The organism is Methanosphaerula palustris E1-9c, assembly GCF_000021965.1.
In the GTDB taxonomy this organism is placed as follows: domain Archaea; phylum Halobacteriota; class Methanomicrobia; order Methanomicrobiales; family Methanospirillaceae; genus Methanosphaerula; species Methanosphaerula palustris.
The window spans coordinates 1370211-1427881 of record NC_011832.1; the positions used below are offsets into that span (position 1 = coordinate 1370211).

General features: G+C 52.7%; 53 protein-coding genes (1 of these 53 only partly in view). 36 read left to right on the forward strand and 17 right to left on the reverse strand.

What is annotated here, in order from left to right; genetic code table 11:
* The first annotated feature begins 34 nt into the window (after positions 1–34).
* The 5 genes from MPAL_RS06700 to MPAL_RS06725 all read left to right on the forward strand — a co-directional run bounded on the left by MPAL_RS06700 (position 35) and on the right by MPAL_RS06725 (position 10456).
* Positions 35–2203 (forward strand): DUF262 domain-containing protein, encoded by a 2169-nt coding sequence (locus MPAL_RS06700; protein ID WP_012617985.1) that lies wholly within the window; start codon positions 35–37, stop codon positions 2201–2203.
* A gap of 84 nt (positions 2204–2287) precedes the next feature.
* Positions 2288–3424, forward strand: coding sequence for a hypothetical protein (locus MPAL_RS06705; protein WP_012617986.1), 1137 nt, complete (start codon positions 2288–2290; stop codon positions 3422–3424).
* Between the two features lie 145 nt (positions 3425–3569).
* A complete protein-coding gene (locus tag MPAL_RS06710; RefSeq protein ID WP_048145235.1) occupies positions 3570–6926 on the forward strand; it encodes a PAS domain S-box protein in 3357 nt (1118 codons plus the stop codon).
* A gap of 851 nt (positions 6927–7777) precedes the next feature.
* Positions 7778–9481, forward strand: a complete 1704-nt coding sequence (locus tag MPAL_RS06720; RefSeq protein ID WP_012617988.1) for a glycosyl hydrolase family 28-related protein — start codon at positions 7778–7780, stop codon at positions 9479–9481.
* Between the two features lie 324 nt (positions 9482–9805).
* Complete coding sequence (locus MPAL_RS06725) at positions 9806–10456, forward strand: hypothetical protein (RefSeq protein ID WP_012617989.1); 651 nt, start codon at positions 9806–9808, stop codon at positions 10454–10456.
* A 74-nt stretch (positions 10457–10530) separates the two neighbouring features.
* On the opposite strand, the gene MPAL_RS06730 is transcribed toward MPAL_RS06725, so the two are convergent.
* Together MPAL_RS06730 and MPAL_RS06735 are read right to left on the reverse strand one after the other, a co-directional pair.
* Positions 10531–11388 carry a UbiA family prenyltransferase gene (locus MPAL_RS06730; protein ID WP_012617990.1) on the reverse strand — a complete coding sequence of 286 codons (858 nt, stop codon included), beginning with the start codon at positions 11386–11388 and terminating at the stop codon, positions 10531–10533.
* A 799-nt stretch (positions 11389–12187) separates the two neighbouring features.
* On the reverse strand, positions 12188–12721 hold the full coding sequence (locus MPAL_RS06735) for a hypothetical protein (RefSeq protein ID WP_148208166.1): 534 nt from the start codon (positions 12719–12721) through the stop codon (positions 12188–12190).
* A gap of 715 nt (positions 12722–13436) precedes the next feature.
* On the opposite strand from MPAL_RS06735, the gene MPAL_RS16455 reads away from it, so the two are divergent.
* The 3 genes from MPAL_RS16455 to MPAL_RS14410 all read left to right on the forward strand — a co-directional run bounded on the left by MPAL_RS16455 (position 13437) and on the right by MPAL_RS14410 (position 20227).
* Positions 13437–13586, forward strand: coding sequence for a hypothetical protein (locus MPAL_RS16455; RefSeq protein ID WP_012617992.1), 150 nt, complete (start codon positions 13437–13439; stop codon positions 13584–13586).
* 459 nt (positions 13587–14045) lie between these two features.
* Positions 14046–16805, forward strand: coding sequence for a carbohydrate-binding protein (locus tag MPAL_RS06740; RefSeq protein ID WP_012617994.1), 2760 nt, complete (start codon positions 14046–14048; stop codon positions 16803–16805).
* Positions 16806–16987: 182 nt separating this feature from the next.
* Positions 16988–20227 (forward strand): carbohydrate-binding protein, encoded by a 3240-nt coding sequence (locus MPAL_RS14410; RefSeq protein WP_158303641.1) that lies wholly within the window; start codon positions 16988–16990, stop codon positions 20225–20227.
* A gap of 89 nt (positions 20228–20316) precedes the next feature.
* Here the strand turns inward: MPAL_RS14410 and MPAL_RS16240 are convergent, their stop codons facing one another.
* Positions 20317–20484: a hypothetical protein gene (locus tag MPAL_RS16240; protein ID WP_158303642.1), complete on the reverse strand. Its 168-nt coding sequence runs from the start codon at positions 20482–20484 to the stop codon at positions 20317–20319.
* A 67-nt stretch (positions 20485–20551) separates the two neighbouring features.
* On the reverse strand, positions 20552–22582 hold the full coding sequence (locus MPAL_RS14415) for a 6-bladed beta-propeller (protein WP_012617997.1): 2031 nt from the start codon (positions 22580–22582) through the stop codon (positions 20552–20554).
* Between the two features lie 97 nt (positions 22583–22679).
* Here MPAL_RS14415 and MPAL_RS06760 point away from each other — a divergent pair, with 97 nt between their 5' ends.
* A complete protein-coding gene (locus tag MPAL_RS06760) occupies positions 22680–23177 on the forward strand; it encodes an SOS response-associated peptidase (RefSeq protein WP_148208167.1) in 498 nt (165 codons plus the stop codon).
* Positions 23178–23492: 315 nt separating this feature from the next.
* A complete protein-coding gene (locus tag MPAL_RS06765) occupies positions 23493–23693 on the forward strand; it encodes a hypothetical protein (RefSeq protein WP_012618000.1) in 201 nt (66 codons plus the stop codon).
* Between the two features lie 494 nt (positions 23694–24187).
* On the opposite strand, the gene MPAL_RS06770 is transcribed toward MPAL_RS06765, so the two are convergent.
* Together MPAL_RS06770 and MPAL_RS17515 are read right to left on the reverse strand one after the other, a co-directional pair.
* Positions 24188–25519 carry a Fic family protein gene (locus MPAL_RS06770; RefSeq protein WP_012618002.1) on the reverse strand — a complete coding sequence of 444 codons (1332 nt, stop codon included), beginning with the start codon at positions 25517–25519 and terminating at the stop codon, positions 24188–24190.
* A gap of 139 nt (positions 25520–25658) precedes the next feature.
* Positions 25659–25787 carry a hypothetical protein gene (locus tag MPAL_RS17515; RefSeq protein WP_083767011.1) on the reverse strand — a complete coding sequence of 43 codons (129 nt, stop codon included), beginning with the start codon at positions 25785–25787 and terminating at the stop codon, positions 25659–25661.
* Positions 25788–25953: 166 nt separating this feature from the next.
* On the opposite strand from MPAL_RS17515, the gene MPAL_RS06775 reads away from it, so the two are divergent.
* Genes MPAL_RS06775 through MPAL_RS06795 form a run of 5 tightly spaced genes read left to right on the forward strand, consistent with a single transcriptional unit; the run spans position 25954 to position 30438 of the window.
* Positions 25954–26862, forward strand: a complete 909-nt coding sequence (locus tag MPAL_RS06775) for a glycine betaine ABC transporter substrate-binding protein (protein ID WP_012618003.1) — start codon at positions 25954–25956, stop codon at positions 26860–26862.
* Between the two features lie 3 nt (positions 26863–26865).
* Complete coding sequence (locus MPAL_RS06780; protein ID WP_012618004.1) at positions 26866–27975, forward strand: ABC transporter ATP-binding protein; 1110 nt, start codon at positions 26866–26868, stop codon at positions 27973–27975.
* Between the two features lie 9 nt (positions 27976–27984).
* Complete coding sequence (locus MPAL_RS06785; protein ID WP_012618005.1) at positions 27985–28641, forward strand: ABC transporter permease; 657 nt, start codon at positions 27985–27987, stop codon at positions 28639–28641.
* On the forward strand, positions 28629–29243 hold the full coding sequence (locus tag MPAL_RS06790; protein ID WP_012618006.1) for an ABC transporter permease: 615 nt from the start codon (positions 28629–28631) through the stop codon (positions 29241–29243). Before MPAL_RS06785 ends, MPAL_RS06790 begins: the two co-directional genes overlap by 13 nt.
* A complete protein-coding gene (locus tag MPAL_RS06795; protein WP_012618007.1) occupies positions 29236–30438 on the forward strand; it encodes an MFS transporter in 1203 nt (400 codons plus the stop codon). The genes MPAL_RS06790 and MPAL_RS06795 overlap by 8 nt, the downstream gene beginning before the upstream one ends.
* Positions 30439–30689: 251 nt before the next feature.
* On the opposite strand, the gene MPAL_RS06800 is transcribed toward MPAL_RS06795, so the two are convergent.
* The gene (locus MPAL_RS06800) at positions 30690–30899 is read right to left on the reverse strand and encodes a hypothetical protein (protein WP_048145240.1); all 210 of its coding nucleotides are present in this window, start codon (positions 30897–30899) and stop codon (positions 30690–30692) included.
* Positions 30900–30993: 94 nt separating this feature from the next.
* Here MPAL_RS06800 and MPAL_RS06805 point away from each other — a divergent pair, with 94 nt between their 5' ends.
* From MPAL_RS06805 to MPAL_RS06810, 3 genes are all read left to right on the forward strand, one after another.
* Positions 30994–31242, forward strand: coding sequence for a type II toxin-antitoxin system HicB family antitoxin (locus MPAL_RS06805; RefSeq protein WP_012618009.1), 249 nt, complete (start codon positions 30994–30996; stop codon positions 31240–31242).
* A 48-nt stretch (positions 31243–31290) separates the two neighbouring features.
* Positions 31291–31473 (forward strand): type II toxin-antitoxin system HicA family toxin, encoded by a 183-nt coding sequence (locus tag MPAL_RS15085; protein ID WP_083767071.1) that lies wholly within the window; start codon positions 31291–31293, stop codon positions 31471–31473.
* Positions 31474–31953: 480 nt separating this feature from the next.
* The gene (locus tag MPAL_RS06810) at positions 31954–32172 is read left to right on the forward strand and encodes a hypothetical protein (RefSeq protein ID WP_048145241.1); all 219 of its coding nucleotides are present in this window, start codon (positions 31954–31956) and stop codon (positions 32170–32172) included.
* Here MPAL_RS06810 and MPAL_RS06815 read toward each other — a convergent pair whose 3' ends face one another.
* Positions 32173–32652 (reverse strand): hypothetical protein, encoded by a 480-nt coding sequence (locus MPAL_RS06815; RefSeq protein ID WP_012618010.1) that lies wholly within the window; start codon positions 32650–32652, stop codon positions 32173–32175.
* Positions 32649–32783: a hypothetical protein gene (locus tag MPAL_RS17185; protein WP_012618011.1), complete on the reverse strand. Its 135-nt coding sequence runs from the start codon at positions 32781–32783 to the stop codon at positions 32649–32651. The genes MPAL_RS06815 and MPAL_RS17185 overlap by 4 nt, the downstream gene beginning before the upstream one ends.
* Positions 32784–33065: 282 nt before the next feature.
* Here MPAL_RS17185 and MPAL_RS06820 point away from each other — a divergent pair, with 282 nt between their 5' ends.
* The 3 genes from MPAL_RS06820 to MPAL_RS15090 all read left to right on the forward strand — a co-directional run bounded on the left by MPAL_RS06820 (position 33066) and on the right by MPAL_RS15090 (position 34379).
* Positions 33066–33302: a DUF7557 family protein gene (locus MPAL_RS06820; protein ID WP_012618012.1), complete on the forward strand. Its 237-nt coding sequence runs from the start codon at positions 33066–33068 to the stop codon at positions 33300–33302.
* A 60-nt stretch (positions 33303–33362) separates the two neighbouring features.
* Entirely contained in the window at positions 33363–33575 is a 213-nt protein-coding gene (locus MPAL_RS06825) for a type II toxin-antitoxin system RelE family toxin (protein WP_052292212.1), read from the forward strand.
* Between the two features lie 414 nt (positions 33576–33989).
* On the forward strand, positions 33990–34379 hold the full coding sequence (locus MPAL_RS15090; protein ID WP_012618013.1) for a Fic family protein: 390 nt from the start codon (positions 33990–33992) through the stop codon (positions 34377–34379).
* Position 34380: 1 nt separating this feature from the next.
* Here MPAL_RS15090 and MPAL_RS06835 read toward each other — a convergent pair whose 3' ends face one another.
* Both MPAL_RS06835 and MPAL_RS16245 read right to left on the reverse strand, forming a co-directional pair.
* Positions 34381–34650, reverse strand: coding sequence for a hypothetical protein (locus MPAL_RS06835; RefSeq protein ID WP_012618014.1), 270 nt, complete (start codon positions 34648–34650; stop codon positions 34381–34383).
* Positions 34651–34797: 147 nt separating this feature from the next.
* Complete coding sequence (locus MPAL_RS16245; protein ID WP_012618015.1) at positions 34798–34944, reverse strand: hypothetical protein; 147 nt, start codon at positions 34942–34944, stop codon at positions 34798–34800.
* A gap of 34 nt (positions 34945–34978) precedes the next feature.
* Between MPAL_RS16245 and MPAL_RS17190 the strand changes: the two genes are divergently transcribed.
* The 6 genes from MPAL_RS17190 (at position 34979) to MPAL_RS06860 (ending at position 41436) form a co-directional block, all read left to right on the forward strand.
* Entirely contained in the window at positions 34979–35104 is a 126-nt protein-coding gene (locus MPAL_RS17190) for a hypothetical protein (RefSeq protein ID WP_269078478.1), read from the forward strand.
* 123 nt (positions 35105–35227) lie between these two features.
* Positions 35228–36370 (forward strand): DNA sulfur modification protein DndB, encoded by a 1143-nt coding sequence (gene dndB / locus MPAL_RS06840; RefSeq protein WP_012618017.1) that lies wholly within the window; start codon positions 35228–35230, stop codon positions 36368–36370.
* Entirely contained in the window at positions 36367–37827 is a 1461-nt protein-coding gene (gene dndC / locus MPAL_RS06845; RefSeq protein ID WP_012618018.1) for a DNA phosphorothioation system sulfurtransferase DndC, read from the forward strand. The genes dndB and dndC overlap by 4 nt, the downstream gene beginning before the upstream one ends.
* Before the next feature lie 9 nt (positions 37828–37836).
* The gene (dndD, locus tag MPAL_RS06850) at positions 37837–39870 is read left to right on the forward strand and encodes a DNA sulfur modification protein DndD (protein ID WP_012618019.1); all 2034 of its coding nucleotides are present in this window, start codon (positions 37837–37839) and stop codon (positions 39868–39870) included.
* Positions 39867–40283: a DNA sulfur modification protein DndE gene (gene dndE, locus MPAL_RS06855; protein WP_012618020.1), complete on the forward strand. Its 417-nt coding sequence runs from the start codon at positions 39867–39869 to the stop codon at positions 40281–40283. Before dndD ends, dndE begins: the two co-directional genes overlap by 4 nt.
* A 13-nt stretch (positions 40284–40296) precedes the next feature.
* Positions 40297–41436, forward strand: a complete 1140-nt coding sequence (locus tag MPAL_RS06860; RefSeq protein ID WP_236610457.1) for a cysteine desulfurase family protein — start codon at positions 40297–40299, stop codon at positions 41434–41436.
* A 4-nt stretch (positions 41437–41440) separates the two neighbouring features.
* Here MPAL_RS06860 and MPAL_RS06865 read toward each other — a convergent pair whose 3' ends face one another.
* Positions 41441–43243, reverse strand: coding sequence for a DUF262 domain-containing protein (locus MPAL_RS06865; RefSeq protein WP_012618022.1), 1803 nt, complete (start codon positions 43241–43243; stop codon positions 41441–41443).
* 289 nt (positions 43244–43532) lie between these two features.
* Between MPAL_RS06865 and MPAL_RS06870 the strand changes: the two genes are divergently transcribed.
* Genes MPAL_RS06870 through MPAL_RS06890 form a run of 5 tightly spaced genes read left to right on the forward strand, consistent with a single transcriptional unit; the run spans position 43533 to position 49416 of the window.
* Positions 43533–44657, forward strand: coding sequence for a YkvA family protein (locus MPAL_RS06870; protein WP_012618023.1), 1125 nt, complete (start codon positions 43533–43535; stop codon positions 44655–44657).
* 10 nt (positions 44658–44667) lie between these two features.
* Positions 44668–46791, forward strand: a complete 2124-nt coding sequence (locus MPAL_RS14420; RefSeq protein WP_012618024.1) for a DEAD/DEAH box helicase family protein — start codon at positions 44668–44670, stop codon at positions 46789–46791.
* 8 nt (positions 46792–46799) lie between these two features.
* Positions 46800–46994: a hypothetical protein gene (locus MPAL_RS06880; RefSeq protein WP_012618025.1), complete on the forward strand. Its 195-nt coding sequence runs from the start codon at positions 46800–46802 to the stop codon at positions 46992–46994.
* On the forward strand, positions 46995–48986 hold the full coding sequence (locus MPAL_RS06885; RefSeq protein ID WP_012618026.1) for an AAA family ATPase: 1992 nt from the start codon (positions 46995–46997) through the stop codon (positions 48984–48986). It begins immediately after the preceding gene.
* Positions 48976–49416, forward strand: a complete 441-nt coding sequence (locus MPAL_RS06890; RefSeq protein WP_012618027.1) for a hypothetical protein — start codon at positions 48976–48978, stop codon at positions 49414–49416. The genes MPAL_RS06885 and MPAL_RS06890 overlap by 11 nt, the downstream gene beginning before the upstream one ends.
* Before the next feature lie 307 nt (positions 49417–49723).
* Here the strand turns inward: MPAL_RS06890 and MPAL_RS06895 are convergent, their stop codons facing one another.
* The gene (locus MPAL_RS06895; RefSeq protein ID WP_148208168.1) at positions 49724–49987 is read right to left on the reverse strand and encodes a hypothetical protein; all 264 of its coding nucleotides are present in this window, start codon (positions 49985–49987) and stop codon (positions 49724–49726) included.
* Between MPAL_RS06895 and MPAL_RS06900 the strand changes: the two genes are divergently transcribed.
* The gene (locus MPAL_RS06900; RefSeq protein ID WP_048145244.1) at positions 49971–50426 is read left to right on the forward strand and encodes an HNH endonuclease domain-containing protein; all 456 of its coding nucleotides are present in this window, start codon (positions 49971–49973) and stop codon (positions 50424–50426) included. The two genes, MPAL_RS06895 and MPAL_RS06900, sit on opposite strands and share 17 nt — an antisense overlap.
* 4 nt (positions 50427–50430) lie before the next feature.
* A complete protein-coding gene (locus MPAL_RS06905; protein WP_012618028.1) occupies positions 50431–51000 on the forward strand; it encodes a flavin reductase in 570 nt (189 codons plus the stop codon).
* A 749-nt stretch (positions 51001–51749) separates the two neighbouring features.
* Here the strand turns inward: MPAL_RS06905 and MPAL_RS06910 are convergent.
* Positions 51750–52400 (reverse strand): flavodoxin family protein, encoded by a 651-nt coding sequence (locus tag MPAL_RS06910; protein WP_012618030.1) that lies wholly within the window; start codon positions 52398–52400, stop codon positions 51750–51752.
* Between the two features lie 30 nt (positions 52401–52430).
* Here MPAL_RS06910 and MPAL_RS06915 point away from each other — a divergent pair, with 30 nt between their 5' ends.
* Entirely contained in the window at positions 52431–52730 is a 300-nt protein-coding gene (locus MPAL_RS06915) for a hypothetical protein (protein ID WP_048145245.1), read from the forward strand.
* Between the two features lie 99 nt (positions 52731–52829).
* Here MPAL_RS06915 and MPAL_RS06920 read toward each other — a convergent pair whose 3' ends face one another.
* Genes MPAL_RS06920 through MPAL_RS06930 form a run of 3 tightly spaced genes read right to left on the reverse strand, consistent with a single transcriptional unit; the run spans position 52830 to position 56670 of the window.
* Entirely contained in the window at positions 52830–55973 is a 3144-nt protein-coding gene (locus MPAL_RS06920; RefSeq protein WP_012618032.1) for a hypothetical protein, read from the reverse strand.
* Positions 55957–56346, reverse strand: coding sequence for a hypothetical protein (locus MPAL_RS06925; protein ID WP_012618033.1), 390 nt, complete (start codon positions 56344–56346; stop codon positions 55957–55959). The genes MPAL_RS06920 and MPAL_RS06925 overlap by 17 nt, the downstream gene beginning before the upstream one ends.
* Positions 56347–56355: 9 nt before the next feature.
* Entirely contained in the window at positions 56356–56670 is a 315-nt protein-coding gene (locus MPAL_RS06930) for a hypothetical protein (RefSeq protein WP_012618034.1), read from the reverse strand.
* A 91-nt stretch (positions 56671–56761) separates the two neighbouring features.
* Between MPAL_RS06930 and MPAL_RS06935 the strand changes: the two genes are divergently transcribed.
* On the forward strand, positions 56762–57671 hold the 5' portion of the coding sequence (locus tag MPAL_RS06935) for a hypothetical protein (protein ID WP_012618035.1). 575 nt of this gene lie beyond the right edge of the window; only the first 910 of its 1485 coding nucleotides appear in the window; its start codon is at positions 56762–56764; the stop codon falls past the right edge of the window.

Here is a 57671-nt window from a genome sequence, read left to right on the forward strand (position 1 = left end):
TCACCGTCGAGATCCCGATTCCGGATGTGATCGCATGAAGGCGGGCGAGACCGATCTCTTCACCCTGTTCAACGGTACCAAGCAGTTCATCATCCCCATCTACCAGCGGAACTACCGCTGGGAGCTGCCGAACTGTGAGGAACTCTGGAACGACATCGTACGGGCGACCACAGACCCGACGAGGGCCGGCCACTTTCTTGGGTCCATCGTCTATATCAACAACAGCAAGGTATCTCTCACCACCTGGATCCCACAGTTCCTGGTCATCGACGGCCAGCAGCGCCTGACCACCATCTCCCTCTTCATCCTCGCCCTCGTCCGTGCCCTCCAGGTGCAGGACCCAAACGCCACCACCCAGCAGCTGATCAGTGAGTTCCTCCTGAATGAACACTATGAAGGAGATCTCCATAACAAACTGGTCCTCACACGGATAGACTTTGAGACCTACCATGCCCTCCTCAACAACCGCGACCTCCCCCGGAATGCTTCTCCCCGCATCGTCGAGAATTACCGCTTCTTCGAAGACAGGATCCGGCAATCCCCCTTCTCTCCGCTTGAACTCTACGATGGCATCCGCCACCTCTTCATCGTCGAGATCGCCCTCGACCCCGATCACGATAATCCCCAGCGGATCTTCGAGAGCCTCAACTCCACCGGCCTCGACCTCTCCCAGACCGATCAGATCCGGAACTTCGTCCTGATGGACCAGGACCCCCATGAGCAGAAGGTACTCTACGAGGATTATTGGTACCCGATGGAACTCCTCTTCGGCAAAGATAACCCCGAGGAACTCTTCGACCGGTTCATGCGGGACTACCTGACGGTCCACCGCGACGGCAGAATTCCAAAGATGGGCGAGGTGTTCAGGGAGTTCAAGACTTATGTTCGGACACAGGGCGAGTCATCAGTCCACGACCTCGTCATCGATATCCACCGGTTTGCCAGATATTTCGTCTGTATGGCCTGCGGAGAGGAGGAGGATCCGGCCATCGCCGCCGCGTTCAATGACCTGAACTTCCTGAAGGTCGACGTGGCCTACCCGTTCCTCCTCCAGGTCTACCACGACTATCGGACCGGACAGATCACCAGGGACGAACTGGTCGAGGTCGTCCGGCTCGCCGAGAGTTATGTCTTCCGCCGGGCTATCTGCGGGATTCCGACGAACTCCATGAACAAAACCTTCGCGGCCCTCGGTAAGGAGATCCGGCGAGACCACTATAGAGAGAGTGTGAAGGTCGCCCTCTTCATGCTCGACTCCTACCGCCGGTTCCCCGACGATGCCGAGTTCATGCGGGAGATTGAAAGGAAGGATGTCTACAACTCCCGCATATGCAGTTATCTCCTGACGAAACTTGAGAACCACGGGACCAAGGAGCCGATCGCGGCTGCCAACTACACGGTCGAGCATATCATGCCCCAGAACCCGAGACTCTCCGAAGCATGGCAGCGGGAGCTCGGTGACGACTGGCAGCAGGTCCACCAGACCTATCTCCACTCCCTCGGCAACCTGACCCTGACCGGTTACAACTCCGAGCTCAGCGATCGGCCGTTCGCCGAGAAACGGGACATGGAAGGTGGCCTCGGCCGCAGTCCACTCAGGCTCAGCGCCGGCCTCGGGGAGGTTGCCACCTGGAACGAGCAGGAGATTCTGAACCGGGCCGAGAGATTAGCCCTGCTGGCGGCCAGGGTCTGGCCGGCTCCGGATCCTCTCGTCAAACCTGAAAAATCACAGGGTGAGGACTCATCGAATGGAGGCCCTCTCAAACAGCGGTGGACAGAAGAGCAGTTTATGCCCGTTCTCGAGGGGCGGGCAGGGGCTGAGGCCGTCGAGGTCGCCCGGTCGATCCTGGACTGGGGGGTTCGTCATACAACACATATCTGGTGGGGGGAGGGGAAGAAAGACGGCTCGTTTGCCCCGATCTTCAACTGGAAAGGGGAGAGTTACTATCCGGTCCTTGTATGGACCAGGGGAGTACTGGTCATTCAATTCCAGTGGCTGCAGAATCGGCCGCCCTTTGATGCACCTGAGAAACGGAAAGAGTTGCTGGACCGCCTGAACGCCATCCCCGGGATCGCAATCCCCGAGGATTCACTCATCTACCGGCCCGCACTTCCTCTCACAAAGTTCCTTCCTGCGAAGACACGTGAGGAATTTTTCACTGTCCTCGACTGGGTGATCAGCGAGGTGAAGGAGAATGTATGATCGAACCATCACCCTGTATCGTTCCCTGCGGAAAGCAGATGATCTGGAGGAACTAGATAGTGTGATGTTAATCTGAGGAGACCGATGTCACGTCCAATTTTTGTACTGAACGACCAGGGTTCGCTAGTCCCGATCTTCGAGAGAGAGTACGAGTCGGAGGATATCTTTCAGCAGATGCTCGCGAAATTTCCGGAGCTCCTGCTCACTGGCGACGACCGGACACCGTATTCTGGACTGCTCCTCCTCACCCGGGAACAGGAAGTGCCGATCGAGACCGGAGGGAGCAGGGTCTACTCCCTCGACCATCTCTTCGTCGACCAGAACGGGGTTCCGACGCTCGTCGAGGTGAAGCGTCGATCCGACACCCGGAACCGGCGGGAGATCGTGGCGCAGATGCTTGACTACGCCTCGAACGGCCTGGCGTGCTGGAACGTTGAGGACCTCCGCCGGAACTTCGAACGGACCTGCAGGGAGATCGAAAAAGAGCCGGCCGGTGTGCTTGCGGAGTTCCTCGGCGACGGTGGAGATGCGGAGGGTTTCTGGATGCAGATCGAGGAGAATATTCGCGATGAACGGATCCGGATGGTCTTTGTCGCGGACGAGATCTCGGTCGAGCTCCGGCGCATCGTCGCCTTCCTGAACCGGCAGATGCGGTCGTCCGAGATGCTGGCGATCGAGGTCCGGCAATTCGTCGGCGAGGGGGTCCAAGCGTTCGTCCCGGATGTGATCGTCAGACCGGCGGCGTCGATGGGCGGGCGTTCATCGAGTGCGGATACCATGCGACAGGCGTGGACGGAGGACCGGTTCATGACTGTGCTCGATGAACGGGCCGGCGCTGAGGCTGTCGGGGTCGCCCGATCGATCCTCGACTGGGGTGTCGGGCATGCGACCCGGTTCTGGTGGGGCGAAGGGAAGAAGGACGGCTCGTTTGGACCGGTCTTCTGTTGGAAGGGGACGGACTACTACCCGGTCTTCGTATGGAGCACCGGCGTCGGAAAGATCCAGTTCCAGTGGCTGAAACTTCGGCCGCCGTTTGATTCAATCGAGAGACGGAGAGAACTGCTGAACCGTTTGAACGAAATTCCCGGGATCGCACTCCCCGAAGACGCACTCGGCGGCCGGCCATCCTTCCCTCTCAAAGCGCTCGTGCCTGCGAAGGCACGGAAGAGTTTCCTGGCCGTCCTCGACTGGGTGGTCGACGAGGTGAAAAAGGAAGCGTGATCGAACCTCCACTCGGAATGTGCCCCCTGGGGCGAATCGGTTGATTCCTGAAACCACTATACCCGGTCCTGATCATCGATCACAGTTTTTCTCATATTCATCATCGCTGGAAGGAGTGCTCAAAATTATTATACTCATTTCTCCAATGAAGGGTGTGACCATGTACCGTGTCCTCTATGTTGATGATGAGCCGGCACTTCTGGAACTCGGGAAAATTTTTCTCGAGATGTCAGGTTTTATCACAGTAGAGACCGCCCTCTCCGCACAGGAGGGTATCCAGGTGCTGAACAGAACTGTCTTTGACTGTATCGTCTCCGATTACCAGATGCCAGGAATGGACGGTCTCGCATTTCTCAAATACTTACGAGGAGAGCATAACGGGATCCCGTTCATTCTCTTCACCGGCCGGGGACGTGAGGAAGTGGTGATCGAAGCGGTGAACAGTGGTGTGGATTATTACCTCCAGAAGGGTGGTGATCCCACGTCCCAGTATGTCGATCTGCAGCATAAGATCAAACTGTCGATAGAACGTCGACGTACTGAAGATGAACTGAAAGAATCCCGACAACAGATGACAGACATCATCGACCACCTGCCGGATGCCACCTGTGCCGTTGACCTGGATGGGAAGATTATCGCATGGAACCGGGCCATGGAGGAGATGACCGGGGTACAAAAAGAGCAGATACTGGGAACAGGGGATCATTCCTATGCTCTTCCATTTTACGGCACGAGAAGACCGATCCTCCTCGACCTCATATTAAGGAACGATGAAGAGACCTGGAAAAAATATCCAAATACCTTCAAAGAAGACAATAAACTGATCTCAGAGATCTATATTCCCATCCTCTATGGCGGAAAAGGTGCTTACCTCTGGTTTATCGCCTCTCCGCTCTATGATACGCACGGCACCGTCATTGGGGCAATTGAGTCCATCCGGGATGTCACCGAGCGGAAGCGGCAGGATCACATCCTCCATACCCAGCTGGACCTTGGTCTTGCACTCCAGTCGATCAGAGGGCTGCATGATGCGCTGGAGATCTGTCTATCTGCAGCGATTGAGATCTCCGGCATGGATGCCGGGGGCATCTATCTGGTCGATGAGGTGCATGGCTCTCTCGATCTCGCTGTTTCACGGAATCTCGGGGACGAGTTCGTACTAAGTGTCTCCCATTATTCGGCAGATTCCCCCAATACCCGGATAGTGATGACGGGAAAACCGATCTATATCCAGTACAAAAAAACAGGGATCGTCCATAGTCCAGTCCAGGAACAGGAAGGTCTGAAGGGGTTAATAATCATCCCGGTCATGTCCATGGGTAGGGTGATCGCCTGTATCAATATTTCCTCCCATATTTTTGACGAAATCCCGGCAAATTCCCATATTGGCCTTGAAACGATCGCTACCCAGATTGGGGCGGCCATCGTGCGAATCCAGGCGGACGAAGCGCTTGCACAGAGCGAGCAGAAGTACCGGAACGTGGTCGAAGACCAGACTGAATTTATCTCCCGTTTCTTACCGGATGGAACGCACGTCTTTGTCAACGAGGCATACTGCAGGTATTTCCAAAAGTCGTCTGCTGAGATCATCGGGACGACGTTCACTCCGCAACAGCCTGCAGAAGACCAGAAAGCGGTACGGCAGCACATCAGGGGATTGACACAGGAGAAGCCGGTAGCAACGATGGAACACCGGATCGTCATGCCGGACGGGCAGATCAGATGGCAGCAATGGAGTGACCGGGCGATCTTTGATGAGGATGGGGATCTTGTAGAATACCAGTCAATCGGACGGGACATCACCGATAGGAAGATGGCCGAGGACGGACTGAATACCGCCTATAAGCAGATCACGGCAACAGAAGAAGAGTTGCGTGAACACTATGACAAACTGAAAAATAGTGGGGATGCACTCCGTGAGAGTGAAGAGAAATACCGGAGCATTCTAGAAAATATTCAGGATGTCTACTACCGAAGCGACACTGCGGGAAACCTCATACTGGCAAGCCCCTCTGCAAAACAACTGTTAGGGTACGACTTAGAATCAGAGGTGAAAGGGAAGAATATTGCGCAGTCTCTCTATTACTATCCGGAAGAACGCGAAAAATTCCTTGCAGAACTGGACAGCAGGGGATCAGTCACCGATTATGAAGTCACGTTGAAAAAGAGGGACGGAACACCGGTACCTGTCTCCACGAGCAGTCATAACTACTATGATGCAAACGGCAATCGCCTCGGTGTTGAGGGAATCTTCCGGGACATCACAGAACGTAAGAAGATGGAAGATTCGCTCAAAGCAAATGAGGAGAACTACCGATCTCTGGTTGATAACCTCAATGTGGGGGTCTACCGGAACACCCCAGAATTCCCTGGCAGGACGATCTGGGCGAACCAGGCATTTGTCAGGATACTTGGATATGATTCTTTACCTGAACTGTTGGAACACCCGGTCGCCGATATCTATGCCAATCAGGATGAGCGGAAAAAGATCATTCAGGTCCTGGATACAGAGGGTTCTGTCAGGGACAGGGAACTGCACCTGAAGAAGAAAGACGGTACGCAGATCTGGGTTTCAATCAATGCACAGACAAAAAAGAAGTCGGATGGGACGATTGAATGGATTGACGGGATCTGTGACGATATCACTGCATTAAAGGAAGCAGAGGAGAAGGGCAGGCGATATCAACTCGAGATATCAAGGACCATTGATTACCTGCCTGATGCCGCCTTTATAATCAACCGGAAGGGAACGGTTATTGCATGGAACCGGGCGATTGAAGAGATGACCGGGGTCAGAGCAGAGGAGATCGTCGGCAGGGGAGACTATGAATATGCCATCCCGTTTCATGGACACCGCCGGCCGATCCTGATCGATCTTATCTTTGCATTAGAGGATGCAGTACAAAAAGGAGATTACGTTGAGATAAAACGGACCGGGGAGATCCTCTCCGTCGAGAGTCCCAATCTGATACTCAAAGGTAAACCTTCGATTGTAAGGGCCATTGCAGCTCCGATCTATGACGAATCCGGAAATGTCGCTGGTGCCATCGAAACGATCACTGATATCACCGAATTAAAACGGGCTCAGGAAGATCTTCGGGTGTCGGAGAACAGATATCATACCATCTTTGAGAACACCGGAACTGCTACCGTCCTCCTTGAGGAGAACACCACAATATCCCTGGCCAATGCTGAATTCGAGCGACTGTCTGGATATTCAAGAGAGGAGATTGAGGGGAAAATGAGCTGGACTGAATTTGTTTTTCACGAGGATCTTGAGAGAATGTTCACCCAGCACCACCTGCGTCGGGAGAGGAATGAGACTGCCCTGAGACATTACGAGTTCCGGTTTATTACAAAGACAGGTGAGATCCGCAGTATCGTCCTGACCATTGATGTAATTCCGGGCACGACGCAGTCTGTTGCTTCCTTAATGGATATCACCGCCGAGGTCCGTGCATCGGACGCCGTGAAACTGGCGAACAAACACTCGATCTCATAAATAATATCATCCGACACGACATTCTCAACCGACGTGCGGGTCTTTTTGGCTTTCTTGAATTGATGCAATGGCATCTTGATAATTCTGTTCTCATCTCAAACCTTGAATGATAGAAGCAAACCGCCGAAGCGTTCAAAGAGCAGATCGAATTCACTGGGATTACCGTGATTGCGGGATCCTTTCCCAGAGGGGCAGGTAAAGGAACAATCCACAAATCCAAGGTAACTCTCAACCTCGGGGATATCACCCTGTTGGGTGATGCAGGGGATGCGGAAATATGTGTTGAGGTATATCCGGGCGTTAAAATTTAGAGCGAACTGGTGATAATCTACAATCTCTCTTCCCATCAGATGCCGGCATTGTGGTATCTTTCATTGTTTGATTCGGGTATGTCAAAGAGATGAAGTCGAAGCAATCAATGATCGGGATGTGGTGATCCATTTTCGAACCGGTCACCCTCCTCACTTCTCTCTCAGGGGATGCGGCATCCCCGATATTCTGCAGGTACTGGTGTTCAGATTCAGGGGCTCTCTTTGAATAAACTACAGGCAATTGATACGTTGAAAATCGGAAAATAATATTGATTGCAGTCCGATTTGTGTGGATGGTGACTGGTGGATAGGAGCGCTTCCCGGGGTCAACTATGATGTGTTGAAGCCGTTGGTCGACTTCATCATTATTTCCCGGGCAACCCTTTGAATCCCTCCAATCTAAGAATAGAATCTGATTTTTTCGATTTTCTGGCGAATTGTATAATGGATATGTTTAAATGTGTGCCATGCAGACTACAGTATAGGATTGCCTAGCACATACGCAATGCAGTATGGGGTGATTCCTGGAGCGAATCGAATATGAAAAAGCATCTCTTAATACTCACCCTGATTACCGCAATCCTGCTGATTGGATTGGTCGGATCAGTCAGTGCTGCAAGAACGCCCGTTGCTCAATTCACGGCCAGTTCTATCATCGGGACAGCCCCATTGACAGTTCATTTCACTGACCTGTCAACCGGAAATCCAACTGCATATGCCTGGAAGTTCGGCGATGGAACCACATCGAGTACAAAAAACCCAACGCATGTCTACAAGACCGCAGGTAAGTACACCGTCACTGAGACTGTCCAGAATCGTGCTGGGTCAACCACCATCGTAAAGACTGGATATATCACCGTTGTAACACCCAAAACAACAGTTGTTCCAACCACGGTAGCTACACCCGTTCCAACTGCAATCCCAACCACGGTCGCCACACCCGTTCCAACTGCAATCCCAACCACGGTAGCTACACCCGTTCCAACTGCAATCCCAACCACGGTAGCCACGATTGGCCCTGTCACCAGTGCCATTGAGGCATCAGCATATGCGAATGCCGCCTACACTCAGGGGAATGCCCGCCTTGCGCAGATGCAGCAGGCCTATCAGGCATGGGTTGTTCCCTCTCGACCGGACCTCGTTAAGATTGCCACGAATGCCAGAACATCAGGGCTGAAAGGCGATGGTGTCACCGATGATACTGCTGCCCTCCAGTCGCTCCTCACCAACCTCCCATCCGGGTCGACGATCTACTTCCCTCCCGGTCATTACCGGATCGATGGACCCATCAGCATCAACAAGCCCTTCACCCTGTTCGGTGAATCGGGAACCGTGTTCGACTGTGAAAAAGCGACACAGTATGTCTTCACCCTGAATGCCAAAGGCACGTCCGCTTCGCCGATGACGGGCATGACCATCACCGGAATCGTCTTTGAAGGTCCCGGGATTGAAACCAACCCGGCGATGATTGATGCATATTATCTCCAGAACTTCCATGTATCCTATGTAAAGTTCCATAATATCGGGTATGCAGCAATCCGAGTGAACACCTGCACCGATGTCACGATTGAAAAGTCAATCTTCGATAATGTGTTCCAGACCGGACTGGGATATGGGGTCAGCATCACCGACCACAGCGATCTGATCTCTATTCACGACAACTTCTTTGTCACCAAGGGAAGGCACAGTGTCACAACCGGAACCAGTCAAACCGACCTGCCGGTGGCATCTTATGTTCAGAGAGTCACTGTCGAGAACAATTATTTCGAGAACACAACAGAGGGGGCAATCGATGCCCATAAACCGACCACTGGACCCTATGTCATAAGGGGTAATGTCATGAACAACTGTGTCAAGGGGGTAGAACTCGGCAGTGGTACGGCACAGATCAGCGACAATGTGATCGTAAACTGCAAAGGTGGCGTTGTATTAACGAACGCATACGCCGACCCAAATAATCTGCCAGCCAAAGTTGATCAGATTGTTGACAATACCATGATCAATATCCTCTATGAAGCCATAGATGTCGACCGGACCAATGTCCTCATTCAGGGGAATGTTGCGAAAGGCACGGGTAACGGCGGGACTGGGATCTACCTCGAACCCTATGTCCCGAACGTCTGCAATATCGACGGGAATGTAATTGATAGTTACGCTCGCGGATTCCAGGCAAGTACGCCCAGCTCAACAATTTCACTGGTGAACAACTTCCTCAAGAGCAGTGGAAGTTATATTAATTTCTAATTTTTTTTTTGTTCTCCGAACTCTGTTGAGATCAGAGACTCTGATTCATATCTCCTCCTTTTCGTTATCACCTCTGGATGCACCTGTATCTATTTTTGAAGGATTTTCCGGAACTGTGCCCCGGAATCGTCACTCCCCCGAATGGGGAAGGTTCACCTCACCTGAGCGATCGGGGATGGGGTGGCATATGGTTTCGCCCAGAATCTGCCTGCAGGCGGTTCTCCACCCGGTGATACGGGCGAACCTGTCAATGGCATCGTTCTCATTCGAGTTCGAACGGTACATTCGAATGCTATATATGTCTCTCTCGCCCACGTCCATCCTATGCAGATCGAACGTATCGCTTTCACCGACGACGATGAAGTCTCTCTCTTCTGGTACGAACCGACCGATGTCTTCCCCACCACCCACGTCTTCGGCCGGTGGGAGGATGGTATCGCGTGCGGACCGTGCGCTGGGATCTCCCTGATCTACCTCATCAACTCGGTCGACGACTTCACGACGGCCTTCTCCTCACTCCGGCATGGTGCAAACGATCTCCCGACAGGGGCGAACGAGGGCCTGTATGTCAACCGGCACGTCGACGCGTTCAATGCTGGGCTCTGGGCTCTTGCGGCATCGAACGGCGGGTCGCTGGCTGGGATATCGGGTGACGAGGTCAAAGGTCTGCTTGGGGAGCTGAGCAAACATGTCTTCCTGGCGACCCCCGGGATGGAGATCACCGGTGCCAGCCTCGAGGGGCACGGTACCATGGTCGACTATCTGGCCGACGAAGAGAACCAGAAACTTTTGCTGGCCATGCTCGGGCGGTATTGCGACGAACCGGACTGGCAGAACACTCCCGGGCCGGATGCAGACGTGGTCGGGCCCCGGCTGAAGGGGAAGACGGCGCTGGTACTCCCGGGGGACGAGGACCTGGTGGCCCTCGCCATCAACCTCTACAACAACGGTGCCTACGAAGAGGTCTCGGTGTAGAGCAGGATAGCCCTTAATTTGTGTGCAGGGACAGCATCGCTCGCCCGTTCCTTTCCAGTAAATAGATTCCCCAATTAAAGGATCCTGGTGATGGCAAATACGATGACGAACAGTCCCCAGGCGAGATAGAGCCGGCGGATCTGTTCCCGGCCCTCTTCTTCTGTCCGGGATCTCATAAGGCTCCAAAGACAGGAGATCGTCCAGAGGTCCATGACCGCTCCGAGGAAGAGGTAGTCAATCCCAAGCCAGCCCATCAGGAAGGGGAGCAGGGTCAACAGACAAAAAACGGCAAACATCACCCCGGTGATCCTGATCGCCGTGGTCCTTCCCCATCTCTTTGCGAGACTCTTCGAGGATCGGAGCTGGTCCCCTTCGACATCCATGGCATCCGATGCGATCTCCTCCCCGAGATCGAAGAGGAATGCCAGAGCTGCGAAGGTAAGGACGACCCCGTTGATCGTTCCTACCGCAATCCCCCCGAGCGTCACGGTCATCGCAACACAGACGGCCACGACCAGGTTGCCGGCAAATCCAAAGTTCTTGAGTCTGATATTGTAGAGGAGTGCGATCCCCCAGAAGACCGATACCAGGGCCAGCACCAGCGGACCGAGAAACGCCGCGGTTGTCAACCCGGCCGCAGTGAAGAGGAGGAAGAGGAGCCACAGTTCGGGAATGGAGATCCGACCTGAGGGGAGGGGGCGTGTGGGCAGATTGACGCTGTCGACATCCCGGTCAAAGTAATCATTGGAGATGTTCGCAGAACCGGAGATGAAGAAGAGCGTCAGGAATCCGAGCAGCACCTGGTTCACCGGGGGCAACCCTCCGATGGCGAGAATCTCTCCGGCGACAAAAAAGATCCCGGCCCCCAGTGCAAGATCCATCCGGATGAGATCGCCAGATGCACGAATCTTCGTACTGATGCTCAACCGCATGATCCTGAATTGATGGTCCTCCTATTTGGACTGGTACCATTCCAGCTCTTTTGAAGCCTTTCAAGATACACAAACCCGCTGTCCATAATGATGATGAGGTGGGTGTGGTGTGAATGAAGTTTTACAGAGCCAGAGTGGGGTACATTTCGCCCTCCTGGGAGAAAGCAACAAAGAGGGATCGTGATGTATGAAATCCTGATAAAAAAGAAACGGACCGGTTCTGGCCAATCCATCCCAAAAAGGTGTCGAATAGGATGAAATCTCTAATGATTACTCGATTCAGATGCTAGATTCTGGTGTGGTTCTGTGTGGCACTTGGTTCTCCAGTAACTCTACAAGCAGTCCTGGCTGCAGTGTCCGCTCTAAAAACACTGCAGTTGGGATCTGGTGGTACTATCTATCTGCCCGATCGGTCAGCAGGCATGCTCTTCGTGAGTGCGATCCTGCCGACCTGACTGGAGATGGTTGTGATAAGAACCTGTCGGAGGGAGTTGGTGGTTCTGTTCCTCGATGGGAAACCTCCGATGCAGGTTACCACACCAACCTGTTGCCGGCGGTGCCATATATAATTCAAAGATACTGGTGGACCTATTCTTCTGATCTACGGTCCATTTTCAGGACCAGTTAGTCAAGGAGACGGATCGACAGGAGATCCCCTGTTAGAGAGCCGGCTGACCTGGTGGGGTTATCCACGAAGCATAAGTGATCTCAGCGTTGTGGCCGCCATCGCCTCTTGTTCTGTCGGGAGGAACCCGGCTGCGCTGGGATTCCATAATTCCCGTCCCGAATGAACGGAATCTCACTTCCCTTCTTCCTCGTCCTCAACAGTGACCATCTCGTACGCACCCCTATTGAAGAGGTTGATGGCGAGGGCCACCAGGTCCTCGTCCCCGGGGATCACCAGCGCTGTCTTCCCTTCGATCCGGGACCTGACCTCTGCCGGCTCAGGTCCGAGGGTCTCCTGCCAGCCCGGTTCATCGCAGTATAACCCGAGCATGGCCAGCATGAGCTTCCAATAATGGTCGTCGGCCAGGTAGTCCAGAATGCTCCCCTGCACGTCAAACCCTGCGTCGGCAGTTCCACGTGATTCCTGGAAGGCATGGTCGTTCAGTTCAGTCCAGAGCGCACCGACCTCGTCGGTCGACGCCGCAACCAGAGGTCCACCGTTCCGTATCATCAGATCGAAGTCGTCGAACGACGTGCAGAGAAAGAGGAGCGGGACTTCGATGGGACCGGCGCTTGCCAGCTGGCTGTAGAATACCCGTGTTGTGGAGCAGAGATCTGTAGGTTCATACCAGAAGAGAGAATAGCCATCGTCAAATATCTGTTCCATCTGCATGATTGACGCGTAAGCATAAAGATCTTAAATAGAATTCGAAAGGTGCCGTTCAGGTCCGGGCCGGGTACCGGGGGTCGAACGTTTCGCCGCATCGATCATGTTCTGGTATGGGGAGGTGACGGGGCCGGCAGAGTCCTGGCGAAGTTCACGACAGTCCGCCCATTACGAGGAGAGCCAGCCATATGCTCACTGATCCCCGGGATTCATGGCGAGTACGAAGCATGCCGGGCGGCCCTTACCTCCCTTTCGAACCGCTCCGCTCCTGCCGATGAATGTAGAGGTATCACGATGATCCCGGCTTGATGTGTATCGGTGGTGCTCCTGAGACGCACCACTCGGGTGATCCCGTCACGCCCTTCCTGAATGGTAATGCAGACAGGATCCCGTATCTCACCGGTGTAAGATGGGGGCGTACGATTTCATGAACATTCGGATAAGAGCAAGCAGAACCGGTGTCTGCACAGATCTTTTCTCTTAAAGACCAGTACAGACGGTTCAGCTCTATCTCTTATTTGGCCCGCCTCTATTAATAATTTATTTTTTTGTCGCGGTATTTTTCGTGAACCTTCACCGGCACCGCTGATCAGGGGTATCCCATGACCGGGAGGTCCGGATGAATGTCCTGGAAATCAGAACGCGGTCTATCGGTTGAATCCGGCTGGTTCAGATCGTTCGGAACCATTATATTCTGAAATGGCCATGATCGCTTATGGAACGATCAACGCTTCTCAAGATCTTCGGTTTTCTGGTCGTTCTCGTCATCGCCATCACGGTGATATCATATCTGGGGCTCGATGGCGGGCTCGTGCGGGAGAACCTGCAGGGTGTGTTAGGATCCTTCAGCCGACCACCCCCGTAACCGTGAGCCGGCAGGGTTCCTGGTCCCTGCATGGTTGTTCATCGCCTCTTCGATGCCGACCGTCACGGCATCGGCGTCGGCATGACGAACGGAACGAGTTCGATCCAGTCGAGGTCCTGGCCGTCGTCAAGGAAGGTCAGTGTCAGGGGAGGCGACCCCTGCGCCACCGTTGTCATGGTCCTCGGCCTCACCGATGGTCGGCCGGGGGGTAATGGGGTTCGTGCGAGGTTGCATTCAGGGGGGTGCCGGCCCCGTAGTCCCGGCGGATCAGGCTCGCGATTCACTTTCCCACTCGAGCGAGGTCACAACGTTTATCACCTCAGACAGAGATCTCTCGATCGCCCCAGCTGGAGAGACAGATCATCTGTCGTGCTTCCCACGCGAGGTGCCATGCCATTCCTTCTTTCGGGCACCAGTTCAACAACCGCCGCTTCAGAGCGGAGCGGCCAGGAGGACATGATGGACCAGATCTCATCCACACGGAGGCGCCCCTGCGCCCTGGCACCGGCGGTCATACTGCTGCTGGTGCTCTGCCTGCTCGCCGGAGGTGCACAGGCCGCGACCGATCCCATGGACACGGCCGCGAACGCGACGATCGAGCCGACGCCGGTTCAGGTGCCGGCTGCAAAAGTTCTCGCTCCCTACTCGGGCATCCACACCGTCCCGGGTCAGGTTCAGGCCGAGGACTACGATCTCGGCGGCGAGGGGATCGCCTACCACGACACCACCCCCGGCAATGAAGGGGGAGTCTACCGGCAGGACGATGTCGACATCGAGACCGCCGGCGGGATCACCGATATCGGCTGGATCCGTTCCGGCGAATGGCTCGCCTACACCGTGAACACGACCACGCCACAGACCGTCGTCCTCCGGCTCTCGGCCGCGAACCCGGACGCGACCATAAAGCGGGTCACCATCTCGACGAATGGCACGACCGCCGGGACGATCGATCTCCGGCCGACCGGGTCCTTCAACACCTTCCTCATCCACGACTCGACACCCTTTTCGCTCCCCGCGGGAGCGACCACGGTCAGGCTCTTGTTCGACGGTATCGCACGGGTCAACCTCGATTACCTCGACTTCGAGCTGCCGGCGACGCAGGAACCGACACCCGTCCCGACACCGACGCCGGAACTCCTCATCTCCACACCCGGCCTCCACACTCTCGGCGGTGACCTCTCGGCCGACGGGATCGGGGTCCTGATCACGAGTTCGGACGTCATCCTCGACGGCATGGGCCACAGTATCGTGGGAACCAGCGCGAATGGCTCGATCGGCGTCTACGCCACCAGCCTCGCCACCCCGACGTCGTCCGGCCCCATCACGAACGTCACCGTCCGGAACCTTTCCGTCCGCCACTGGGACGAGGGGATCCAGGTCGGCGAAGCATCGGAGACCGTGGTCGAGGAGGTCGTCGCCGAGCAGAACCGCATCGGGCTCAGTTATGGCCCCCAGGGGGGGATCACTCATGACCACGTCGTCCGCAACTCCGTCCTTCGGGAGAACACCAATCTCGGGCTTGACCTCTCCTACCCGGCCGGGGGCTTCGCGGTCGAACGGTGCTCGATTACTGGAAACAGCGTGGGTATAAACGCCGATATGGTCAGGTCGAGCGAGCGCACCACAAACCACCTTGCCGACTGCGACGTCTCGGAGAACGCCGGCGACGGCCTCACCAGCAAGGACGGCTCCTTCGTGGTCGTCCAGAACTGCACCTTCCGTGCCAACGGCGGCAACGGCCTGGAGTTCGAGCACGGCGGTGCCGAGATCGTCGGCAATCACATCGAAGAGAACGCCGGCGACGGCGTGCATGCGTCCGATCGCGGCGGGTCAAATATCCATGGCAACTGGATCACTGGCAACGGCCGGGGGATCGTCGTCGGCGGCGACTGGGGGTCCCGCGTCCGGAACAACTATCTGAACAACACTAACAACGGCTTTTTCGGGGCAGTCGAGGCCGGGATGATGAACTACGAGAAGACAGGTGGCGCGAACATCGTCGGCGGCCCGTACCTGGGCGGCAACTTCTGGGCCAGCCCGAACGGCACCGGTTTCTCGGAGACCCACCCGGACGCTGACCACGACGGCATCTGCGACGTCCCCTACGTCGTCAATGCGGAGGATGGCGTCACCGACTTCCTGCCGCTCGCACCGTCGCCCGGCACGCCGGTGATCGCTCCGGCCCCGTACACGCAGCACCTGGTCCCCGGCAGGATCGAGGCCGAGGACTACGACCTCGGCGGGGAGGAGATCGCCTACCACGATACCACGCCCGGCAACACCGGTGGGGCATACCGCCAGGACGACGTCGACATCGAGACCACCGGCGGGATCACCTATGTTGGCGGAATCCAGGACGGCGAGTGGCTCATCTACACGCTGAACGTCCCAGAGGGCGGGGCCTACCTTATGACCGCCCGTGTCGCGACCCCGAACGAAGGATTGATGGCGAGGATCTCGGTCAACTCGGAGACGATGTTCGCTCTCATCAGATTCCCGGAGACCGGGTCGTTTACGACCTACACGACGGTGGAGGCAAAGTACATTTACCTGCCGGCCGGGAATACCACCGTACGGCTGACCTTCCAGGGCGACGGTCTGAACCTCGACTGGATCGCGTTCTCACCGCAGGATATCGTCACGCCAACACCGAAACCGCTCGTCGCTGTCCCCGGCGGCGCCGGCACCCCCTCTGATACGAACGCCGACGGGAAATATGATGATGTGAACGGCGACGGGAGATCTGACTTCAATGACGTGGTCCTCTTCTTCAACCAGATGGACTGGATCGCTGAGAATGAGCCGGTCGCCGGATTCGACTTCAGCGGGAACGGACAGATCGATTTCAATGACGTGGTATGGCTCTTCAACAACTTCGACGCCCCGCCGGTCAGAACCTATAATGTCACGGCCGTTGCGATCGGCCCAGGCACGATCACGCCCTCAGGGAGGATCTCGGTTCCGGAGGGTGAGAACGTCACCTTCATTATGACGCACGAAAACGCCATGCCGACGCCGTACAGCACCCAGAGCGGCTATGGTAGCGGTAATCTCGTGCTCGTGGACCCAGCCATGACACCGACGCCGTTTCCAGAGCCGGAGCCAGGGGCCCCATGGGTACCCAATCCGAGTACCTTCACGCCATCGTACACCCTGTATGACGTCCGGTCTGACCATACCGTCTACAGTAGTTTCTACTATGTGATGATCGTCGCCTGACCATCCTCTCAGAATCCATATGGTAACTCGGACTGATCGAATTCGCGGGCGTGGTCTGGCTCTTCAACCAGTTCTGAGCGGCATGGATCCCCCTTTTTTTCATATACCCTTTTCAGCGGTGGAGAAACGATCCCGGTGATTGTACCGGCCTGATTCCGGAAAATTGGTTCTTCGATCCTGTCATGAATCTGGACGTTGTCCGGCAGAAATACCCAGGATATCTGTTTCTGGTATTTCCTAATCTTATCGCTCGAGCCGAGACGCTCGTCTGTCTTGCCGGTGACGTCGGGCCCATTCCCGGGTATCGAGGTGCATTCATCCGGGCAGGCGACCATCGTGCAGAGAGGATCTGCGAACCCGGCGGGTTCGGCTCGCGATTCACCCTCCTGTTCCCACTCAAGCGAGGTCACAAGTTTTATCAGATCGGGCAGAGATCTCTCGGTGCCCCAGCTGGAGAGACAGACCTTCTTTCGTGCTTCGCAAGCCAGGTGTCATGCCAATCCTCCTTCCCGGGCAGTTATAATTGTCGCTTCGAAGGAAGCGGCCAGGAGGATATGATGTACCGCATCTCATCCGCACTGAGGCGCCTCGGCGCCCTGGCGCCGGCGGTGGCACTGCCGCTGCTGCTGGTGCTCTGCCTGCTCGCCGGAGGCGCACAGGCCCTGACCGATCCTGTGGACACGGCCGCGCTCGCAAACGCAAACGCAAGCGCTCCCTACCCGGGCATTCATCCCGTGCCGGGGCTGGTCCAGGCCAGAGATTACGACCTCGGCGGCGAGGGCGTGGCCTACCACGACACCGAGCCCGCGAACCTCGGCGGGGCGTACAGGCCGGCCGAAGGTGTCGACATCGAGACGGCCGGCCTGTTCACGGATGTCGGCTGGATCCGTGACGGGGAATGGCTCGACTACACGGTGAACGTGACCGAACCGCAGAATTTCGTCGTCTGGTTCCGGGCCGCGAACCCGGACACGATCATGAAAAGGGTCGCCATCTCGGTTGACGGTGTTCCTGCCGGGACGGTCGATCTTCGACCGACCGGGTCGTTCGACAATTATGCAGACAGCAATTCGACCCAAATCTCCCTCTCCGCAGGGGAGACCACGGTCCGGCTCTCGTTCGACGGAGTCTCACGGGTCAACCTGTTGGAACTCGACTTCCAGCTGGCGAATCCGCCAGTGTCGACCCCTGTCCCGACGCCGACGCCGGAACTCCTCGTCTCGACGCCCGGCCTCCACACCCTTGACCACGACCTCTCGGCCGACCATATCGGCGTCATGATCACGAGTTCGGATGTCGTCCTCGACGGCATGGGCCACAGCATCACCGGGACCGACGCGAACGACTCGATCGGCGTGTTCGCCACCAGCCTCGCCACCCCGACGTCGTCCGGCACCATCACAAACGTCACCATCCGGAACCTCACCGTCCGCCACTGGAAGGAAGGGATCCATGTCGGTATGGTGTCGGACTCCGTGGTCGAGAACGTTGTCGCCGAGCAGAATCGCATCGGGCTCAGCATCAGCCCTAACGGCGTCACCACCGGGAGCAGCATACGCAACTCCGTCTTCCGGGAGAACACCGGCAGCGGGCTCGACCTCACCTACCCGGCTGGGGGGATCGCGGTCGATCGGTGCTCGATCACCGGGAACGGCGTGGGAATCAGCGCCTTTATGGTCCCGTCGAGCCACCTCGCTGACTGTGACATCTCTGATAATGTCGGCGACGGCCTCAGCAGTTCCACCGGCTCTTTCGCGGTCGTCCGGAACTGCACCGTCCGCGCCAACGGCGGCAACGGCCTGGAGTTCGAGCACGGCGGTGCCGAGATCGTCGGCAATCACATCGAAGAGAACGCCGGCGACGGCGTGCATGCATCCGATCGCGGCGGATCCGACATCCATGGCAACTGGATCACCGGCAACGGCAGGGGGGTCGACGTCGGCGGCGACTGGCCGAGCCACGTCCGGAACAACTACCTGAACAACACCGTCAACGGCTACTTCGGGGCGGTCGAGGTCGGGATGATGAACTACGAGAAGACGGGTGGTGCGAACATCGTCGGCGGCCCGTACCTCGGCGGCAACTTCTGGGCCAGCCCGAACGGCACCGGCTTCTCGGAGACCCACCCGGACGCGGACCGCGACGGCATCTGCGACGTCTCCTACGTCGTCAATGCGGAGGATGGCGTCACCGACTTCCTGCCGCTTGCTCAGTCGCCCGGCACGCCGGTGATCGCTCCGGCCCCGTACACGCAGCACCTGGTCCCCGGTAAGATCGAGGCCGAGGACTACGATCTCGGCGGGGAGGAGATCGCCTACCACGATACCACGCCCGGCAACACCGGTGGGGCATACCGCCAGGACGACGTCGACATCGAGACCACCGGCGGGATCACCGACGTCGGCTGGATCCGCGACGGCGAGTACCTCATCTACACGCTGAATGTCACCAAGGAGGGGTTTTACCAGATGAACGCCCGGGTTGCGAGTCCGAACGACGGCAGGTCGGCGATGATCTCGGTCAATTCGCAGCCGATGTACAGCCTTGACCTCCCGAACACCGGATCGTATGGGACGTACACGACGGCAACCTTCGACGATGTTTACCTGCCGGCCGGGAACACCACCGTACGGCTGACCTTCCACGGCGATGGCGAGAACCTCGACTGGATCGCGTTCGCGCCGCAGCCGCAGACTCGCGAACCGTTCCGGATCCCCGGCACGATCCAGGCCGAGGACTACGAACCCGGCGGGTACGTCGACACCACGCCGGGCAACCAGGGCGGGGCATACCGCACTGACGACGTCGACATCGAGACCGCGAACGGTGTCACGGACGTCGGCTGGATCCGCACCGGCGAGTACCTGACCTACGAGGTATTTGTCGCGGAGGACGGGACCTACGAGATGTCCGTCCGCGTCGCGAGCCCGAACAGCGGTCGGTCGATCGTGCTGTCGGATCCCGAGACGCTCGCGACGGTTGCGGTCCCGAACACCGGGTCCTTCGACACCTACAGGACGGTCTCGGTCCCCGTCACTCTGACGTCCGGGTACCACCTCCTGAAATTCACCTTCTCCGGCGACGGTCAGAACCTCGACTGGATCGCGTTCGCACCGGCCGGCGTTACGACGCCCACACCGACGCCGGGACCGTCGGGCGAGGCCTCGTTCGTCGCGGTGCCGGCGACGGCTCCGCACGGCAGCGCGGTGAAGTTCACCGTGACCCCGGCGACCGGCAAGAGCATCAGCTCGGCCCTGTGGTCGTTCGACGCCCCGGCCCATCTGAACACCTGGAACTCGGGGGCCGTCAACCCGACGTTCTTCTACCCGGCCGCCGGCACCTTCTCGCCGCTGGTGAAGATCACCTACACGGACGGCTCAAGCGAGACCGTTGAGCGGACCGGCTCCATTCAGGCCACCTGAACCCCCTCCTTCCTTTTTTCCCCATGCCAGAGGTCGAGGAATGGAGCGACAGGCATGAAGACCCCTGCCCAAAAGGTTCCATCGGGAGGTTATGATGACCGTGCACTCCACAGCGCCGGTTCTGCTTCTGCCGCTATCAGTCTCGCCGCTGTCGACCAGGTTCTGTTGAAGGGAGGTGGCCGGTGGCTGCACCGTCGTCCTGTCGCGAGGAATGAGGACCGGTGGCGGTCCTTTTCGTCTTCAGGATTACATTTCATCGACCTGGTCACCGCCCCCCCAAAGAATCAACATCCTGGATTCCAGATGAGGGGTCCCCATCGATCCCTACTGTTCGTTGAAGAGCATGACGATATCATTGAAATCGATTTGGCCGTTCCTGTTGAAGTCGAAGGCACTGATCGGTTCGTTCTCGGCGATCCAGTCCATCTGGTTGAAGAAGAGGACCACGTCATTGAAGTCTGCGATCCCGTCGCCATTGATGTCCTCATAGAGTCCGTCATGGTTGAGGTCCAGGGGAGTGTTTCCGGATGGGGGTACCGGCGTGATGACCAGGGCAAACTTCTGGATCCGGTTGTTCCCCGAGTCAGCGACGTAGACGTTTCCTGCGCTGTCCACCGCGACACCAGATGGCCGGTTGAACTGCCCATCCCCTGACCCCAGACTGCCCCATTCCGTGATGAACGTGCCATTCGGCGTGAACTTCTGGACCCGGGATTGAATCAACTCGGGAGGACCACAGGTGTACAAAATCTGGAAGCAGGTCACATAAACGTTTCCCGCGCTGTCCACTGCGACACCACATGGCCGGTTGAACTGCCCGTTCCCCGTGCTAAAACTGTCCCATTTTGTGATGAATCCGCCAGTCGAATTGAACTTCTGGATTCGGGGGTTATCTGAGTCGACCACGTAGACATTCCCTGCGTTGTCCACTGTGATGTCATTGGGATAGAAGAACTGCTCGTCCCCCGTGCCGAAACTGCCCCATTGCGTGACGAATGTGCCGTTTTGATCGAACTTCTGGACCTGGCATTTATTCGCATCGGTGACGTAGATATTGCCGGCACTGTCCACTGCGATACCAGATGGCTTGTTGAATTGCCCGTCTCCTGAACCATAACTGCCCCATTTCATGAGGAATCCGCCAGTCGAATTGAACTTCTGGATTCGGCAGTTCCATATTTCGACCACGTAGACATTGTCGGCGCTATCCACCGCGATACCAGTTGGCCCGTTGAACTGTCCGTCTCCTGAGCCTTCACTGCCCCATTTTGTGATGAATCCGCCGGTTGCATTGAACTTCTGGATCCGGCAGTTTCCTGATTCAGCCACGTAGACGTTGCCGGTGCTGTCCACTGCGACATCAGATAATCCGCTGAACTGCCCGTCAAACGAGCCAAGAGCGCTCCCCCATTTTGTGATGAATCCGCCGGTTGCATTGAACTTCTGGATCCGATCGTTCAAGGTGTCGACCACGTAGACGTTATTGGCACTGTCCGCCGTGATCCCCTCTGGAGACCAGAACTGCCCGTCCCCATGGCCAAAACTGCCCCCTGTGGTGATGAATCCACCGGACGAATTGAATTTCTGAATTCGATCGTTCCCCGTGTCGACCACGTAGACGTTATTGACGCTGTCCACTGCGACACCTGTTGGACTCTTGAACTGCCCGTCTCCTGTGCCTTCACTGCCCCATTTTGTGATGAATCCACCGGTTGCATTGAACTTCTGGATCCGGTGGTTATACGAGTCGACTACGTAGACGCTTCCTGTGTTGTCCACCGCGACACCAGATGGCCAGTGGACCTGCCCGTCTCCTGAGCCTTCACTGCCCCATTTCATGAGGAATCCCCCGGACGAATTGAACTTCTGGATCCGGTTGTTCTGCTTGTCGGTCACGTAGACATTGCCAGCACTATCCAGCGCGACACCAGATGGCTGGTTGAACTGCCCGTCTCCCGAACCAATACTGCCCCATTTCATGAGGAATCCCCCGGACGAATTGAACTTCTGGATCCGGTTGTTATCCCTGTCGGCGATATAGACGTTGCCGTTGTTGTCCACTGCAACACCTTCAGGATTATTGAATTGTCCGTCTCCCGGGCCAGAACCGCCCCATTGTGTGGTGAATCCGCCGGTTGCATTGAATTTCTGGATCCGGAAGTTATTCGTATCGACAACGTATATGTTTCCGTCGCTGTCCACTGCGACTCCAGATGGCTGGTTGAACTGCCCGTCTCCTGAACCAGAACTGCCCCATTGTGTGGTGTACACATACCCCCCTTCGGCCCAGACGACCTGGACGCTGCAACACAGGAGTAGAATACAGAATATATACAAAAAATACGAAGATCTCATTTGGAACCACCACAGTCACTATTCCTGAATGGTCTGGTCTGACGATAAACCTTGTTCTTTAATTTTTCCTCCCGTCGCTCTGCAATGGTCTCAATGGTTGCCAGTACGAAAAAGCCCGGGGACCTTTCCACCGGGAAGAAGGGCGTCCGGAGATCCACGAATCGCCGGTACCGGCCAATCACCTCCACCCGAAGAACTCCCCTATTCCCTGGCGGTGAAGGCCGGGGTGATGACACGGCACCGGTCTCATGGTAAACCACGGGATCGTGTGATCTGGTGGAACCGTTCAACGGCGACAAAGACGGTTGCCATGATCGCTGAGGGAGGCTATCTCCAGTGGGGTGAGGATGGATTCCCAGTCCCGCTCACTTCCCACGACAGCCGGCCCATTCATTGCGAGGTCGAGCGGGATGATGGTTCGGGAACCGACAGCAGAGGGGTCGGCATCGATGAGCAGGGTCCTGCCGATCGGGGATATCTGACCTGCACGATCATCACGATGGAGGCTAATAACCTCGTTACGCCAACCCACTACCGTATGCCGGCGATCCCCGGCCATATCCCCCTGAAGCGATGGTCGCCTACCGGGTCTTGACCCACGTGGACAGTCCGGTCCAGCCCGTCGAGGGGCTCGGCCGGCCGGCTCTTGTGACGTCGGCACCGGCAGGGACGCTTCAGATTTCACGTTTCGAGATTTTCCGATCAGTACTGACGAAGACCTGACACCTGAAAATCCCGGGTTTTCTCAGATCCTGATTCATTCATCAGGGGAAGCGGAGGTGAGAAGAATACTGGGACGATCATATTCTTGATGATGAACGTACAGAGGGAACCTCTCACCTATCGAACGGGAGGTACAGGAATTTTCGTCCGAAAAAGTATTCACCCTTACATTGCTTACCATTCGATCATGTCAGCAGTCAAGCGGATACCTGTCACCGAAGCGGTATGGAAGGGACTTGCGGAGATGCGATCGGCAGGCCAGACCTATACCGATCTTCTAGCAGAGATGATCGATGACCGGAAGCATCGCCGGCTGGAGGAGGATGTCAGGAAGTGGAGCGGTCGGAAGAAAGATGGTTACGTTTCACTTTCGGAGATTGAGGATTGACGTTTGATCTTATCATCTGGCGTGAATTGTCTGATGAGATCAATCGTCTGTCTGAGAAGACACAACGGTTCATCAAGACCCCCCAGAACGGGTTGAGGATGATCCCTTTCCGGGAAGTCAGGGGGATATCGATAAAGAGGTCTTACGAGGCGGTTCTGTCATCTACCGGCTTCATCTCTCCCGAAGGTATACTGTTTTTTATGATATCGATAAAGAGGGAGAGTTGGTTATTGTCCTGGAGATCCTGTCGATAGAGCAGGCTCATAAGATATACGGGTAGTATTGACCTGTTTCTTGTTGATTTTCTGGTCTCTCATTCTGGGGCATATGGGGTTTCGAGTCGTCACTGATCTGGAACCATCGGTGACTATTACACCACATTACAGGTTTTGATAGGTGCCGGAGCCGGCTGGCCGTGCATCCGGCGGACGACCAGCAGCTCGCGGAGCCCAGGACTGCACTGTCCCGGAAGGGGGTCCCTGTTCCAGAACCTGTTACTGGTCTCTTTGCTGGTACAGGAAGACCTGCCGTTTTCCATCCCGCATCGACCGCACCCTCCCGAGCCGCTCGAGTGTCTGCAGGTCGTGTCGTGCCGTCTGGAGCGCCACATGATAGGTGCCGGCGATCTCGGCGACGGTGAACGGCTGGAACGGGTGGGTGATGAACTCCTTCAGGATCGCTGCCTGCCGGAACGAGAGCCCCGGCAATTCCTCGACGAGCCGGAGCGACGCCTCTTCCTCCTGTCGTTTCGTCGCGATGTACTTCCGGAGGGAGTCGAGCGCCCGGCCGATCGTCCTGAGGTTGAAGTCGATGAAGTAGGTCATGTCGTTGCCGTCGGTCTCTGCGAACAGGTAGGCCCGTGTATACTGTGCCGGCGCATCGAGGAAGAGGCGCGAGATCGAGAGGTATTCGAAGAGGTCGTACCGGTGCTTGAGGACGAACCAGTAGAAGAGCGCCCGGGCCATCCGCCCGTTCCCGTCGTTGAACGGATGGATGTACCCGATCAGGAAGTGGATCACGATCGCCTTGACGATCGGGTGCACGAACGTCTCCTCATCATTCGCGAACCGGCAGAGGTCGTCGATCATCGGGGGGATCTGATTGAAATCGGGCGGATCATGATAGACCACCGTCTGGTCGGCCCTGTCCTTGACCAGGATCTCGTTCGATTCGCGGAACTCTGTCTCGTCCGCCGTCTCTTCGAGCGTCCCCCGCGTGATCTCCTCGTGAATCTCCCGGATCAACGCAGGGGTCAGGGGCTTGTCGCGGATCTCCTGGAGCCAGGTGATCGTCAGGTAGTTGTTCCAAATCATCCGTTCTCCGTTCGTCCGCGGCTGTTTCCCTTCGCGCAGGAACTTCTTGGCCACGTCGCGTGTCGTCGCTGCACCCTCGAGCCTGCTCGACGCGATCGCCTCCTCCATCAGCGAGTCGATCAGGTACTGCTGCTTCGCCGTCTCGCTCGGCGGCATCCCCATGAACCCGTCGAAGGTCGCCGGCGACGATTTGTCCACCAGGTGCAGTGCCTGTTGGAATCGCTCGAGCACGGCGAAGCCGAAGGATTCGGGGCCGATCCGGATCGTCCTGAACTGGCTTGACCTGAGGAATTTTAAGAGCAGCCAGAAGATGGCCGGGTCGACCGGCAGATTCTTCCGCCGCAGGTCGTCCCAGTGGATGTATTCCAGTTCGTTGTACTTCCGCACCAGCACCACAATCGATCCGGCTTCCGGGCCGGTATTATGGTACTGCTGGAGCAGGTCCATGAACTCCTTGTAATGGGTTGCGAGCAGTTCCTTCTCGTCCGGGGGCTTCTCTGGGATTCGTGTCATCGATGATCTGTAACTATCTGTAAATGTTACAACAATTTACAGGTTTGGATAGGTGCCGGCGCCGGCCGGCTGGTCGACGATCCAGGGAACCAGTGCCTCGAGGCCCCCGTCGCCATTGAGATCCTCATAGCGCCTGTCATTAGTGAGATCCCGGGGGTGTTTCCACCTGAGGGGATGTGAGGCATCGTGGCGACGGGCGTGACGGTGTGAACGTCTGGATCCGGTTGTTCCCCGTGTCGGTGACGAGGATATTACCGGCGTTGTCCATCGTGACATGTATCCTCCAATCAGACCATCAACCACTTCTCACGAGATGGATTCAGAATCATCTGATATTACTTTAAATATTTGTGAAGAAAATTAGGCGTGATCGATCGCCTCTTCAAATCATTACCAGGATAAACGATGGAAAGGCGGTCCAGGTGGAGAAAGATATGAAGAAGGAAATCCTTTTCACGGTTCTTCTGGTCATTGTTCTCGTCATAGCAGGGTGTACTTCCGGGCCAGGGCAGTCTGTCAGTCAGAAGAACACGACGATTGTTGTCGGAGCAAAGACGTTTAACGAACAGTACATCCTGTCAGAGATGATAGCACAGATCCTCAAAGACAACGGGTACCAGGCCGTGGTGAAGTCCGGGCTGAACGACGGGACGCTCTTTGAAGGGATAAAGAACGGTCAGGTTGGAGTGTACGTCGAATATACCGGGACTGCCTATTCTCAGCTCCTCAAGCTGCCGGCGTTGCAGACCTGGGACCCTGACGTGGTCTCGGCAAAGGTGAAGGAGGGTCTTGCCGGGGAGAATATCACGGTTCTCTCACAGATCGGATTCAGGGATGACTACACAATCGCAGTCAGGGAGGACTGGGCAGTGAGCCATAACAATGTCTCCACCATCAGCGAGCTCGTCCCGTATGCAAAGGACCTTGTCTTTGGGAGCGATCTCGTCTTCCATGAACGCGAAGACGGGTTGCCAAGCCTCCAGAAGGTCTACGGGCTCACATTTAAGGACGTGAAACCGATGTCCCCTACCCTGATGTACGAGGCGATCAAGAACGGGCAGGTCGATGTGATCCCACCATATACAACCGATTCGAGGGTTGACCTTTACAAACTGCGTACACTCAGGGATGATCGTTCGGCAATGCCTCCATACCATGCGATCCTTCTTGCCAATGCAGGGCTTGCGAAGAACCCTGGCGTGGTGCAGGCGCTCGCTGTCCTGAACGGAAAAATTGACACGACGACGATGCGGGAGTTGAACCGGCAGTTCGATATCGATAAGAGGGACGCGCAGGAGATCGCCCATACCTACCTGGTCCAGCAGGGGATCATCAAGGGCTGACTGATGCAGAACAACCGACCATTCGAACGGATTGACACGATTTTCCTCGACCGGGTGACCAAGCGGTACGGCTCGGTAGCAGCGGTGGAGAACCTCTCGCTTGAGATCGACGGGGGTGAACTGATCTGCCTGATCGGGGGATCAGGCTCAGGGAAGACGACCACACTCAGAATGTGTAATCGGCTCATCGAGCCCGACTCCGGACGTGTGCTGATCAACGGGGCCGATCTAAAGACGATCGACCCGGTCAGACTGCGCAGGCACACCGGGTACGTGATCCAGTCGATCGGTCTCTTTCCTCATATGACGGTCGGGGAGAACATCGGGCTGATCCCACACCGTGAGGGATGGGATGAAGAGCGTGTAAAAAAAAGGGTCAGTGAACTGCTCCGGCTGGTCGCCCTCCCCCCGGAGACCTTCCTCTCCCGGTATCCCCGTGAGCTCTCAGGGGGGCAGCAGCAGCGGGTCGGTCTCGCCCGGGCCCTCGCGATGGACCCCCCGCTGCTGCTGATGGACGAGCCGTTCGGGGCACTCGACCCGCTGCTCCGTCACCAGTTACAGGATGAGTTTCTTAAGATCAAGCAGGTGATCGGGCGGACGATCCTCTTTGTGACCCATGACCTTGAAGAAGCATTCCGGCTCGGGGACCGGGTGGCCGTTCTCGATCAGGGACGACTGGTGCAGGTTGGTACCCCCGATGAACTCCTCTTCTCACCTGTCAACGCAGCAGTGGCGAATCTGTTCGGTTCCGGGGCAAAGTACAGGCATCTCGACCGGTTGACAGTCCGTGACCTGATGAGCCGGGTCCTGGTCCTGGACGGGGGGGTCTCCGCAGGTAATGCCGCCATCCTGCTCGATCAAAGACAGAGCTCCATCGCAGCCATTGTCTCTGATGGGGTGGCCCAGGGGGTGATCGAGAGAGACGGGCTGACAGCAGGGGAGCAGGCGATCAGCACCCTTGCCACCGATGTTCCGATGGTTGCCGCCAGCGATGGGGCGGAGGCGACGATCCGGATGCTCAGGGATCTGGCAGCCCCCTTCGCCCTGGTGATGGAGCACGATCATCCGGTTGGGATTCTGAACCCGGCAGAGGCGCTGCTTTCACTGGTGTAGGGCCTTGTTATGGCAACGATCGACGCAAATAGCCAGATTCTGGATCTCTGGACCAGGTATCATCTCTTCGACCGGACAGTCGAACATCTCGCGATCTTCGGGGTCGCTTTTATCGTTGCGGTCATCATCGGCCTCTGTATAGGACTTCTGCTGTACCGCCGCCAGGCCGCCTCCACCCTCACATTCGGAGGGCTCTCTGTCCTTGAGATGGTCCCTGACCTTGCGCTGCTCGCCCTTCTGATCCCGGTGGTCGGGATCGGGACCGTTCCCACGATCCTCGCCTGCATCGGCTACTCGGTGCTCCCTGTAGCACGGAACACCTATGCCGGACTGGTCCATGTCTCAGCGACACATCTCGATGTCGGTGCCGGGATCGGTCTCGACGAGCAGGAGACCCTGTTTCTGGTGCGGTTCCCTCTTGCCCTCCCCCTGATCGTCGGCGGTTGCAGGATCGCTGTGGTCTTCTGCATGGGGACCGTCACCCTCGGCGGACTGATTGGGGCCGGCGGTCTCGGGGGACCGCTCCAGACCGGGATAGCTACCAACAATCAGCCGCTCCTCCTGCTGACCGGCATCTGGATTGGTGTGCTCGCCGTGATCCTCGATGGGTTTGCAGGGATTGTCGAAGGTTGGGTCAGCAGGAGGTATGGCCTGTGGTCCTCCTGAGTACGCTCCTTGCAGCCATCGGGGATCATATCCTCCTCGCCTATTCGGCACTGCTGGTGAGCATCCTCCTCGCAGTCCCACTGACCCTGCTCATGCTGTACTGCAGACCTGCTGCACGGGTGATCATGCCGGTTACCAACCTGGTCCAGGCAGTGCCCAGCCTCGCGGTGGTGGCGCTGATTGTGCCGCTGATCGGGATAGGGTTCTACCCGGCTGTTATCGCGATAGTCCTCAGGGCACTCCTCCCGCTCGTCAAGAATACCTGGGTCGGCCTGGTCAGCATCGACCCGGCAGAGATCGACGCGGCGAACGGACTCGGACTTACCCGGTGGGAGATCCTCCGGTATATCAGGGCCCCTCACGCCCTCCCACCCTTCTTTGCCGGGGTCAGATTCGCCGCGATCCTTGCCAACAGCCTGGCCGTACTGACTGCAATCATCGGCAGCGGAGGTCTCGGGTCCCTGGTCTTTGAGGGGCTCGCAGGGATGAACACCGTGACGCTGGCAGCGGGGGCGGTTCCTGCGATCCTGCTTGCCCTGACGGTCGACCTGCTGCTCGGGCGGGCTGAGCAGGCAGTGATCCTTCGGGGGATTGATGACTGATCTCCGGATCACCCCCCTGCTGGCTCTTCAGGTCGTGATCTTCACCGATACCTTCTCATTCGGGGTGGTACTCCCCTTCATGGTCTTTCTGGTGAGCGGTTTCGGGGGGGACGCCCTGGCCTTCGGAGCCATCGGCGCAATCTATCCGTTCTTCCAGACGATCAGCGCTCCGGTCCTTGGTCGCTGGTCTGACAAGGTGGGGAAGAGCCGGGTGCTGCTGATCTCGCAGGCCGGGACTGCTCTCTCCTGGTTGCTCTTTCTGGGCATCTTCTTCCTCCCGTCCACCGAGGTCTTCGGACTGCCGCTTCCGATCATCCTGATGCTTGGTGCCCGGGCAGTCGATGGCATCACCGGCGGCAATGTCGGCGTCGCAAACGCCTGCCTCGGGGACCTGATCCCGGAGGCCGAACGGACAATGGCATTCGGACGGTTGAACGTCGCCTCGAACACCGGCTACATCCTCGGGCCGGCGATCGCCGGGGTGGTCGCCTGGTCAGGCGGGTCGCTGATGGTCCCGGTGCTGCTTGCCCTGATGGTCTCTGCTGCTGGTGTCGTGATGATCCGGGTCGGGTTGCCGGATATCTGCAGAACCCGGGCGACTGGAGAGGCCGGCACTGGCCTTTTCAATCTCTTCAGGCGCCGCGGGGTCAGATCGCTGCTGGGGTTGACACTGCTGTACTTCCTGGCCTTCAACATCTTCTACACCGCGTTTCCGGTGGACGCAGCCGGCCGGCTGGGTTGGTCGGCGGCGACCCTCGGCCTCTACTTTGCCTTCCTCTCCGGGGTGATGGTCGTGGTACAGGGGCCGGTACTGAAACGTGCTGCAGAACGGTGGAGCCCCCGGACCCTGTTGATCGGCGGGGCACTGGTGCTGGCAGTCGGGTTCGCCCTGCTCTGGTTTGGGCAGACCACGACCGGGATATCGGCTGCGATCCTCTTTTCCCTCGGCAACGGTCTGGCCTGGCCCTCGTTTCTGACATTACTCTCGCTCAGTGTCGGGCCCGACGAGCAGGGGGCCGTCCAGGGGGCAGCCAGTGGGGTCGGGTCGTTCGCGAGTATCATCGGGTTGCTGCTCGGAGGGGTCCTGTATCTTGCGATCGGTCCGTCCACCTTCCTCTTCTGCACAGGAATTGTCCTGCTGACGGCCGGCCTCTTCATCGCCGGCCACTCAACCTCAGAGGAGAGAGTCCAGTGAGGCGACTATGGTCGTGTCGGCCGCCGGCCCCTAAGATCCCCGGTCATGCAGGACTTTCCGGCCGGCAACTGGATCAGGGTCGAGTCACCCCTGGCCCAAATCCGGGACAAAGGACCGAAGGGTACCGGCCGTCGTGCCTCCAACGGTGTAGGTTGTCGCTGGTGTAGAGGTGACGTAGACCTGGGTGGGGAGTCATCCTGTTCGCGAAGGAAGCCAGACTGTTACGGGACTCTTCGTTTCCTGGATTCATGTTACAGCTGGCCTGTCCGGGCCCTCCGCCCCTTGTCGAAGAGGGTTTCTGGCGAGCTGCCCGGAGCCCGGACCTGGTCCGTCCGGTATATCTCCGCCCCGACTTCTGGACTGTCGTAGGCTAGCGTGGATAGGATCTGCTGTTCAGGGGTGTAGGGCATATCGCCGTCATCCTCGTACACCCTGATACGGAACAGAATAGTCAGTTCCACCTCAGGTCAGAGCCTGGTTCTCTAACGCTGGTCTTTCGATCCCATGCACAAACATATTATTATCACCCGTGAACGTTACGGCAAAGGGGATCGTATGTCCGAATATATGATTTCAATCAATATCGAGCACCTTGACGAGGGTGGCTATCGTGCAACAAGCGACAGCATCCAGGGACTCATCGCCCAGGGGAGAACTATTGCAGAAACGATGGAGATTGCACAGGATGTGGCAAAAAAACTTATCGAATCCTATTTCGAACATGGGGATCCTCTGCCCGAGCAGATGGTGCCGTCGACCAGATTGATAAAAAATATCAGGATCCCTGTCAGCGTCACGGTTTGATGCAATGACCCGAGTCTCGACACTCACCTCCAGCGATGTGATCGGCATCTGAGGTCTGCAGGATTCGTCTTTGACCGGCAGGCCAAGGGGAGTCATGAGATCTGGTACAACCCTTCTCCCAGGAGAAGGACGGTAATTCCCAACCACCCGGGTGTCGATCTTTCAAAAGGTACCCTGCTCGCAATTCTCAAAGAAGCCGGACTGAGTCTTGAAGAATTTTTAAAACGTTGATATGAACTCCTACACCAGATCCTTTTTTTGATCTTTTCCGTGACTCCTCCCCTGGTTCCCGGCTCTTCCGGGTCGTCCTCATCGTGATCCCGTACGGGCGCCGGCAGCCGGCGGGGTCGGATGGGGAGCGTCACCGATCAGGTTCTTCTGCAGGAGGTGGCATGGGTGAGCACCGTCGTTCCTGTCGCGAAGGAAGTCCGGCCGTTACGGGACTCTTCGTTTCCTGGACCCCCGTTATGGCCGGCCCGTCCCTGTCGGCACAGGGGCCTGGGTCTGGTGTGAATCAAAATCGAAACGTTTACGGTATCTGCGGTTAATCGTTCATTACCACGTGTGCGGGGAAATTATACGTTCATTGTTGTTCTCAATGATGTTCGTATTGTTTCCTGTTCCATCCTATTCACCCAGTTCATCCCCACATGCGTGGGGAGTATATTTATGTCAGGTTTCACCTCCCTCTGACAGGTCGGTTCATCCCCCATGCCAGGGAGAACGGTCGATCGTCTCCTCAATCCGGCAGGACCCGTTCCCCTCAGGGTGGGGAACTGCAGGGCACCTGTCGACACGGACCTTCCTGACCAGCCCCGACTGCCATCACAGTCTGGCCTCTTCGTCCAGGTGAACGAGCGTCCCGGCAGCCGATGTGCCGACGATCCAGGGGACCAGTCCGTCGATGTGTTCGGCCTGCTGGTTGAATGATCAGATCTCCCGGGTGATCTCCCGTATCCCGCCTTTCATCACGTCAAAGACCCGCCAGCCACGGGAGGAGACCGAGAGCCAGAACTGGCACGAACTGTCATCCCCTTTCAGGGCCGGGAGTCCGCGGAGGGTCTGAATCTCCTCTCTGTACTGGTCTGCGATCGCATGAAGCGATGGAGGCATCCGCCGGGTCCGCCTGATCAGGACCAGTACCAGTTCCTCGGATGACCAGGCCAGCAGGTCGGGGGGCAGGGAGCCGGGATGGGATCTGATCACCTGGTATCCCTGCTTCCGGAACCAGGCGGCGACTGCGCACCCCCCTCTCTGTCCGGCTCGGGTGGCCGGCACACGACGCCGCTCCCCGGCATACCCTCCCCGCCTGGCAGGTTTCAGAATGTAGTGATCGCCTTTCATCTCTGATGAACCGGAGGGACCGGGGATTGCCGGCGTCTGATTCTCTGCGTCGAGTGCCCGGGTCATCGGTTCACCTCGTTATTGATATGGATCCAGGGTGGTTTCCGACCCTGATCTCTGCCGGCAATCGTGATCTCCCCGGCGGAGATCCCATCTGTATCCGAGGTCAGAATGATGATCTGATTGATATTCGTCATAGATGTTCATCAACTGGAAATTACTTAATGGGCGGACCGTGCAGGGTGAAAGTGATATATGCATGTCCCGGGCCGGCCGACGCCGGGAATCCGACTAACGCCTGAAATTCGACTATCGTTGGAAACCGGCTAACACCGGAATTCAAAAATGAAATGGTCTGAAGAATCTGGGTGGTGGCGATGCTGGATCATCAGGGCCGGCGGGGTGCAGGAGTTTTCACTTCAGGGGCCGGCCGTCACAATCGGAAAGAATAATGGTACCCTGTGGTATACTGTAGCATCATGGCGACCAGCCAACCGATCAAGGTGGAGGCGGCGACAAAGGCCAGGCTTGCAGAGCTCAGGATCCATCCCCGTGAGACCTTCAACGATGTGATCGAACGCCTGGTCACTATGGCAGTGGATGATGAGCCGCTATCTGTCGAAGAGGAGGAGGAGTTGAAAACGGCAGAGGCAGATGTCAAGGCTGGAAATTACAGACCGCTTGATGATGTCCTGCGGGACCACGGGTTCCTTTGAGTCCCTATCAGATCGTGGTCACGCCGGCCGCAGATCGGAATCTTTGGTAACCTCGACCGCGTGGCGGCTCTCTGTATCCGGGAAGAACTCCTGATCCTCGCCAGGGACCCCTCTCCCCTGGAATATGTCAAACGATTGAAGGGCCACAACAACCCTCCGGTATTTTCATTCAGGGTCAGGGATTACCGGGTGATCATTCAGATTCACCCTGACACCATGTTCATCGTCGCGGTTCCGGTTGGGCCACGCCGGACGGTGTACCGGGATCTCTAACTGTTTTCTAATAAAGCGATATATTGCCGTTATAGTGGCCATATAACAGTGGGTGTTCAATATCTGATCTCTCGTATACGGGGTATTGAGACGACACAATTTCCAGATGTCAACCGGGACATCTCCACCAGGGGAGCATCTATTCTGCTGAGGTACGCAAATTGTTCAACCTCGGAACCTCCTGATCGGCCGACGTGGAGGCATCCTGCTATCTCAGTCTCTGGTTGGGAGAGGGTGGATACCTCCAATGATATAAGACACCATGGACAATACTCATGCGTAGATCGGAGGCGCCGGCGTTATCACACCGACATAAACCCCGTTGAATTGAGAAGAAAAGAACTTCACTCCAACCATCTGTACGCCGTGAAGAGCATGGTGATCCTGCTGTGGTGATCCAACCGTGGGAATACTATGGAACAGTTATCCGTTGAAGACGTGATCGGTTATCAGATCAGACTCATTCTGGCGAGCGATCTTCCCGAAGATCAGGGCACCGAAGGTCAGATGATCAACCCGGGGAATCTCGACTTCACGATAGATTTCTGTAACGATATTTCTGAGCCGTTCGAGCGAGCTGCGTATCTCCTCTATCATATCACTACCGGTCATCCTTTCGTTTCGGGCAATAAACGAATGGCTTTTCTGCTTGCGGCGCTGGTCCTGTACCGGACCCCCGAGCACTACCAGATCGCCGGCCTTGCCGAAGAGAACGATCGCGTCATCCGCAGCATCGCAGAAGGGCTGATGACTCAAGAAGAGATTGAAATCTGGCTGCGTTCTATTGCTCAAAAAGATTGGTGAATTATTGTGCCAGGAGATCGAGAGTGGGCTTGTGTCTTTGCATCAGCATCTCGAAGTCCTCGTCCTGAGATGGACGGGCTGCCCGATCCTGCTCTCTGATCACAGGGTATTGAGGCGGAGAGATGACCGGGATCGACCTGACGCCGCCACCATCAGTCGTCTGCACGATCGAATCCCTGCTGTCCGATGAAGAAGCCTGATTCGGTCCGGCCGGCTTCACGATATTCTCCTTTGTCGTTTTCCCACTGTCAACCGTCAGTTGCGTTTGCATTCCTTTTCACCTCCATGGACATCTGGATCTATTATCCAGCCTTCTGACATGGGTGTTCTGGTATTATTAATGTTGAGGTCTGGTATGCTCACAGTATTGGTCAGGACCGTGGATCAGAATTCACAATATATCTCCTGCTATCGACGATTACCTGAATGACCAGATCGTTCTGCAAAATTCCGGGATGACATCTCCGGCGATGCTCCCTTCGGCCTGGGGGCGCGAACTGGTCACATCGGTGATGAGGGGCCGGCCTCGTATCTCTTTAAAGGCGGCCCTCTCGACAGGGGTCATGGATACTACCTCTTTCTGACAGGTTATTAACCTGATGAATTCACTGCTGCGTTGCGACGGCTGCGTCGAGCGAGGTGATCCCCCTGACCTTGAGGTCGGCTACGATTCGAGAGCCGGCGTCGGTGTCGCCGGCATCGACGAGCATGGTTTTTGCAGATGATGGAGCAAGTAAGTGGGAATAAGAGGAATCTTCACTAAGTAATAAATGGAAGTTTAATAATTTAAAAAATCTAAAAAAATTTAACTTCCAAATATATATTTACAACTTCCACCAATCATATTTATGGTATCGTCGTTTCTCAAGGAAGTGAATGCTCTCGATTCATTCACCTATAATTTTCCTGCGATACGGGGAATCCAGGCTGGCCGAGAATATTATATCTCAATGTGTCCGCTGAAATTAATCCCCAAAATATTCATCTTCGATGAATCCACACTTCCAGCGCAATTGCGGGCACAGCGGACGCTTAACAAGGCAAGAATTCCTGATATTGCACAATATCTTGTCGATAATCCCAAAGACTATGTCTTTTCTGCCATCTCTGCTTCGATCAGTGGCGCTCCAGTACAGTTTATCCCGGCCGGCGAGAATGGCATGGAGACAAAGATCGGGGCCATTATCATACCAATGGATGCCCAATTCATCATCAATGACGGGCAGCACCGGCGCGCTGCAATCGAAGCTGCACTCATTGAGCGGCCAGAACTAGCTAATGAAACAATTGCAGTTGTTTTTTTTATCGATACCGGACTCAAACGCAGCCAACAGATATTTTCTGATCTCAACCGGCACGCGGTTCGTCCAACAAAATCGATCAGTATTCTGTATGATTATCGGGATCCATTTGCACGTTTTGTGATGGACCTTGCTGCCACACATCCCTTATTCAAAGGGTTTACCGAACTTGAAAAAACGACCATCTCGAATAGATCCATCAAAATGTTCACCCTTTCAAGTCTTTATCAGGGAACACAGAGTCTACTCAATAAAAAGAAAAAAAATAAACATCTTTCTACTGAAGATGAAAAAATAGCACGGGAATTCTGGGAAGAAGTTTCAAAAAATATCCCCGAATGGGATCTATTAATAAAACATAAGGTTTCGAGCAGTGAACTTAGGACAGAATTTGTTCATGCACATGGTCTTGCAATCCACGCATTAGGAATAATGGGGCAAGCACTCATCAAACAACACCCAGAAGATTGGAAACAGCAACTTGAACAATTACAGAAGATAGACTGGTTACGTTCTAATGAGCAGGTATGGGAAGGCCGGGCAATGAATAATGGGAGAATTTCAAAAGCCCAAATGAACCTTACTCTTACCGTAAATTATCTCAAACAGATGATGAATCTCCCCCTAACCAATGAGGAAGAGAGAGTGGAGAAGAGATTTCTTAAGCAGACCCACGGAGGTATACGATGAGCGCCCAGCAGACTCTTGATGGAAAAGCAATTTCTGTCTTTGATAAACATGGCCTCGATGCAATTCATCATGAGATCCAGGAAGTGTACTTGAGTGATAACCGCCCATGGGTTATTGGATATAGCGGTGGAAAGGATTCAACAACCACACTCCAACTTGTCTGGTATGCTATCGCTGAATTACCAGAAGAGAAACGATCTAAACATGTCTTTGTTATATCTTCAGATACCCTTGTTGAAACACCAGTGATTGTTGATTATATCACGAGCACTCAAGAAAAAATCAACAGAACAGCGGCAGAATCTAAAATGCCATTTACGGCAATTAAATTGAAGCCGCGTATCGTGGACTCCTTCTGGGTGAATCTAATTGGAAAAGGATATCCAGCACCAAGTACGCAGTTCCGGTGGTGTACTGAACGACTGAAGATCCGGACTGCTGACCGATTTATTCTGGAAAGTGTCACCAAGTACGGCGAAGTTGTGATGGTTCTTGGGGTGCGAAAAGGAGAGAGTTCAACCCGGGATCAGGTCATGGATCAGTACAAAATCCAGGGCTCAAAACTCTCTCATCACTCCAGGTTTGCGCAGTCGTATGTCTATACTCCCATCGAGGAGTTCTCTGTTGATGATGTCTGGACATACCTTCTCCAGAAGCCGTCACCATGGGGAAATAACAATCGTGATCTTCTTGCACTCTATAAGAATGCACAGGATGGTGAGTGCCCGCTGGTGGTGGATAAGGACACGACACCTTGTGGAAACAGCCGGTTTGGGTGTTGGGTCTGTACGGTTGTTGCAAAAGATCGTAGCATGACGGCTCTCATTGAAAATGGTGAGGACTGGTTAGAGCCGCTCCTTGAATTTAGGAATGAACTTGCTGATACACAGATTCCTGAAAAAAAACACCTATACCGGGAATACAGAAGGATGAATGGGAAAGTGAAGGTGATGGAACGAGCGGATGGTTTGCACATTATTCGCGGGCCATACACCCTGGATTATTCGAAATATCAATTAAGAAAACTACTTGAAGCGCAGGTCAATGTCAGGAAAAATGGTCCATATCCTAATATATCTCTGATATTACCGGAAGAATTGTATGAAATTCGTCGCATCTGGCAGACCCAGCGTAGTGACTGGGATGACTCAGTTGCCCGTATTCATAAGGAAGTCATGGGAGAAGATCTTGGTTGGGTCAAGGATGATCTTGGAGCATTCTCTCAATCTGAGAATGAACTGCTTAAAAAGATCTGTAATGATCATAAAACTCCTCTCCGGCTTGTGACTAAATTACTCGATGTCGAACAACAGATGCAGGGAATGACCCGAAGATCTTCTATTTATAACCGGATAAATGAGGTTTTATCTGAAGAGTGGCGGAGTGAAGAGGAGATCAAGAACGATATGATAAAACCAGATGCTGTTGATTCACGAAGACAGATCCGACATATGTGAGTGTGGAAGATGCTCCTAAAATCACTTACTCTCGAAAATATCAGGATCTTTAAAGGAGTGAACACGCTTGATTTCACTCCGGTCCACAGTTCAAAAGAGCAAAAGTCGATCATTCTCATAGGTGGTAAAAATGGTGCAGGAAAGACGACCATGTTTGAATCGATTCTGCTCTGCCTCTATGGTCAGAACTCTCCGGATGGCCGTATGGGGAAGAAGAAATATGAAAAATATATTGCACAGATGACGGCACGGAACAAAAAAACTGAAGATCCCTATAATCCTGCCATCGATGTGGTTTTTGAGTTTTCACATTCTGGAACAACTCACTCTTATTCTGTCCGGAGAGAGTGGATCACTCATCCTCAATTTTCTGAGACACTCACCGTCAAACGGGATGGAGAGATACTTTCAGATATGGAGGTAGATCAATGGCAGGACCTGTTGAACGAACTGATTCCTCCGAGATTCGCTCGTCTCTTTTTGTTTGACGGGGAAAAAATTCAGAATCTTGTTGAAGACAATACGGATAATCTGTACCTTCGGGATTCATTTAAATCCCTGCTTGGTCTCGATATTGTCGAGCGCTTAAAAGCAGATCTTGGGATCTATCTCACCCGTCATCTTAAGGTCAAAGAGGTCCACCATATTACGCAAAAACTTGACGAACTCGAAACATCAGGTAAAGATATTGATACAAAAAAAGATCATTACCTCCAGGACCGAGCACAGGTGCAGAGCCGTTATGATCAGATCTCTTCCGAGATTGAGCGGCAGGAACAGATCGTTGCCAGCGAGGGCGGAAGCTTCGCCCGGAAACGTGAAGAACTCAAAAACCAGAAGAATCAACTGGATCATCAGATTACCACGATCGAAGGGGATATACGAGAACTCTGTGCTGGTCTGTTCCCCTTTGCTATCATCCCTAAATATTGTAATCTGCTCAAACAGCATCTGATTGAGGAAGACACCATTCAGGCACGGAAACGCTCGGAGGATCTTATTCGGTCCAATGTCGACGAACTCAACAGGATCCTCAAATCCCCAGCCTTTTGGTCTGATCTATCCATATCATCCTCACAAAAAGAGAGAGTTCGGACAAAACTCTCCACCCTTCTCGATGAAAAATTCCTGATGGGAAACAAAATCGACAGATCAATCCTGATTCATCATCTCTCCCAGTATGAATATAACCGGCTATTGCAATGGATTGATGATTCGATCACCAACGTTCCCAAAAAAATGAATGACCTCTCCCTGCAACTTGAGAACCTGACCTCAAAGCGCCAGAAAGTTGCTGAGATGATCAATAAAGCTCCTTCTGATGATGTTATTGCTCCGTTGATTCAGAAACTCAACGAACTGAGCAAACATCTCGGAGAGTTATCAGAGAAGCTGCGGGTGGCTGATGAGAAGATCCATGAGTTCGATTCCCAGTTAAAAGAAATTGAGAGGCAAAGATTGAAACTGGATGAAGAACTCCAGGGAGTCAAGTGCGGGTCCAAGAAGATGCAACTCGCTCAGCAGGTTACCCTCATCCTCAATGAATACATGAAAGAACTCCAGCGCCAGAAGGTCAGCCAACTCAGCGATAATATTCTCTCATGTTTCACCCGGTTGATCAGGAAAGACGATTATGTCAAAGATATCCTGATTGATGAAAATTATGCAATTACCCTCTATGAACCGGATGGGCATGCAATCCCTAAAGAACTTCTCTCTGCCGGCGAAAAAGAGATCTTTGCGGTTTCTCTTCTCTGGGGGCTCACATTGACGTCAGGACGACAGCTTCCCTTTATCATCGATACGCCATTAGGACGATTGGATAGCGAACATCGAGGAAACCTGGTGATGGATTTCTTCCAGCATGCCGGGGATCAGATGATTATCTTCTCTACCGATACCGAGATTGACAAGGATTATTTCCGCACTCTGCAGCCCTACATTGCCCGGGCATATCATCTGAATTACTCGAAAGAGGAGCGCCAAACCACTATCTCTCCGGGATATTTCTGGCAGAGCGAGCCTGTGGAGTTGGAATCATGATCTTTAATCGGATTCGTATCAGTGAGAAGGCAACTTACCGGCTCAATCAATTGAAGGGCCGAACACAATTGACTCCCAATATTCTCTCACGGGTTGCTATCTGTTATTCCCTGAATGATCCCACCATCCCGAACCCTGCGGAATATGACGAGAAGGGTCAGGAGATAAATCGGTTCACGCTTACCGGGGAGTGGGATACCTTCTTTGTCGCTCTCATCAAAGAGCGGTGCATACATGACGGTCTTGACCCGGAGACGGACCTATACGATCAACTCCGTGCCCACCTGAATCGGGGAGTATTCGGCATCTTCCCTCAGGTCAAGGATCTGGGAGATTTCCAGATCCTGTTGAAACACCAGGCTGATGGGATCAAGTCCGGTATGTTATCCGAGGAGCGGAATCATGGAAATTAAACGCCCGATATACATGGATTCACACGCAACTACCCCTGTCGACCCTCGCGTGTTCGAAGCGATGCTCCCCTATTTCTCCGAGATCTTCGGGAATGCCGGCAGTATCGATCATAACTATGGGGCGGTGGCTGCTGATGCAGTGAAGAAAGCCCGGGAACAGTGTGCCCATATCCTGAACGCTCAGTCCGAGGAGATCATTTTCACGAGCGGGGCGACCGAGTCCGATAACATCGCTATTCTTGGTGTTGCCGAGCAGTACGCTGCTAAGGGCGATCATATCATCACCTGTGTTACCGAGCACAAGGCCGTGCTTGATACCTGCAAGCATCTCCAGATGGCCGGCAAATCTGTGACGTATTTACCAGTTGACCATTATGGGCTTGTCGACCCCGGCCAGGTTGAAGACGCCATCACCGAGAAGACTGTATTGATCTCCATCATGGCGGCGAACAACGAGATCGGGACGATTGCACCCATCAAAGAGATCGGGGAGATTGCTCACAAACACGGCGTGCTCTTCCATACCGATGCAGCGCAGGCCGTCGGCCATATCCCGATGGATGCTAAGGAGATGAACATCGATCTGCTGTCCTTCTCCGGTCATAAGATCTATGGGCCGAAGGGGATCGGCGGTTTGTATGTCCGGGGGAGCAAGCCCCGTGTGAAATTATCGCCGATTGTCTTTGGTGGCGGGCAGGAGAAGGGGATTCGCTCGGGGACGCTGAATGTAACGGGTATCGTTGGGCTCGGAGAGGCGCTCGCAATTGCTAGGAAGGAGATGGGCAAGGAAGAAAAGCGGTTCCGTCAGTGGACAATGCAGATGTTCGATGCGTTCAAAGAAGCGTATCCATCGGTGATGTTGAATGGGCATCCAACCCAGCGGCTTGCTCACAACCTGAATGTCTGTTTCCCTGGCATCGAGAGCAAGGCATTGATTCATTTATTGAGGGACGATGTATCGATATCTGCTGGCTCTGCCTGCACGACCACGAGCGTTGAGCCATCGCATGTGTTACTTGCGATTGGACGGACAGTCGAGGAGTCCCACTCGGCGGTGCGATTTGGATTGGGGAGAGGGAATTCGGAGAAGGAAGTGGGGTTGGGGATAAAAAAGGTATACGATTATTTGAAACAATTAGAAAAATTAAAATGATTTATTAATTTAATGTTCTTAGTTCAGCGTCATTAAATTTGAAAATTTCCAACGTTTCAGCAACAAGTGACTGAGATCGTTCTTCAATTTGTTCGGGTGTCCAAACAGATTCAGAAAAGACTTTTTCATTTAAATATAAACCATTATTATAGCCAATTCTGTTATTTTGTCCATCCACTTTAGTTCGCTTTTCTTCAAATAGATCTGTAGATAAAACGCTATTATATGCTGTTATTGTTAAATTCCCGATTTTATGGATATATTTTTCGTGTAAATTTTTAAATTTGGGTAAATCTCCTCTCGTAAACATCTCTACCCATTTTGTATTAGGCTTCTCATTTTGGGGTAAAATATGTTCAATAGTCCAATTATATTTTTTTTGCTTCTTTGCCCACAAATTTTTCCAATTTTCTCGAGTAAAATGGGTCTCTTCAATTTTACAGAGAATAAATCTTGCGACATCCTTATTTTCAGAATATATATTTCCTTTAATTTTTTCTCTGAACGTATTGATTGATGATCCATCATATCTTGATAAAGTCAATAATTCGTTGACAATATAGTCAAAACAAATATGTTCTTTGTTATCTTCACATTTTTTTATTAGATCAATGAAAATTTGATCTAAGTCCCGAACTTTTGGGTAATCAATCAGATGACGTCTTACAAAAAATTTTACCAAAAACGTGATTATATCGCCCTGTAATTCACTTTTATCCTTGAAATTTGAAAATAAATACAATAAGAAAGAATACGAGGGTATTCCACTTATATGATTCAAATCAATAATACCTTGTTTTATCGATTCATCTAATTCAGAATATTCAGGAGCTATAAATTTTTTATAAACGACTGATTTTTCAATCAAATCATAAAAAACAAAATTGACATCATTATCAATTAATTTTTCATAATGAGTAATTAAATTAGTTTTTGTTGCTTTTGTAGATTCAAATATTTCTGATTTATATTTGAAAGCATTATAATAATGAATCAAAAACTTTTCTTGTAATTTATAATCATCTATATTTTCGATAAGTTTCTCCCAATTTTTGAAGGCAGAATCTTCATCCAGTATTAATTTATCGATTAATTCAGAGAACATTTTTGTTTTAATCAAGTCTGTTGCTGATAATGGCTCACCTCTATTATTAAGACTTTCAAATAGAAGGAATGCATCTGAATTACTACCTACTTCAATGGAAATTAATTTTCCAGTAAAAACTGTATCTAATATTTGTCGGATATTTGTAAATTCGCAATCATTCAACTTATCTTTGAAAAATTGAAATGCAGAATAAAGTCTCCTAGTCTTAAATCGAGTTTGGCTTTGATTTTGAGATTCCCAAAGTCCAATAAGATTCATTATTTCACAATAATCATCATTATTTTGTTTCGTGAGCGAAAGTTCAAGCCTTAACTTTTCTGATTTATCAATTTTTAGAACCTTCTCAAGATTGACAAGATAATAATCATAAAATTTTTTCTCCTTTTCTGGGATGCTTTCCTTATTGATATTATTTAACCTTTCAAAAATTGCAGCATATAATAATGACAAGGTAGTTATCCGCTGCTGGCCGTCAATAATTTGAAGATTTGGATTTCGACTGTTTCTTTCTTTATTGATGAGAATAATCGATCCTAAAAAGTGTCTCTCGTTTTGAGTTAAATCTGAATAGAAATCTTCCCAGTTTTCTTTTTTCCAAATATAATGTCGCTGATATTTAGGAATAACATATCTTACATTTTCGTTTTCCGTGAAAAGATTTAGTAAGTCAACTTCAGTTATAGTGTAATCAGATGCCATGTATATAAAAATTTTAACAGATAATATTTAGGTCTGTTTAATTTATCTCATTACTGGCCCAAAACAATTTAAAAATGCATTGATATTTTAAGTTCTATTAAAATTGTCAGTTTTCACCCCAGACAATGTAACTAATCTTTACTTGGGGGCAAATATATTGTGAAGCGTTTCAACAGGCTATTTTATAAAATCTGAATATTTCGAACTCGAATCAACACCTTTTTATTCAATACGCATTTTATTAAGAACTACGATAATTAACGCCAATAACCCTGAGGAGACCGACGAAATGTCAGAGTGTAACCCAGAAATTGATGAGCTTATCGACCTGATACTCTCCAATCCCTTTTTGAAAAAAACCGGGGACGAAATTAGCGCCCGCGCCCTCATGAAGTGGATCAACCATCACTGGCGTTGCGACCCCCTGGAAAAGAAAGATGAAAGCAAGATCCTGGAAACTATAAAAAACCTGCATTATGATGGCGCTATCTCATACAAAACGATTGATAACCGTGTCCTGTTGATTGCTGAAGATCCTTTTTTTAAATTACAAATAAATAGAAAAAAATTGAAATCGGGTGAAATTCAAATTCTTCAAATTGTTAATAATTGTAATACTCCAAACGAAGAATCACCCATTACTGAAGAGAAACCATCATTCGTAGATGAATATCAGAATAAACACAGTTTCGAATATTACGATGTTCTGATTCAAAATTTGAAAAAATACGAGGGATCCAACAAAAAAATACTGATGAATTGTCCAATCTTCTTCAAACTTCTTTGTGATATTCTCAACGATAAATTCACTGACTGGCATACTAAAATGATGATCAGTTCGGCGATTGCCTATTTCGTATTAGAAAAGGACGTTATTCCTGATCAAGAAGAAGATGGATACATCGATGATTTATTTATCGTCAGTTCTGTCCTTAAAGAAATTAAAGAAAGTTCCCCGGAATTGATTGATGAGAATTGGCTTTATGAAGAGGATATTTTTGCAACCATCGACGATGTCTATCTTCAGACATCTGAAATCCTTGGGGACCTTACCTATGATGTTTTAAGAAAGGTAGGTTTGCATAAATTCAATTCGCTCAATCTAGAAGAATATTCTGGTAGTTACCCTCAAAAACTATCTAGAATAGCATCTGAAAAACGAGAGTTATTAGGAATCGTTGTTTTTCTGCTCAATAAACTACATGATAAAAAAATGAAAATAACCACGGTCGAGCAGATTAAGAATATTCTCCAGAAATGTGGAGAGTCAGATGAGATCAACAGATTGATTGAATTATCAAAAATTAATCATAAATACTATGTTGGAATGAGAAAAGATGACGAGGAAGATTTTGAAGACATCCTTGAACGTCGATTGAAAGAAGCAAGATTGAATGCGCTTCTAGGGAAATAGGGAGGTTGGCATGTCTTTTCAGAATCTCAAATTGAAACACTCCTACTCTTCGGAAAAAGATAACCTGGTCGACGATTTTTACATCCCCGTATTAAATGAAGCACGGATATACCGGAGAGTCACAGGATATTTTTCCTCAAGTTCGCTCTTTATTGCAGCCCGGGGTTTTTCAAAATTTATTAAAAAGGGAGGTCATTTTCAATTCATCCTCAATGTCCAGTTATCGGATGAAGATTATGAACAGATTGAAATGGGAATAAAATCTCCTGAAGGAATTATTCAGAGCAAATTTCTGTTAGACCTATCGAATCTCGAAGACGAATGTAAAAAAAACCATGCTAAGGTGCTCGGTTGGCTTATTTCCAATAATCAGATGGAGATTAAAGTAGGATTTATCGAGAAAAAAGTAGTTGGGCACGCAATACTCCACCAGAAAATTGGAATCCTTGAAGATTATGAAAAAAATATCGTCACTTTCGTCGGATCGAATAACGAGAGTAAATCCGGCTGGTTATATAATTCTGAGAAATTCAAAGTTTTTTTTAATTGGGAGGAGAATTATCAGGATTCTATCAATGAGGATATTGAAGAATTTGATGATCTCTGGAATAATAGGGCTAGAAAAACTCGGGTCATTCCATTCCCTGAAGCAGTAAAGCAGGATCTCATCAATGTGTACAAAAACGGATTCTATTCCATCGAAGAGCTCCTTATGGAAGTTGAGGAGGTATGTGAGTCGGGTCTGGGATATAGAACGAAAAAAGATCCATCAATAGTTCTTCGTCATTACCAGCATGAAGCAATCGATGCCTGGTTTGCTAATAACTGTCAGGGAATTCTAGAGATGGCAACTGGCACTGGAAAGACATACACTGCTATTGGTGCATTACAGAAATTATTGAAGCAAGAGAAAAAACTGATAACAATTATTTGTACCCCGTTTCTTCATCTTACAACACAATGGGAACAGAATATCCATCAGATGGGTGTTGACCTTCCTATTATCTATGCGAGCAGTATGGATCCTAAGTGGAAGGATAAATGTACTGATAAAATCCTTGATAACCGCCTGGGAAAATTGCCGCAATTTATTATCCTTGCAACCCATGATACAATATCCTCCAAAAAATTTATTGAAATGATGGAGGATCTCAAATCACCGGCTCTTCTCATTGCAGATGAAGTTCACGGAATGGGATCGGTGAAAAGGATCAATGGCCTGATCGATAAATATCGTTATCGCCTAGGATTAAGTGCAACACCCCATCGCTATTTTGATGAGTTTGGAACGAATAAATTGATGGAATATTTCGACAAAACCGTGTACGAATTTAATCTTCACCAGGCAATCAATGAGATAAATCCTACTACAAATGAGTCTTATCTCGTCCCTTATGATTACCATCTTCTCTTTGCAGAGTTAAATTCGGAGGAGATGGACAATTATGCTGACATTAGCAGGCAAATTGCCATATCTTTTTCAAAATCTCATCGAACAAGAGAAGAAGAGATTATCCTGGAGATGAAATTACGGGAGCGACAGGATATATTAAAAAATGCCATCGAAAAGTACCCACAATTTATAGATTTGATCAATCAATTGAACAACGAGCGAGAAATATCTCATACTTTGATCTATTGCTCTCCTCAGCAGATCGAGCCGGTACAGGATATTATCCGAAACTCAGAAAATATAGTTCAACATAAATTTACCTGCGGTGAGGATGCAATCAGACATCTGGAAAAATATTCTGGTATGACAGAACGGGAATACCTCCTCGACAATTTTGATAAAGGAAATTATGACGTTCTTGTTGCGATAAAATGTCTCGATGAAGGCGTGGATGTTCCTTCTACAAAAAATGCAATCTTAATGTGCAGTTCAGGAAATCCAAAAGAGTACATTCAGAGACGCGGACGCGTTCTCCGGAGATTTCCTGGTAAGGGTAAAGCCGTAATTTATGATTTTTTTTCCGTCCCCAACCTCAACGATTCCCGTTTGAATCCGGAGACTGAACAGAAGATTTTTGACTCTCAAATGAGCCGACTTGAAGAATTTGCAAAGGATGCCATGAATGAATCAGAGGTATTTCGTCAGATATTTCAAGAGAAGAAAAAATATGGTGTATTCTGAGGTAGATTATGAAAGAGGGTTCTGAATTTAACAAATTGATTTTAGAGACTATCGACGAACATTGCGATGATCGGAAGGTAAAAAGACTGATTCGAGAATCACTGAGATATGAACTTGATATCTGGAACAGGCACATTCGGTCATCGGAAATTGAAGATGAATATGAACAGATGGTTAATGATGTTCTGAAGGGGAGAAATTGAATGAAGTATGCGATTTCTTCCATTAGTATCAGTAATTATCGGCAATACTATGGAATACAAACTTTGGATATCAAAAATGATAAAATAAAAAATGTGTCACTCATTCTTGGAAAAAATGGTGCTGGTAAATCGAATTTATTGAATGCGATAACCTGGTGCCTGTATGGAATTGAGACCCATAAAAGTAAGGATATTTCTGACTCTACTGGAATGCCTATTATCAATACATCAGCATTAAAACATCTTCCCAAAGATCAAAATATCACTGCTGAAGTGGTTATCCACCTTAAAACAGATAACGGTCCATGGATGATTAAGAGAACTCTTGGAGGTGGAAAAAGTGCTCTTGGAGAATATCATTTTGACGAAGCAAGTAAATTATCGGTAACTCACCAGGTGAATGGTCAAGATAAAATCGACATCGGTGATGATACACAGATTTTAATTAATAATCTCTTGCCAGAAGCCTTAAAGAATTTCTTCTTTATCGATGGCGAACAACTCCGGGATTTTTTTAAGGTTAGTACTCCTGAAAAAATCGCAGAAGCTATCGATGTGGTTTCTCAACTTGAACTCGTTTATAAAGCAGCAAATCATTTGGAAAAGTTGGAGAAAAATATAAGGAAAAGTGTCTCAGCAACAACTCCTGAAATTGGGAAAGTTCAACATCAAATCGAACTGGCACAAGAAAAATTAGACAATCAGAAAGACACAATAGAAAGAATAGAGAAAGAGAAGAAATTAGATCAGGAAGAAATTATTAAGGTAAAGGATTTTCTTAAGAACCATAGTAGTTCGGTAATATCTACTCTAGAAAAAGAACGACAGTCTCTAGAAACTGATATACAAAAACTAAAAGAACAAATCGGGAAAAAAGAATATCAACGTAATTCTTATCTTGTAGAGATCGCCCCATTTATTTATTTAAAAAAGGAGATTGAGCAAACCTATAAAATAATTGAGCAAAAAGTGGATAAAGGTGAATTACCTCCACGGATAAAAAAGACCTTTATAAAAGAACTTCTCGAAAAAGGGTATTGTATCTGCGGAAATGAACTTGTGGGCAATGCGAGAGAAACACTCGAAGAATATAGTAATAAAATTACTCTCTCCGAATTAAGTGAAATCTCGATTGTTGGAAAAACGACGATTGAAGAAATATTAACTAGTATTATAGATTTTCCTGCAACAATCGATGCGTTTAACGATGAAATTCAGGATTTTAAAGATCAACTTGAGAAGAAGGAACGACGGCGTGAATTAATCTCTGACGAAATAAAAGACCATGATATCGCTGAGATTCATCGTTATGAAGACAGAAGAGAAGAACTCACAGATCTGATTGCAAAAAATAATCAACTCCTAATCGGCAATAATGCTGAAAAGAATGAATGTGATGCGATATTAACTGAATTAAAGGAACAGGAAGCCCGAGAACTTTCAAAAGACAAGAAACACGCAGAATTAAATGAAAAATTATCACTTGTTCAGAATACATTAAAAATACTCGGAACTACTGAAAAAATAATCAAAACAAAAATCAGAAAACAGGTTGAATTAAACCTCAACAAGAATTTTAACACGTTAATTCGTAAAAAAACAGCATTTAGTTCAATTACAATCGATGAAAATTATGTTGTTAAAGTGCATCATGTCGACGGTTACAATGTCATCAATGATTTATCTGCAGGTGAATATCTGATTCTCGGTTTATCATTTATGAGTGCACTTATGACAATCTCCGGGTTCCAAGCACCAGTTATTATCGATACGCCTCTCGGGAAAATCGATAATGAACATAGAGAGTATATAACAACAGAACTTCCAAAATTTTTAGAAGGTACGCAATTAATTTTTCTTGTCACCCCTACTGAATATGATAACAATGTTAAGGCGAACCTGAATAGGTATCTCCTGAAAGAGAATTTCTACCAGATAATTGAAAATAGTAATCAAACTGAGTCGACAGTGAGGAGGTACGATGGCAACTAATCATAATAACGAGCCACGAGATGCATCATACTCTAAAGAGCAATTTGAATATTATACGGATAAGGAGGGGGGATGGCTGAATAAAGGATCGAAATCTATCTTTGCCGGAAAATATCAAAAAGATCTTTTTATTTTTGCCATGGCAATAGGGAAATATCGAGATAAAAAATCCTTGGTTAAATCCCCAAAATTGGCCAATGTTCGTGTCGATGCAATGACCGAGAGGCAAAAATGGGCGTTATTATCGATTGGAATTTCTGAATCCCAAAATTTGCTCTGCCTTAAAGACGAATCTTCAATGTATGCGAATGCGGAGGAATATGCAAACGAGGGTCTTAAAATTCTTATCTCCCATATTGAAAAGTATGGGATTAATTACCCAAAATCACTAGAAGCAGATTTAAAAGATATTTTAGAAGAAAAAACATGATCCTCTTTCATAGAGGTCTTCCCAAAACAATTATCTCTAATTGTCCCTTAGGGTCTTTGTATGACCTTCATCGAAATTGATGATGATCTCTGGGATCTTTTGTCCCTTACTTCCCCCATAAAAGCCTCGAATGGCTCTCACCTTCCGGGAGAAACTCGCCGTGGTGACCCGGTTCTACAATACCCGGGGCGGCCTTTGGCGCCTTCTACCAGGACTACCAGGCCGGCACCTTCCCACCTGAGATCGCCGGCCCGGTCCTCGACCTGTTAAAGAGCCTGCGGACCACCATCACCACGATGCCGATGCGCTACCTGGGCCGGTCGCTCTCGAAGGACGAGTATTCGATCTTCCAGTTCACCACCGGCTCCCGGTTCCCCCCCGGCCTCCCCATCGATCCCTGATCACATGCCGGCACCTTCACCTTCAGCCGGGAGATCTTCGCGGTCTTCCAGTACCTCGGCAATTTCCTCTCGGGCGAGGACTCGATCCTGTACCGGTGGGCGACATTCTCCGCCGTCGCCGACCGGTCCGGGACAGTCACCCCCGAACTGGTGATGGAGCGGCTCCGCACCGTCCCGGAGACCGAACGCTCGATACTGGACGCCAGAAGGGTGTACCTGAACCGGTTCGCAACCGCCGGCTCGCTCGCCTGCGTCTGGACCGGGGAGGCGATCAAAAACCCGCAGGACCTCCACATCGACCATGCGATCCCGTTCTCGCTCTGGAGGAACAACCAGCTCTGGAACCTGCTGCCGGCCGAGAAGCACGTGAACGCACGGAAGAGCGCCCGGATCCCCGCCCCGGCCCTCATCGAAGCCAGGTCGGAGGCGATCATCGGGAACTGGACGCTCCTCGATCGGGCGTATCCGCTTCGGTTCAGACAGGAGATCGCCGTCTCCCTGACCGGCAGAGAGGCCGGCGCGATCACTATATATGAGCAGGGGATCGACCATCTGATCGAGAAGTGCGAGTATCTGAAATACTATAAAGAGACCAGACCTGCAAGGTGAAAAAATGAACGAAACAACAGATCATGTAACGGTCAAAGCGATGAAGTTCGATCAATTATTCAAACAAATTACTCCAGAAGAGATATGCGACGATGTATTTACGCTGGTTGGAAAAGTTTTTCCGGTCATTACTGCGGGCAAGGAAGATCATTATAATTCCATGACAGCCAGCGGGGGTGGCCTGGGGATGCTTTTCATGAAACCCACCACCTGGTGTATTCTTCGAGCAGACCGATATACGCTTGAAATGATTCTAAAAGAGCAAACATATACGATGTCGTACTTCCCGAATGAATATAAAGAACAAATACTCTTTCTGGGAAGTAAATCCGGAAGAGATAGTGAGAAGATGAAAGAAGTTGAATTGACCGGTGTTCAAACTCCTTCCGGAGATATGTCTTTTAAAGAAGCCAGACTGATTATTGAATGTAAATTAACGCAGGTTACGACCCCAAATCCCCGTGATTTTTACTCACAGGAAGCGAGAGATTATATAAACGAAGCCTACAAAGAAGCAAACGATCATCGCAGATATGTATTTGGAGAGATCACCCATGTTTGGGTAAAGAAATAAGAATAAACATGAATTAACGAAGAGAATGATCGGCCATTCTCTTCGCCATCCTGCAAATTATTCAATTTATAAATCTGCTCCTGACGGTGACAATGCGTCGCCCCAATCGACCTTGACGTTCTGAGAATCGAATATCTGATCTGAAATTCGATCTTCTCGAAATGAGGATCTTTATTCGATCCTCTGGTTGATAGCCTCCCAGAATTTCTGGTCGAAAAGCCTCGCAATCATCCTGTGCTAGTCTGGTAGTACCATGGCTTACCACGATATTCTCGACCGACGACTGAGTCTGAATTAAATGAGGAGTCTGATATCCTGAGTAAAACTGCATCTCCTGATGCTAGCACACCGATCTCTGCCGGCCCCGACTAGTCAGAAAGTGAGAGAGCCTGATCGACATCCAGGGGTTTGACGAATGGAAAGGATGACCGCGTATCCGTTCTGCAGGGCCGGCATCGACGAGCCTGACGAGTCCGGCCAGCCGGCCTCACAGTCTGGCCTCGTCATCCAGGTGAAGTGATATCAGTTCCCTGAAAAGTCCGGATCTCAACGCCGATGTTGTTTCTGTCGTTTTTTGAACCATTGCACGATCTCAAAACCGATTGTAAAGGGAAGGCTGAACATCCAGGCAAGTCCGAACACCTATATCAGGGCGAGGAAAAATTCTCCCGGGTCACCCCCCAAACCCCACGACCCTGAAGTTCCGCTGCCCCAGACGGACCACCACGGCGGCACTTCACCGGAAGATCTCACGCCGCTTTCCTGACCAGACGCGCTCCGAACTCATATGCTTTTTTGCAGTCCAGTGGGAACTGCTCATTCCGGTGTTTTTTCTTCTCTTCCGGGTCAAAGAGTGTGGAGACATACTTCGAATAGTCATCGTACAGGGAGGTATCGGTGACAAACATCGACTCGCAGGATCCGAAGATCCGATCCATCTCCATCTCCGTCAATTCTGCATTTCGGTCAAAGCCCCTCTCCTTCACCATCTCCTCCTGTGCCCCGGCTGTGTAGATGAATCCGGTCCGGATCTTTTTACCAAAGAGCGTGGACCGTTCTTTATCGTGCGGCGAGTACTGGAACATCAGCCGTTCGAGGAAGCACCGGGTCTCGCCGGTCGTGATCGCGTAGTAGATGGGCGAGCCGACCAGGATTGCATCCGCTCCTTCGATTTTCTTAAAGACCGGCTTGAGATCGTCTTTTATGGCACAGTGCCCATAGTTCTTTCCCCCGATCCTTTTGCAGGCCAAGCAGCTGGTGCAGCCCTTGTAGTCCAGATCGTAGAGATGGATGAGTTCGGTTTTCGCCCCTTCGGATTGGGCGCCTTTGAGTGCATGTTCAAGGAGCGTCGCGGTGTTCCACTTTTTCCGGGGACTACCGTTGAATGCGATGAGTTTCATGAGAGGCTATTGGAAGATTGGCATAAATAGGTGGGGGTAGTCGCCGGCCTCTCAGCCTCTCTCGGGAACCAGGGGATGATCCTGCAGGTCCTCGGCGACCGGAACGGTGTCATGGTATGTCTCAAGGAGCAGGAACGGATCTGCCGCGAATTCGGAAACGTTGAAGGGCTTGCGTATTCACTCTGGGGCCAGATGACCATCTTCGAGTATCAGGGCCGGCGCACGGAGGCGTCCCACACGATCGAGGAGGCGCTTTCCCTCGCTACGAAAGGGGATTATACCCCCCTGAAAGCGGAGATTCGGGAGATGAAGGAGCAGTTTTGGCTCTGACAGTGACCATCATCATGGTTCGGATTCGATAAAGGTCCGGTTCGCGCACAATGCCTGGTTGGGACCGGTATCCCGGAGAAGATCCAACCACAGCCGGCCCTACCGGACATCCACCTGCTCCCGCACCAGTTTCTCATAACACCTGGAGCAGATCGCCGTCCCGCTGCCGGCGTGGTCGTACGTCGCCGCTTGGAGCCCGCAGACCGAGCACCGGCCGAGCAGGCCGGCGGTGATCGGCCTGACCTCATCGAACGGAATGGCACCGGGCAGGACCTGGACGGCGGCCTGCTCTCGCTCCTTCGCCTGGGTGTAACAAGACCGGCAGAGCCGGCGCGGGTGGTCCCCGCCCCGGTTCTTCATCGCCGTGAACTTCTCCTGATAGTGCACCAGCCGGCCGGAGCAGAGCGGGCAGGTCTCGACGATCGCACCTTTGGCGATCTGGGAATAGTCGGAGGCGCGGACCTGGGCGAGAGTCAGCACCGGTGGGCGGATTGAATTTTTTTCATCAACTTCAGTAGCATTTCCTTTTTTTTCAGCAGTTGATGAAAACGAACCGCCTCCAGTGTGCTCGTGTTTCGTCGATTCCGCGCCATATGATTTCTTTCCATAATTGTTTTCAGCAAACGCTGAATAACGTAAGGGGGGCACCGGACCGGCTCTCTGATCGAGCGAGACCTCTTTCGTTATTTCATTTGATGAAAATAATTCTTTCTTATTTTTTTTAATAGAAGATCCTTCTTCTTTTCCGCAATCTGCCGGTGCATCTGTCGGCGAGTTTTTTTCATCAACTGCTGAAGAAATGCTGAATAAATGCTGAAGTTGATGAAAAGAATTAGGTTCCGGATCAGCCGCATCGCCGCCGTCGTGATCGTCCGGCCGGAGCCATACAAGGCTACCCTTCGACCAGGAGGAATAGATCTCCCGGTTGAAGGTGAAGGCGGTTTCTTTCCGGCCGACCGACGAACCACCATCCTGGCCGGCCGATGAGGTGGTCTGGTCGTGGGTCGATAACGCCGGGCACTTCTCCAGCAACCCTGAATACTTCGCCCCGTGGGAGAAGTAACCCGCGAAGGTTCTGCGGATTGGTTGATATGGGATCTGTGTCAGTTTAACGATCGTTTGTAGCGTGAATTCCGTAAGGCCAGCCCGGTCGATGATGTCGAGGATCTGGGATTCTCGTTTGGTCAGTTTCGCGTCCTGGCTGCCGGCCTCACCGTTCAGGGCCGTGAAGATGTCGGCGGCCGTCTTGAAGTCCTCCGGCGTTGCATAGAGACGGATCGTCTGGTCGTCGAGGGTGCGCCGGTCCCGCTGAAAGAAGCGGAGGAGGGCCGCGGACCTGATCAGGTCCGCGAGCATGTCGGGATTCCTCCGGTTCCGGGCGGATGAGAAACAGATCCTATGAGCGAACCGGGAGAGGTTCACCTCGACAAGGCCGAGACCCTGAAGAATCTCCCACATCGCCCGGCAGACCGTGACCTGTCGCGGCTCGCCGGCCGGCCCTGATTCGTCCCGTGACTCCTGCGCCAGTTTCCGAACGAGGACAGCGCGATCCTGTTCCGCTGACTCGTCGACCCAGACCATCAAGACCCGGTTCTGAACCTGCTCGTCTCCGGTCCCTTCCATCTTTGCGATCCACCAGAGGCACCGGGCCGGGATCGTGTATTCGATATACTTCCGCTCGGTGGTCAGGGTCCGATGGACGATCGGCTTTCGAAAGTCGGAGGTCGCCTCCTTCAGTGTCTCCTGTATGCCGTCGCTCAGGTCCTTGTCATCGACCAGAATTACGGACTGAGGCCTGAGGTCGTCCATGTAGAAGAGGGACTTATCCGAAAAGGAGCCTTTGATCTTATAGGCGTCCGGTACCTGTCGGAGCATCGCCCGGTATCCGTGGCTCTTACCCTTCCCGCTCTCCCCTGTTACCATGACATGAAGTCCTTGTGAGTTCTGGATTAGCCGCGAAGCGAGCGACAACGCGAGACATTGACCGAGGACCTGATCCCCGACGTGGTCCAGGTTGAACGCGTCGACCATGTAGGCGAGCGGGTCGCCGGTTTCGAGGATCTGCCGGGCTTCGGCCAGGACCGCTTCATCTGCTGCGTCGGCCTCCACCGGCGTCGGAGCTGCACCATCCCGGCCGGCTGCCTCTTCTTTCGCGATGGCTTTCTCCTTCCGCCATGCCGCCTCCTTCTCGTCGCGGTTCTGCAGAGCCGCCGGCGTCTGTTTTGGCCTCTCGTACATCTCCCGGAGCTCCGGCCACCGCTGCGAACCGCCGCCGCACGAGGCGTGGTGGCAGCTGGCATAGACCGCCCCGCTCCCGAACTGGATCGCGAAGGCTCCATCTGTGTGAGCCGAGGAGAACGGACAGGCGTCGAGCCGGTAGAGGTCGCCGCCCTGGTACGGCCGGCGATCGGAGAAGCCGAGGCCGTGGTCGTGGAACCAGCCGGCAAGGTTGAGTGTCTCCCCCAGCTTGCGCCCGGTCCCCCTGTTCGAGGGAGCCGGCGCTGCTGCATTGACAACACCAGGATCCGTGATCGCCAGGGCTGCGAGCTGCTCCCGCGTCACGATCGTGATCGAGTCCGGCACCGAGAGGAGCCGGCTCCGTCGGTGCGGCCTGGCCCCGGTCGAATCACCCTTTCTCGCAACGGTCCCGTAGACCTTCCAGATCCGCGAGGCATTGAACACGGCCGTATCGACCGAGGCCTTCTCATCAGAGAAGAGGCCGTCGAGTGCGACAAGAGCGGCTTTGATTAAAGCCGTGACCTTGTCATCGTTGGGCAGGTCCACCCGGTACAGGAGGTGAGCACCGTTGCCGGAGTCGCCAGCGACCGGGGACGGCCAGCCCATCTCACCCAGGGCCGCCGCAATCCCGGCCGCTCGGTCCAGCGCCGCCTGGTGCTCCTTGTCGGAGGAGGAGACCCCCGAAGGCCGGGCCGGGTCGATATCGATCAGGAACCAGCGCCGGCTCAGGATGTCGCCATCGCTCGTCGACGAGTCCTTCTTGGCGAGCGGTCCCTTGATCCGGTTCGCCCTCCTCGCCAGGAGGTCCGGTAATACCGGGTTCGGGGTCAGGTAAATGCCATCGGGGTTCGCCGCGTCGAGCGCCTCGATCGCCTTCGCGGCGACGTCGAGGTCGTCGAAGTAGCCGGAGGCGATGCGATCGCCCGTCCAGCTCCGGACCTCGAAGACCTGGCCCGGAGCGAGCAGCACCTCGAGACCCTGCCGGATATCAGAGCCGGGAGGCATCGTTCTCACCAATTTCCTGAATTCCACCGGGGTAGACGGCGAAGTACCGCCACCGGTCCGCCGTGGACCAGATCCAGAGATCGGCGGCAACGATCGACGAGATATACCGCCGGAGTTCATACAGATCCTCGGCATACACCTTTGCAACCTGGGCGAGGATCCCGGCCGGCTTCTTCCGTCGCCTGACGCAGACGAACCTGAAATGGTCGCCTTTCATCGCAATCAGGTTCACGCCCGGGTAGCGGCCGTCGGTCCGGATCACCCCGTACCCGAGGCCCCGCAGACGAGAGGCCGCTTCATGTTCGATGGCGTGCCGTCGGAGGTAGGGAAAGAGCGGCTCCGCTCCGGTATCTTCCACAATTTCGGTTGACATATCGCACCCTCACACCGAAGGCATCGGATCGAACCGGGACCTGGTTAGCCCGCGAGCGGCATCTACAAGAGCCGGCCGAGGTACAATATACCTGAGTTCAGACGGGAGACGAATCGCAGTCCCGCTGGCATCATAAATGACTGCCGTGTCCCGCAGGACCAACAGATCGCGCAGGGCGTTGTGATCGATGTGTACAGCCCGGTCGGCGTGATAGAGCCGAACCGTGCCGTTCAAGCCAGGGACGAGGGTGATGGCCCTGCCCGGATCCTCTACAGCACCCGGGATCGCTCCACGCATGCCTGATGAAAAAACTGATTCGCTCATTATTTCTCCCCAAAAGCGATAGTAACATCGCGATTCCAAAATTATTCACATCAGAGTATAAACCTATCGATTCGGGGGATGATAGTAAATTATGACCATAATCATTTCTCAAAAAAATTGCCCGGTTCCAGAGAAAAATAACGCCGATATCGTCCTGGATGGGGAGACAGATTTTGCGAAAATCGCCGCTGAAGCCGGGAAACCTGACAGGTGCATCAAAATTCTGGCCGGCACACTTAATGGTAACGGTGGTTTCGCCCCTGACGGATCCCGGTATCTCCGGCCCGGTCCGGGGGTCACGATCATGGGGGCCGGACCCGGCCAGACGATCATCGAGGCGGCCGGATCGCCGTGCCGGATCGAGATCCCGGAGACCTCGCCGGGCGTCACGCTCGGCGGGTTCAGCGGTGTTGGTTACTTCGGGATCCAGAACTACGCCAGTCGGTTCACCTGCGAGGATGTCGAGATCGCTCACACCCTCGACGGCCGGACCTACCTCCCGTTCGGGAAGGCCGGCGGCTGCACGGCCGCGTTCATGAACTGGGGGAGGGACGGTCAGGTCCTCAGCGATCTGGTGTACCGGCGGTGTACCGCCCGGATGGCCTACCATCACGGCTTCTCCTGCAACACGACCGGCGCCGGCGCTGCCACGTTTCAGCGGGTCACGTTTGAGGAGTGCCAGGCGATCGCGTGCGGGAGCGGGCAGGAGGGGGACGGTGTGAGGGACTGGTCCTGCGGGTTCGATCTGATCGATACCGGTCACCTCCTGGGGCTCACGGTTCGAAAGTGCAGGGCGTTCGACTCCTGGCAGTCCGGGTTTCACACCGACGGCTCCTGGGAGGGGCACGAGCAGCGGACCGCCGATCTGCTCTTTGAGGATTGTGTAAGCGAAGGGAACGGCCAGCGGTCCGGGACCACGCCGGCCGAGCTGTACCAGTGCGGCTATTACCTGCAGGACCATGTGACCCTGAACCGGTGTCAGGCGAAGGGGAACCGGAAGG

Excerpts from the sequence above, each read along its gene's own strand:
- MPAL_RS06705 (WP_012617986.1), top strand. The coding sequence starts at position 2,288 with ATGTCACGTCCAATTTTTGTACTGAACGACCAGGGTTCGCTAGTCCCG.
- MPAL_RS06770 (WP_012618002.1), bottom strand. The coding sequence starts at position 25,519 with ATGACACGAATCCCAGAGAAGCCCCCGGACGAGAAGGAACTGCTCGCA.
- MPAL_RS06700 (WP_012617985.1), top strand. The coding sequence starts at position 35 with ATGAAGGCGGGCGAGACCGATCTCTTCACCCTGTTCAACGGTACCAAG.
- MPAL_RS06740 (WP_012617994.1), top strand. The coding sequence starts at position 14,046 with ATGGACCAGATCTCATCCACACGGAGGCGCCCCTGCGCCCTGGCACCG.
- MPAL_RS17185 (WP_012618011.1), bottom strand. The coding sequence starts at position 32,783 with ATGACGAATATCAATCAGATCATCATTCTGACCTCGGATACAGATGGG.
- MPAL_RS06810 (WP_048145241.1), top strand. The coding sequence starts at position 31,954 with ATGCCAGGGAGAACGGTCGATCGTCTCCTCAATCCGGCAGGACCCGTT.
- MPAL_RS06815 (WP_012618010.1), bottom strand. The coding sequence starts at position 32,652 with ATGACCCGGGCACTCGACGCAGAGAATCAGACGCCGGCAATCCCCGGT.
- MPAL_RS06900 (WP_048145244.1), top strand. The coding sequence starts at position 49,971 with ATGGAGCGGCTCCGCACCGTCCCGGAGACCGAACGCTCGATACTGGAC.
- MPAL_RS06860 (WP_236610457.1), top strand. The coding sequence starts at position 40,297 with ATGGATTCACACGCAACTACCCCTGTCGACCCTCGCGTGTTCGAAGCG.
- dndE (WP_012618020.1), top strand. The coding sequence starts at position 39,867 with ATGATCTTTAATCGGATTCGTATCAGTGAGAAGGCAACTTACCGGCTC.
- MPAL_RS16240 (WP_158303642.1), bottom strand. The coding sequence starts at position 20,484 with ATGAAATGTAATCCTGAAGACGAAAAGGACCGCCACCGGTCCTCATTC.
- MPAL_RS06870 (WP_012618023.1), top strand. The coding sequence starts at position 43,533 with ATGTCAGAGTGTAACCCAGAAATTGATGAGCTTATCGACCTGATACTC.
- MPAL_RS06780 (WP_012618004.1), top strand. The coding sequence starts at position 26,866 with ATGCAGAACAACCGACCATTCGAACGGATTGACACGATTTTCCTCGAC.
- MPAL_RS14420 (WP_012618024.1), top strand. The coding sequence starts at position 44,668 with ATGTCTTTTCAGAATCTCAAATTGAAACACTCCTACTCTTCGGAAAAA.
- MPAL_RS06905 (WP_012618028.1), top strand. The coding sequence starts at position 50,431 with ATGAACGAAACAACAGATCATGTAACGGTCAAAGCGATGAAGTTCGAT.
- MPAL_RS06730 (WP_012617990.1), bottom strand. The coding sequence starts at position 11,388 with ATGCGGTTGAGCATCAGTACGAAGATTCGTGCATCTGGCGATCTCATC.
- dndC (WP_012618018.1), top strand. The coding sequence starts at position 36,367 with ATGAGCGCCCAGCAGACTCTTGATGGAAAAGCAATTTCTGTCTTTGAT.
- MPAL_RS06720 (WP_012617988.1), top strand. The coding sequence starts at position 7,778 with ATGAAAAAGCATCTCTTAATACTCACCCTGATTACCGCAATCCTGCTG.
- dndB (WP_012618017.1), top strand. The coding sequence starts at position 35,228 with ATGGTATCGTCGTTTCTCAAGGAAGTGAATGCTCTCGATTCATTCACC.
- MPAL_RS06835 (WP_012618014.1), bottom strand. The coding sequence starts at position 34,650 with ATGCAAACGCAACTGACGGTTGACAGTGGGAAAACGACAAAGGAGAAT.
- MPAL_RS06765 (WP_012618000.1), top strand. The coding sequence starts at position 23,493 with ATGTCAGCAGTCAAGCGGATACCTGTCACCGAAGCGGTATGGAAGGGA.
- MPAL_RS06805 (WP_012618009.1), top strand. The coding sequence starts at position 30,994 with ATGTCCGAATATATGATTTCAATCAATATCGAGCACCTTGACGAGGGT.
- MPAL_RS06885 (WP_012618026.1), top strand. The coding sequence starts at position 46,995 with ATGAAGTATGCGATTTCTTCCATTAGTATCAGTAATTATCGGCAATAC.
- MPAL_RS06725 (WP_012617989.1), top strand. The coding sequence starts at position 9,806 with ATGCAGATCGAACGTATCGCTTTCACCGACGACGATGAAGTCTCTCTC.
- MPAL_RS14410 (WP_158303641.1), top strand. The coding sequence starts at position 16,988 with ATGAATCTGGACGTTGTCCGGCAGAAATACCCAGGATATCTGTTTCTG.
- MPAL_RS15090 (WP_012618013.1), top strand. The coding sequence starts at position 33,990 with ATGGAACAGTTATCCGTTGAAGACGTGATCGGTTATCAGATCAGACTC.
- MPAL_RS06710 (WP_048145235.1), top strand. The coding sequence starts at position 3,570 with ATGAAGGGTGTGACCATGTACCGTGTCCTCTATGTTGATGATGAGCCG.
- MPAL_RS06930 (WP_012618034.1), bottom strand. The coding sequence starts at position 56,670 with ATGAGCGAATCAGTTTTTTCATCAGGCATGCGTGGAGCGATCCCGGGT.
- MPAL_RS06925 (WP_012618033.1), bottom strand. The coding sequence starts at position 56,346 with ATGTCAACCGAAATTGTGGAAGATACCGGAGCGGAGCCGCTCTTTCCC.
- MPAL_RS06735 (WP_148208166.1), bottom strand. The coding sequence starts at position 12,721 with ATGGAACAGATATTTGACGATGGCTATTCTCTCTTCTGGTATGAACCT.
- dndD (WP_012618019.1), top strand. The coding sequence starts at position 37,837 with ATGCTCCTAAAATCACTTACTCTCGAAAATATCAGGATCTTTAAAGGA.
- MPAL_RS06795 (WP_012618007.1), top strand. The coding sequence starts at position 29,236 with ATGACTGATCTCCGGATCACCCCCCTGCTGGCTCTTCAGGTCGTGATC.
- MPAL_RS16245 (WP_012618015.1), bottom strand. The coding sequence starts at position 34,944 with ATGACCCCTGTCGAGAGGGCCGCCTTTAAAGAGATACGAGGCCGGCCC.
- MPAL_RS06775 (WP_012618003.1), top strand. The coding sequence starts at position 25,954 with ATGAAGAAGGAAATCCTTTTCACGGTTCTTCTGGTCATTGTTCTCGTC.
- MPAL_RS06820 (WP_012618012.1), top strand. The coding sequence starts at position 33,066 with ATGGCGACCAGCCAACCGATCAAGGTGGAGGCGGCGACAAAGGCCAGG.
- MPAL_RS06865 (WP_012618022.1), bottom strand. The coding sequence starts at position 43,243 with ATGGCATCTGATTACACTATAACTGAAGTTGACTTACTAAATCTTTTC.
- MPAL_RS17515 (WP_083767011.1), bottom strand. The coding sequence starts at position 25,787 with ATGGACAACGCCGGTAATATCCTCGTCACCGACACGGGGAACAACCGG.
- MPAL_RS06910 (WP_012618030.1), bottom strand. The coding sequence starts at position 52,400 with ATGAAACTCATCGCATTCAACGGTAGTCCCCGGAAAAAGTGGAACACC.
- MPAL_RS14415 (WP_012617997.1), bottom strand. The coding sequence starts at position 22,582 with ATGAGATCTTCGTATTTTTTGTATATATTCTGTATTCTACTCCTGTGT.
- MPAL_RS16455 (WP_012617992.1), top strand. The coding sequence starts at position 13,437 with ATGGAACGATCAACGCTTCTCAAGATCTTCGGTTTTCTGGTCGTTCTC.
- MPAL_RS06785 (WP_012618005.1), top strand. The coding sequence starts at position 27,985 with ATGGCAACGATCGACGCAAATAGCCAGATTCTGGATCTCTGGACCAGG.
- MPAL_RS06880 (WP_012618025.1), top strand. The coding sequence starts at position 46,800 with ATGAAAGAGGGTTCTGAATTTAACAAATTGATTTTAGAGACTATCGAC.
- MPAL_RS06890 (WP_012618027.1), top strand. The coding sequence starts at position 48,976 with ATGGCAACTAATCATAATAACGAGCCACGAGATGCATCATACTCTAAA.
- MPAL_RS06920 (WP_012618032.1), bottom strand. The coding sequence starts at position 55,973 with ATGCCTCCCGGCTCTGATATCCGGCAGGGTCTCGAGGTGCTGCTCGCT.
- MPAL_RS17190 (WP_269078478.1), top strand. The coding sequence starts at position 34,979 with ATGAATTCACTGCTGCGTTGCGACGGCTGCGTCGAGCGAGGTGATCCC.